Here is a 57,671-nt window from a genome sequence, read left to right as displayed (position 1 = left end):
TTTAGAACCCAACCAAAAACTGCCCAATTAGGCGGTCTAAATCGTAGTTTTTCGTGAATTTCGGATGTGATTAATCAAAAAATGAGCAGCCGAGCCGAGAGGTTTTTCACGGTTCCAGACCAAGTCGACGAAATATTCAAATTTGGGTGTGAAATCTTGAAAGCTTAAGATTTTGAGTTGATCTTTGAGCGTCGGATTTTCATTAAACATCTCGAGGGGAAGCACACCCCAACCCAGACCTTGAATAATCATAGAACAGGCTGAGTGGTGGTTATCTGTACGCCAACTGTGTTTGGAAAATAACAATTCTGGTTTAATGCTTTTATCACGACTTGCAACCACGATTTGCCGACTTTGCAAAATTTGCTCAAAACTGACTTGCTTAAATTTAGACAGGGCATGTTTTGTCGCTGCAACAGGAACCAATGCTTCACGCTTCAATTCGACAAATTGTTCATAACTCTCAAGCTGTTCACGTTCAAACATTAGAGCAAGCTGCGCTTGACCCTGTAATAACATCTTTTGAGCATCTTCTTGAGGCGCAGAAAAAATATTGATTTGCAAAGATGGAAAATGAGTTTCTAGCAAAGAGATATAGTCGGTCCACTGCGTATGAAGCAGTTCTGATACCACCACGATATTCAGTGAAGACTCTAAACCATGACTCAGCGCAATCGCATGCTGTTTCCACTGATTGATTTCTATCAATAATTGTTCAGTTTTTTCATACAGGTTAAGCGCTTGAGTGGTGGGCACAGGCTCACGACCAACGCGCTCAAACAGTTTAAGGTTGAGATCAATTTCGAAATTCGCAATGGACATGCTGACAGCCGAAGGTACTTTGCCGAGTTGTCTGGCAGCTGCGGAAAATGATCCTGTTTCCATGACTGTTTTAAAAATCATCAGTTGTTCTTGATTAATATTCATGTGCATACAGAAAAAATAAAGGAATACAACCTTTCAATAATATTGAAAGAACCTAACTCGATTAATCAATAATATAAAAATAAAATAAGTTTTTTACAAATAATAGAGTGTTTCAAAATGACGATTTCCAAGAGAAGGATTATTCATGCGCTAAGCTATGAGATCATCCTATTGGTGATCATTGCTATTGCTTTAAGTTTTATTTTTAAAGTTCCGATGGAGGTGACAGGTACGCTCGGTATTGCAATGGCGGTCACTTCTGTGATTTGGAACATGATTTTTAATCATTATTTTGAAAAATTTGAAGCAAAAAGAAAGTTAAAAAGAACCTTTGGTGTACGTGTTTTACATGCGATTGGATTTGAGGGCGGCTTAATGCTTGCAACCATCCCAATGGTGGCTTATGCCATGCATATGACCTTATGGCAGGCGATTTTGCTCGATTTTAGTATGACCATGTGTATTTTAGTCTACACATTTATTTTCCAATGGTGCTATGACCAGATTGAGGCGCACTTGGGTTACCAACCACAATATCGTTAAATTTCAATAAGAAAATCACATTGGCCTGTATTGATAAGTACAGGCCTTTTTTGCATTAAAATAGTGCAAAATTTTACAAATAACAATATACAAAAACATAATATAACTATAAAAAATTATACTAATTACATAACTTTTAAATATAAGAACAAAGAATGTTTTTATAAATTAATTAAAAAAATATGCAAAACAAGGGGTTGGCATATGAAATTGATAAAAATTGTCACACCTGTTGTTTTACTTGGGCTTACACAATTTACATTTGCAGATGGTAACTTTAAGCGCTTTTCTGTATCTGCAGGTTGGTTACACGTGATGCCGCAAGGAAAGGCGAATCCTTTTAACATTAATACTTCTGTGGCAAATGGGACACAGGCCAAAGTTGGAAGCATTAGTGAAGAGGGTTTTTTACAAGCAATTGACCCAAATGCAACGATTCAAGACGGTGATAACACAGTAAATTTAAAGGAGACTTTAGGAACATTATTAGAAGATAGTTTTATTAATGGACTCATGACAGATGGCAAAGGCAATATCAAACCAGATATTGCAGGGACATCGACATTATATGGATTGGAAAATTGGTCAGCAGGAGGCACTGGTCTAGAAGCAGAGGATGTTGATACTTTAGGTTTGATGGTCAATTATTATATCAATGACAACGTATCCTTACAGATGATTGGCGGTATTCCTCCCAAAGTGGATATTCAAGGGAAAGGGATGATTACGGCACCTTTATCTGGCAATGCAATGCCGGGAGGTCTTGCTGGTTTGCTGTTTCCGGACGGTTTACCTTTGGATTATGATGTACCAATTACCAATCTGGATGCTTATGGTAAAGCAGCAACAGCGCGTGCTTGGACGCCAGTATTTCAAGCTCAGTATCAATTTGGAAAATCGGGCGTGAATAAATTCAGACCTTATGTAGGTGCAGGGATTATGTATGCGTATTTTAATGATATTGAACTCAATAAAGGTATTGAATCTGACTTAATTGCTGCAGGGCATATGATTCAAAATATTAAGGATAATCTTGCAGGTGCTGCATTAGACGGTAAAGAATCATCAGGTAAAATGGTGGTCGATGTCGATGCGGATGATGCGATTGCTCCAATTGTCACACTCGGTTTTACCTATGACTTCACCCCAAATTGGTTTACAGCAGCTTCAGTGTCTTATGCAAAGTTAAATAATAAGACCAAGATCGATGTGATTAACCAAACGACCGGTGAACAGTTAATTCATGCAACGACAAAGATCGATATTGATCCCATCATTACTTATTTAGGTGTCGGTTATCGTTTCTAAAAATTATGAAATCTCTGAAATAAATAACCGCTCATAAGAGCGGTTTTTTGCTTTAAAGCATAAAGGATTATTTTTCAATAATCGCTGTTACGCCTTGACCACCCGCAGCACAAATTGATACGAGTACACGGCCTGAACCTTTTTGGTTCAATAGTTTTGCAGCAGTTGCAATAATACGACCACCAGTTGCAGCAAATGGGTGGCCTGCAGCAAGAGATGAACCTTTCACGTTCAATTTAGAACGATCAATTGAACCCAATGGTGCATCTAAGCCTAAACGTTCTTTACAGAATTTAGGATCTTCCCAAGCTTTCAGTGTAGACAATACTTGAGATGCAAACGCTTCATGAATTTCATAGTAATCGAAATCTTGTAGCGTAATACCTGCACGTTCTAGCATACGAGGTACTGCATACGCTGGCGCCATCAATAAGCCTTCTTTTTTCTCTACAAAGTCAACCGCCGCTGTTTCTTGGAAAGTTAAATAAGCAAGAACTTCGTGACCGTTTGCTTTTGCCCATTCTTCTGATGCAAGAAGGACACATGACGCACCATCAGTCAGTGGAGTCGAGTTACCCGCAGTCATCGTACGTGCATCGCCTTTCCCAAACGCTGGTTTTAACTTCGCAAGTTTTTCTACTGATGAGTCTGCACGTAAGTTGTTGTCACGCTCTAAACCAAGGAATGGCGTAATAAGGTCATCGAAGAAACCTTCTTCATAAGCAGCTGCCATTTTTTGATGCGAAGATGCAGCAACTTCATCTTGCGCTTCACGAGAGATACCCCATTCAAGCGTTGTAATTGCTTGATGGTCACCCATAGAAAGACCTGTACGTGGTTCACCGTTCTTCGGTGCATCCATCAAATCTTTTACATTAATTTTAGTTAATGCTTTAAGGCGATCTTTACCTGTTTTTGCGATGTTCAGTTCAAGTAGTGCTTTACGTAAACCATCACCAAAAGCGATCGGTGCATCAGAGGTTGTGTCTACACCACCAGCAACACCCACTTCGATTTGACCCAATGCGATTTTATTAGCAACCAAGAAAGCTGCTTGTAAACCTGTACCACATGCTTGTTGAATATCGTAAGCAGGTGTTTCAGGAGCAAGTTCGGTATTGAGTACACACTCACGGGTCATGTTAAAGTCACGACTATGTTTTAACACAGCGCCAGCAACAACTTCACCAAGGCGTTGACCTTGAAGGTTGAAGCGTTCAACAAGACCATTTAATGCAGCTGTGAACATATCGCTGTTCGATGCAGTGAAGTAAGCGCCGTTAGAACGAGCGAAAGGAATACGATTACCACCGATAATAGCAACGCGGCGAACTGTGTTTTGACTCATGGTATTATCCTGTTGAACAGACGTTTGAGTTGTTGATTTTAAAGCTGTTTTAGGGTTTGAAGCGGGTGTCTTAGTACGTGTAGATGCACGACGAGGACGGCTCGTTTTAGCGACATCACTTGTAGACTTGGTTGCTGTGCCCGTACTTTTAGCGGTACGTGGCGTACTCTTTGATGTATTTGACACAGTTTCCGTAGTCGGACTTTCGACTGCTGGATTTTCTTGAGTTGTTTTGCTCATAAGGCTTTTCCAAGCATGTTGATGATCTTCTTGACGGCTACATTAGCATATTCACCAAAGGGGTAAATTGACTAAAATGACATTCGCTAAAGCATTCAGGTCAAGCCATCTGCGGTTTAACTCAAGTATGATTCCATGGAAACTGATGGAACTATTGAAATATAAGTATCTGACATCATCTTGAAGTTAAAGGGATATCTTCAGATCCATCAAAAATTAATCTGTATGAGAGATAATAAACATGACTGATCAATACCAAACATTTGCAAAATCTCCTATTGGTAAATTTGTCATCAAAAATTTAGGTTTACCATCACCGACTTTTTTAGAGCGTTTTGAGTCTGCAACACCTGTAGTTAAAGGTGCGGTTTTATTCGGTGCAGCGCCTGCTTCAACATTGTCTGGTGCAATTGCACAAGTCTTGGCAAATATTCATGCCAATAGCTATGCAGGTAATAATGCTGAATTACAACAAGCTGCGGCAAAATCAGGTCTGAACTTAAGCGCATTTAACGAAGGCGATAAAGAGTCTAAGTTTAAAGTTGTGGTATTTGATGCTTCAGGTATTCAAAACTCAGAACAACTGCATGCCTTATATGCATTTTTTAACCCAATCGCGCGTCAAATTCAGGCGTCTGGTCGCGTTGTCGTTGTTGGTACAACACCAGAAACTGCGAAAACTGTGAAACAAGCCATTGCACAACGTGCATTAGAAGGTTTTGTAAAATCAGTCGGTAAAGAGTTTAAGAAAGGGATTGCTGCACAGTTAGTCTATGTGGACGAAGGTGCTGAAGCAAACTTAGAATCTGCATTACGTTTTGTAATTTCACCACGTTCAGCTTATGTATCGGGTCAGGTGATTCGTGTATCTAAAGCAGATGTTGTGGATGTTGATTGGAATAAGCCGCTTGCAGGCAAAACAGCTGTTGTAACAGGTGCAAGCCGTGGTATTGGTGAAGCAATCGCACATGTATTGTCACGTGATGGCGCGCATGTGATTTGTTTAGACGTTCCACAGCAGCAAGCAGACCTTGACCGTGTTGCAGGTGAAATTGGCGGTTCTACGCTCGCGATTGATATTACTGCAAACGATGCCGGTGAAAAAATCAAAGCGGCTGCAGCTGCTCAAGGTGGTTTGGATATCATCGTGCACAATGCAGGGATTACCCGTGACAAAACTTTGGCCAATATGAAACCTGAGCTTTGGGACTTGGTGATTAACATTAACTTGTCTGCGATTGAGCGTGTAAATGATTACCTTCTTGAAAATGATGGCTTCAATGCAAATGGTCGTATTGTGTGCGTATCTTCTATTTCAGGTATCGCAGGTAACTTAGGTCAAACCAATTATGCTGCTTCTAAAGCAGGTGTTGTTGGTGTGGTTAAATTTACTGCTCCATTATTGAAAAATGGCGTAACCATTAATGCTGTTGCTCCAGGCTTCATTGAAACGCAAATGACTGCTGCGATTCCATTTGCAATCCGTGAAGCAGGTCGTCGTATGAACTCGATGAGTCAAGGTGGTTTACCTGTAGACGTTGCTGAAACGATTGCGATGTTTGCTTCAACGGCATCGACAGGCTTGAACGGTAACGTGGTACGTGTGTGTGGTCAAAGCTTGTTAGGGGCTTAATACATTCCTCTTAAAACTCCCTCTCTTTAAAGGAGAGGGCTAGGGAGAGGTAAAAATTTGCTATAAATGGAATGGGGCTAACCCTCATTCTAGCCTTCTCCTCGAGCCATATATGGCGCAAGAGAATAGGCTTTTAAAACATTGAAATAAAAACTTCCAAAGGTTTAGTATGAATACTCGCCATTTTAGTCAACTTCCAAAACCTTATTTAGCCTATCCAAAAGTGATTCAAGGCTTGATTTTTAAAAAGCCTAAAGCTGAAAAAGTGCTGCCGCAAGTTGAATATGTGGTGGATTCATTTAAGGTTGATCAAAAGCATTTAAAAGCTTATAACGAAGTGTGTGGCTTTAAAAACAATGGTTATATCCCAGCGATTTATTTGGCTGTGCTTTCTCAAAGTTTGCAAATGCATATGATGACCACGGAAGCTTTTCCTTTTGCGATCTTAGGTTTGGTACATATTCGTAACCAAGTGAAGCAATATCGCAAAGTCGGTGTGAATGAAACACTGTCATTGTCATGCAAATTTGGTGAATTACAGCCACATGATAAAGGCGTGCAATTTGACTTTATTACCACTGCAAAAGTGGGCGATGAAGTGGTTGTAGAATCATTAACCACGTATTTAGCACGTCAAAAAACAGAGAACAAAGCTGCGGCAAAATCTACCGAAACAAAGCCAGCAGAGTTGCAAGTTCAAGCTGAATGGAATGTTTCTGAAAATACCGGTCGCCGTTATGCGTTGACTTCTGGTGACTTTAACTTAATTCATATTCATGCTGTAACAGCAAAAGCGTTTGGTTTTAAACAAGCCATTGCACATGGTATGTGGAGTAAAGCCAAAGCTTTGTCGAGCTTAACTTTGCCAGATGCCTATGAAGCAGATGTATGGTTTAAATTACCAATGTATTTGCCTTCTCAAGTTGAGTTCCTTACTGCACAAACGGGTAAAGATACAGAGTTTGCCATTCGAAATAGTAAGAACAAAAAACCGCATGTCGCGGGAAATGTGAAGGCACTTTAAGACTTAAGCCTAAATCGATATCGGTTTAGGCTTTTTTGTTTTAATCTCAAGCGATTCATATTCAAAGGAATGATGATGCAGGCGCTCAAAGAATATCTATTTGCACAGAAGAATAATTATCAAGGTACAGTCGACGAGGCGTTTCAAGATTTGGCGGCGCAATTTAGCCGGATGCAGGATGCTCGAAGCCACTTAGGCGGAGCAGCCTTAGTGGTATATTTTAAAGGTCAAAAAGTCGTAGATATTTGGACTGGTAAAAAGTCAGCCGAAGAAGCTTGGCAGGCCAATACACCCTCGGTCTGTTATTCCACGGGTAAAGGTGTACTTGCAACGCTTGCACATATTTTAGTGAGCGAAGGCTTTCTTGATTACGATACTCCCGTTGCAGCATATTGGCCGGAGTTTGCTCAAAATGGCAAGTCGGATATCACATTAAGGCACATGCTGAGTCACCAAAGTGGTTTATACGATATCCGTAATATCATTGAAACGGCATCTGAAATGGCAGATTGGCCACATATGCTTAATGTCATCGAACAAGCTAAGCCACGTTTTGAGCCGACGACTGATGCGGCATATCAACCTTTAACCTTCGGTTGGCAAGTGGGTGGTATACTTGAAAAGGCCACAGGTCGACCGCTTGCTGAATTGATGCAACACTATTTAGTTGAGCCTTTGGCATTGGATCATGCATTTTTTGGCGTACCAGAGCATCAACTTAGTGAGGTTGCTCGCTTGATTCCGAAAAAGAAACAAGTAGAACGTGCTGTAGATACATCTGCACAAGAAAATACCCAAGCGCAGACAACGAAAAAAAAGACAGAGACACGAAAACCGTCAATCTTTGATCAGCTTCTGCAACTTTCTGGACAAAATTTGCAAGACTTTCAAGATGGTATGATTCCTAAAGGAATGCGCAAGTTTTCATTTTTTAGTGATGATGGTTTACAAGCCATTATACCTGCGGCTACTGGTGTATTTAGTGCCAATAGTTTAGCGAAAATCTATGCAATGCTGGCTAACCAAGGGCAGTGGCAGGGACAGACCTTAATCACGCCACAAGTTTTTGAATCTTTAAGTAAAATTCAATATAAAAAACGTGATCGTATTATGCCTTTACCGATGAATTGGCGTTTGGGATATCATCGAATTTTAACTTTAGGCAAATCTAGTCAAGGTTTTGGACATATTGGTTTTAATGGTTCTGGGGCCTGGTGCGATCCGCAGCGTTATTTAAGTTTTGCATATACACATAACTTTGCGACGGGTTCAATCACCGGCGATTATCGCTTATGGGGCTTAACTCAAGAAACGCTTCGCTGTGCAGACAAAGCACTTAAAGGACGTAAGGGCTGGCTTTAAGATACTTCGGGATAGAACAGAAATTGGGGAAATGTGAAAAATATGCTATTTTCCCACGCAGTTTTAGATTGCTGTGATATCCCTATGAAAAAAGTTGTTTTGATTCCCTTAGTAGCAACGTCGGCAATGTTGGGTTGTCAGGATTCAACTCAAACGAAAGCAAAAGAGATAGAAGCGATTACTGCCGAAAAACAGCAAGCTGCATGGGTCGGTGATTTTAAAGGTACCACGCCGTGTATGGGCTGTATTTCTCGTTGTGAAGATTGTCCTGGCATGGCTGTGGCTATAGAGCTACATGAAGACCAAACCTATACACTCACTCGTGAAAGTCTAAGTGGTCATAACGAAGTAGAAGTGCTAAAAGGTGTAATTCGTTTTAAAGATGAATCAAAGCAGCAGCTAGAACTTATGAATGTGCAAACGCGTAATCTTTTGTATGTTGATTTGGATCAGCAATTACTTGAAATTCGGGAAGACCAGACGGCGAAACGCTATCAAATGCAGAGTGATTTTTTGCTTAAGCGGGCAGAGACTTAATTATAATTAAATCGTTCTTTCTTTACGTAGTTTGTCAGTCATGATAAAAAACCACTTTATAGTCTAATTTTTATAAATAATGATAAAAAAAGAATTATCAATTACGGAGTTATTTGGAATTTTATCCATAGCAGCCCTCACAATTTCTGTTATTTCGAATGCATTTTTCTATTACTCTTTAGATGCTATATGGATAATGTCTGTTTTATCTCCATCATTTTATATTTTTGAAATTATTAAGGTATTAGTCTTAAGTTGTTCAGTCATAGCCGTAGTTGGTGTTCTATTAGATTTCTATAAATTTTTATTTAAACAATATTGCAAAAGTAAGCCTAAAAAGAAAATTTTAGTTTCTAATCATATTACGGAAGCAGAGCTGAAAGAAAAAATCGAACAGTTTTTAAAAAAGCATAAGCTGCTACAAGCTATATTTGTCATTATTGTATGTGTTAGTGGGCTAATTACGCTCTATGTAAATAACTTTATTGGTCAAACTTCAATGCTATGGGGTGCTGTTCTAATTGGTATAACTCTCAATATTTTTACCGATGATGAAGTGCGCAGAGATAAACCACTTAAATTTTTGGTGTTAACCATTCTTGCCATATTTGCTACCTGTTTTTCTGCACAGTTAAAATTAAATGATATAAAGAAGTCGCCTGTAGCTACATTGAAAATCAAAGACGTAAATAAATGGTATGTTCTGGACAGTTTTCAAGGTAATGTAATCTTGTTTAATGATTCAGAAAATAAATCAAATATTAAAGTCGTTAAATTCGAAGATATTGATCGAATTAGTTCCACTGACTAAGAACTTCATTCACTCTTAGACAAAAAAACAGTATGCTTACACCTGTAAAAAGGAGCATACATGTATCAAGTACTTGCACGAAAATACCGTCCACGAAATTTCATTGAACTCGTGGGACAAAACCATGTGTCACGCGCACTTACCAGTGCCTTAGAACGTGGTCGGTTACATCATGCGTATTTATTTACAGGTACTCGAGGCGTGGGTAAAACTACCATTGCCCGTATTTTGGCAAAATGTCTGAACTGTGAAACGGGTGTAACATCAACCCCGTGTGAAGTCTGCCCAACGTGTAAAGCAGTAAATGAAGGCCGTTTTATTGATTTAATTGAAATCGATGCGGCATCACGGACCAAGGTTGAAGATACCCGAGAACTTCTCGACAATGTTCCTTATGCACCAACCCAAGGTCGCTTCAAAGTTTATCTGATCGATGAAGTGCATATGCTCTCTACGCATTCATTTAATGCGTTATTAAAGACTCTAGAAGAACCGCCAGAGCATGTGAAGTTCTTATTTGCTACTACAGATCCTCAAAAATTACCGATTACTGTCATTTCACGTTGCTTGCAATTTACTTTGCGTCCTTTAGCCGTGGATGAAATCACCACGCATCTGACCGATATTTTACAAAAAGAACAAATTCAAGCGGAGCAAGATGCGATTTGGCAAATTGCTGAATCGGCTCAAGGTTCACTGCGTGATGCATTGTCACTAACTGATCAAGCGATTGCCTATGGTCAGGGTTCAATTCAGCACCAAGATGTTAAAGACATGTTGGGCCTAATTGACCGTACGATCATTTATGATTTGATTTTAGCCATTCATCAAAATCAGCGTGGACGCGTGAGTGCTTTACTCATGCAATTCCGCCAACAAGCACTGGATGTTTCACTGGTATTAGATCAGTTGATTTCGACTTTGCATGAACTGGCATTATTACAATACTTGCCAGACTTAGCGTTGAAATATAGCGCTGAGATCAATCAAAAAATTATGCAATTGTCGCAGTTGATTTCAGCTCAAGATTTGCAGTTGTATTATCAAGTTGCATGCAAAGGTCGGGCAGACTTGCAGTTGGCAGTGACACAAGAGCAAGGTTTTGAGATGTGTGTGCTACGTTTATTGGCATTCCGTCCTTTACAGCCGAATGAAATGTTGGTTTCTGCCGTACAGCATGAATCAGCCACACAGCCACAGCTTGCTCAAAATCAGGCCAGCACAGTTGAGTTGACTCAAACACAGTCTTTGCAGCAACCTAATACTGTTGTTGGGGCTGCTGCGCAGGTTGTCGCTGTAGATCAACCTGAAGCTGTGCCCGCTGTAGACACATCGCCAGCTTTCGATGATTTTGATGATTCACATTATGATGACGATGATGGCTATGTTTCTGCACCTGCAGCCGACGAACCTTCATCTGATGATTTTTTAGATGATCCTGAAGAGGATGTGATTAGCCAAACTTCTACAGCATCTACAGCAAATGGCACTATAGATACGCAAGAGGTTGCACCGGTTGAGTCTGTATCGACACAGCAAAATGACACGCTTGTTATGGATGCCGTGGCAGAAGATACATTATTTGATTTAGATCCGACGCCGAGTACTGAAACTGAAGAAGTTGATGTGAGCGCTATAAATTTTGAAGATATTGCACCTTTAGAACCAACAGCTTTAGAGCCAACAAGTACACAGCCTGAAACAGCTCAGCCACATTTGATAAATGCCGTTGAACCACAACATGTGGTGAATGAATCAGTTTCGGGTGCTCAAGGCGACAATGGTTTTGATCTAGCATCACCACAAGTTACGCAAAGTTCCGTTTCTTCGGATGCTGTTCAAACGGGTTCATCCTCTACCTTGATGCCACAAGATATTTTGACTTTACAGCCTCAAACCCTTGAAGGTGAGTGGACGGTCGAAAAGTGGGAGTATTGGTTCCGAAATAGTCAACTTTCACCTGCGGTACAAGAGTTGGCGCAGCATGGCATTATGCGAGGTACGATTGACGGTGAATCGACTTTCCATATTCCAAAGCGATACGAAGCTTTAGTGACTCAATTACAGCATGTATTGGAACAAGCCATTCATGCGCAATGGTCAAAATGTCGTTTCCATATCAGCTTTGAAGATGTCGAAGAAACCACACCGTATGCTTTACAACATGTCCGCAAAGAAAAAGCGTTTGCACGTGCAAATGAGTTATTACATGCAGAGCCTGTTGTGAAAGATTTGCTCAAAAGCTTTGATGGTGAGTTGCAAAATATCCAGCTCAAATAAGTTCTAAGCTGGATTCTAAAAATTAAAGTAAAAACTGGGTTAAAGCATCTCGCATATCATCGGGTATCGAGGTGCTTTTTCGTGTTTGGCGGTCGACAAACACATGTACGAAATGTCCTTGGGCTGCAGCCTCATTTTGTCCTTGTTTAAAAATAGCCAAGTCATAGCGCAGTGAAGAATTACCAATTTTTTCAATCGCAACCCCAACTTCAATGATTTCTGGATAGGACAGTTCTTGTAAAAAACTGCAGGCTGAATCGACTACTAAACCGATGATCGGGGTATTTTGCAAATCAAAACCGGCATGTTGAATCAAGAGTGCATTTGCAGCGGTATCAAAATAGCTGTAATAGGTGACATTATTGACATGGCCATACATATCGTTGTCTGCCCAACGCGTTTGGATTGGAAATAAAAATCGATAGTTTTGGCGGCGTTTAGTTTCAGGTTTCATCGTTGGTATTTTCTTTATTTCAAAAATGAGTGAACTTTAGGCATATATTGATTGGTAAATCTGGCGAGCATCTTCAAACTGCAGTTCTCGCGGATTATTTTGTAATAGTCGTGTTTGTAATAATGCGTCTTCTGCTAAACGATCGAGCATATTTTCAGGCACATTCAGTTGGCTGAGTTTTAGCACCAAACCGCTCTGATCTAAATGATTTTGCATATGATCAATAAATAAATCACATAAACCATCGGTACAGCCCGTACTGTATGGGTCTAGCCAACTCATAAGTTCTGCATAATGCTGCTTGGCCTGAGGTGCATTAAACTTTAACACTTCAGCGAGAACCAGTGCATTGGTATGACCATGCGAGAGATGAAAGTGTCCACCGAGTGGATAGGCGAGTGCATGCACCGCTGCAACTGGTGCATTAGCAAAGGCCTGACCTGCAAGCATTGAACCGACTAGCATGTGCTGACGCGCTTCGAGGTTATGTCCATCTTGTAAAACCAGTGCTAAGTTTTTATTTAATAAACGCAAAGCTTGTTTGGCGAGCATATCCGCATACGGATTTTTTTTGATTTTTGATGTATAGGCTTCAATGGCATGCACCATGGCATCGATACCTGTCGCTGCGGTAATATGTGCGGGAAGATTTAATGTAAAGTTCGCATCGAGGATGCAGACATCGGCATACAGTACAGGGGAGACGATACCAGTTTTGGTGGTTTCACCTGTAGTGACGATAGAGATTGGTGTGACTTCAGAGCCGGTCCCTGCCGTTGTCGGGATCAAAATGAGCGGTAAGCGTGGTCGTTTTGCATTAGCAACACCATATAAATCACTGATCTGTTGTGTTTGCTTAGGATGAGCCAAGATCGCAATAATTTTAGCCACATCCATTGAACTGCCACCGCCAAAACCAATAATCAAATCCACTTTTTCATTCTTGGCAAATTGAACTGCATCCAAAACTATATGTTCTGCAGGGTCAGCTTGAATACTGGAATAAATCACATAATCTTGATGGATACTTTCTAAAATATCCAAAATGGGTAAATGTAATTGTTGTTGCAACATACCGGGGTCGGTCACAAGCATGACACGTTTGGCTTGAAAGTCGTCTAGGACCTCTCTCAGTTGGGAAATAGAGCCTAAGCCTGAAATAATATTGCTGACGGTTTGAAACTGAAATTGACTCATTGGCTTATCCCTAATTTTTTATATCCAAATAAACATTATTCTTGAGTGTTGATATAGGATTCATCCTGTAAATAACTTAACATAAGACGCTTGAAATAAGAGTAGTCTTGAGGTTGTTATGTCATCCAGCACGCCATATAAGGTGTTGTGTGTTTGTTTAGGAAATATTTGCCGTTCACCTACGGCTGAAGTGGTTCTCAGACATTTTTGTGATGAAGCGCAACTCAATATTCACGTCGATTCTGCGGGTACGAGCAATTATCATCCGGGCAAAGCGCCAGATCTACGTAGTCAACAGCATGCAAAATTACGTGGCTATAGCTTATCTGCATTACGTGCACGTCAATTAACAGTTCATGATTTTATTGAATTTGATTTGATCTTGGCCATGGACTACGAAAATTTAGACAATATTCAAAACCTCATGCAAAAAGCGCAGCAACAATTGGGTCAGCTACGTGCCCAAGTGTCTTTGATGAGTCAACATGATCACCAATATCCGCAACAAGAAGTACCAGATCCGTACTATGGTGGTGATGCAGGGTTTGAACATGTATTAGATCAATGCGAATCTAGCAGTCAGGCTTGGGTCAATTATTTAAAAACTCAGTTACAAGCACAGCAAAAAAATTAAGGTTTAAGAATGCAAATTCAAACACAGGTTCAGCTTAAGCCATTTAATACATTAAGTCTCGATGCTGTAGCATCTCATTATGTACGTGTTCAATCGGTAGAAGATATCCAAGCAGCGCTCGACTTTGCCAAAGCTGAGCAATTAAATGTATTGGTGCTTTCAGGGGGTAGTAATATGCTGTTGCCTGAGCAAATTCATGCTTTAGTGATGCACATGGATATTCAAGGGATTGAATATGTACAAGACGATGCCGCAACCCAAACTTTAAAAGTGGGTGCAGGGCAAGTGTGGCATGACTTTGTGCTTTGGACGACGGCACACCAGTTTTATGGTTTACAAAATTTAGCATTGATACCTGGTTTAGTCGGTGCTTCACCTGTGCAAAATATTGGAGCTTATGGTGTTGAGGCGGGTGAATTTATTGAATCTGTGCAAGTCTATGACCGAGTAACAGAACAGCAAAGTAGTATTAGCGCTGCCGATTGTCATTTTTCATATCGCCATAGTATTTTTAAAGATGAGCCAGAGCGTTTTATTATTACGCATGTCACGTTTAAACTTTTAAAACATGCCGATTTAAAATTAAATTATGGTGATTTAAAGCAGGCGGTAGGTGAAGACTTAAGTGCAGAAAACCTACAACAACAAGTCATTCATATCCGCCAAACCAAACTTCCAGATCCGAAAGAATTTCCAAATGTCGGAAGTTTCTTTAAAAATCCTGTGATTAGCCAGCAAGCTTTTGACCAAATTGCGCTGCAATTTCCAAATTTACCCCATTACCCACAACCGAATAATGCGGTAAAACTGGCAGCGGGCTGGTTGATTGACCAAGCGGGTTGGAAAGGGAAATCTGTGGGTTCAGTGGGTATGTTCCATAAGCAAGCTTTAGTGTTGGTCAATTACCAAGACGCAACGCTGCAAGATGTGCGTACAACTTACAAAGCTGTACAACATGATGTTTTTGAAAAATTTAATATTGAACTACATCCTGAGCCTGTATTATTTGATACAAATGGCTTGATTCGATCTCACGTAGATCAATAAAAACACATAGGTTTTAGATTTATGCATAAAACACATTGGATGGTTCGCTTAGTACAAATTGCCGCAGTGCTATTTGTACTTTTGGGCTGTCTAATGATTTTTATCTATACGCCGTTTTATTCTAAATTGATCGTTAAAAGTTTAAATTATTTCGTTCCTGTAGAAGTCAATCAGCTCGCAGCGCAAAGTCAAAAACTCGGCGCTTTGAGTGACGATGATAACTATGAGCCGGGTTCTGACTTATGGATAGCGCGCCAAGCGTATTTAAAACTCATGGAGCAAGCCATACAGTCTGATGAGCCTCAAGATTTAACCCTTATACAAGCACGTTATAAGGCGTTACAGCAGCTCATTGAAGAAGAACATGAAAAAGAAAAGAATGATAGTCAAAAGGACATACCGAAAGTACCTTTGTTGAATCCTTCTGCGTCCGAGGCGGCATCCTCTGAAGCATTGGCGGAAAATCCTGCTCAAAAAATGAAAGAGCTGCTTGAGCTAAATAGTGCGGAAAATAAAGGACTGATGACTCAATATACCGAGTTCTTAAAAACCCATGAAATTGAGCAAGCGGCTTCAGAAGCGGAACCGATCGATGATGAAACTTATCTTGATCTTGCCAAAATGAAAGATAAAACCTTGAAGCAGCCAACCGCAGAGCCGTATGCGATCGTGGTGTTAGGTGGTGGTTTAACCTTAGATAAAAATGATAAAGATATCGTAGTAAATGACTACACACGACTTCGACTGGAAAAAACACTCGATGTCGAACGTGCCAATAAGTTACCGATTGTACTCAGTGGTGTAGAAGCACCGTATATGCAAGCATGGTTAAAGCAATATGATGTCGATGCGAAATTGCTTGAAGACCGCAGTATGAATACTTGCGAAAATTCACGTTTTAGTTCGTTGCTTTTACAGAAAAAAGGCGGCGCACCGACAGTTATTTTAATCACTGACCAATATCATATGCCTCGAACACGGCGTTTATTTGCATTAAATGGTATTGAAACCATTCCTGTTGTTGCACCTATGCCAACGACATTAACCACATGGCGACCAAGTGAAAAAAATTATGACCATAGTCGTCGTGCTAATTATGAATTATTAGCCACCTTACGTGATGTTTGGTTTGGCTCAAGTGACTGTCGGGAGGTCCCATAATGTCAGATATCCCATTTCTTAATCCTTCAATCCTTAAACAATTAGATCTTCCTATTCCAAGTCGAGAATTAACCCCACAAGTATTAGAACCTCTAAATTTAAATCGACCTTTTGAGCCTAGTGTTGAAATACAGTCTTATAGACGACTTTATGGTTTAGATGCCTTGAACTGTGAACATTGGCAAGGCTATGTAGAAATGCCTTTGTTCAAATTACATGTACAAGTATTTCAACCGAAACTGAAAACTGAAACGGATGTCATTAAAGGCACTGTATTTTTATTGCATGGTTATTTAGAGCATAGTGGAATATATCAGCCGATTATTCGTGAACTCTTAGATCAAGGTTTTAGTGTTTTAACCTATGATTTACCGGGGCATGGTCTAAGTAATGGATCGCCAGCCAGTATTCAAAACTTTGATCATTACCAACAAGTTTTGGAAGCAGTATATCGTTATGTGAAACATGCGGCTCAACTACCAACCCCATGGTTAGGGATTGGGCAGAGCACGGGTGGAGCGATTTGGCTGCATCATCTGTTAGATTTTGCTGAACATCGCAAAAACCCTTATGTCGAACGGGTTTTATTATTATCTCCGCTGATTCGCCCTGCAAAAACGGCATGGTGGCATAATTCGGTAGGGTTAGGCATTATTCGTCGTATTAAACGTGAAGTGCCACGTCATTTTAGACGGAATAATCATAATCCTGAGTTTTTACGTTTTGTCCGCTTAAAAGATCCTCTACAACCACGAATGATGGGGATGGATTGGATTTTGGCCATGTCAAAATGGATGCAGGAGATGGAGGAACGCCCAGCGTGTCGTATTCCGGTGTGGTTAGCGCAAGGCGCACAGGATCAAACTGTAGATTGGCGTTATAACATTGAGTTTATACGTCGTAAATTTCGTTTACAGACGCTTCTCATGCTTGAAGAAGGTTCGCATCAGCTGATTAATGAACGTGCCGATATTCGTGCTGCATTAACAGGTTTGATCCCGGCATTCTTGCATGCTCAATCCAACAGTAAGTCTTATTACTAACTGATGTTACGCACTAACATCAGGAGCGTAATTTGATTTAAATAAAAGTACGATACGCGGGAAGGTCATCCGCAAGTGTTTGAGACTGGACTACTCCTAATCAAAAATGTTTTTGCAATACTTTGAATAATTTGACGCTAGTGAACGAGTTTTGTCGGTGAGGTGCATTGCACCGCAAGATGGTTTCCTTGCGAAGCACGCTTCTCATTTTGCCTAAACAAAAGTACCTCCAGCCGAAGGGTAATCCCTTTATTTAAGCCCTAGATGTAAGACTCCGTCGAATAGGCTTAAAAATTATTTTAAAAATGCGTATTTACTTTTACGCGCGTAACATCAGTTACTAATTGACGATTCAGCACAGCTTACCTTAATCAGTGTGATGGATCTAGACGAAAAAAAGAGGCGTGGACGCCTCTTTTTTTTGGGTGGAGGAATCAGAACTTTTCTAGATGAGCCATATTCCACATACGGAAATAGAAGTTTTCCTCATCTTTATTTTCACAGCTGAGTAACTCTCCATCTTTTAACCAAAAATGTAGCTGTGCATAGTTTTTAATTTCACGGTTATTAATCCGCTGCGCTAGATGGTGCGCACGGATATCGGATGGATGTTGTAAACCTGCTGAGGCAATAAGTTCAGATAAGCCATGCAAGGTATTTTTGTGGAAATTAAAAACACGTTCTGCTTTGGTCGGAACATGGATGGCTTTTTGACGGTCTTTGTCCTGCGTTGCAACGCCAACAGGACATTGGTTGGTATGACAGCTTTGAGCTTGAATACACCCAACTGCAAACATAAAGCCACGAGCTGAGTTGACCCAATCTGCGCCAATTGCCATGGTACTGGCAATATCAAAAGCACTAATAATTTTACCACTGGCACCGACTTTAATTTTTGAACGTAAGCCTGCACCGATCAGGGTGTTATTGACAAAGAGTAGGCCTTCACGCAGGGGTGTCCCCATATTATCAATCAGTTCTATCGGTGCTGCGCCAGTCCCACCTTCAGAACCATCCACTACGATAAAATCGGGTGTAATCCCTGTATGTAACATGGCTTTTACAATACTCATAAATTGCCATGGTTGCCCGATACACAGTTTAAAGCCTACAGGTTTGCCTTCTGACAGTTCGCGCAATTGCTGAATAAATTGCATCATTTCAATAGGGGTGCTAAAGGCAGGATGGCTAGATGGAGAGATACAGTCATGTTCACGGCTAACACCACGGATTTGAGCAATCTCTTCGGAAATTTTGTCTTTAGGTAAAATGCCACCATGGCCTGGTTTTGCACCTTGAGATAATTTGATCTCAATCATTTTGACTTGAGGGTGCTTGGCTTGTTCAGCAAAACGTACAGGGTCGAATTGACCATCAATCGTACGGCAGCCAAAGTAACCACTACCGAGTTCCCAAACAATGTCGCCACCATTTTCCAAATGATACGGACTAATACTGCCTTCACCAGTGTCATGGTAGAAATTACCCATTTTTGCGCCTAAGTTTAAGGCACGAATGGCATTGGCACTTAAGCTACCAAAGCTCATCGCAGAGATGTTTAATATCGATGCGCTATACGGTTGCTTACATTGTTCATTACCGATGTTAATACGGAATGTTTCAGGAATGGCAGGAATGCAAGGTGACAAGGAGTGATTGATAAAGCGGTAATCATTTTGGTATACATCAACAATTGAACCAAATGGTTTATCTGCATTTTGGTTTTTTGCACGTTGATAGACCAAGCTACGCTGCATACGAGAAAAGGGCAGTGCATCTTGATCAGATTCAATAAAATATTGGCGAATCACAGGTCGAAATTCTTCAAATAGAAAACGAAAGTGCCCCATGATGGGGTAATTTTTTAAGATCGAATGTTTGTTTTGTATGACGTCATACAAACCCAATAAGCTCAAAAGCCCAGTAATGACCCAGATGCTATTCAATAAGGTTTGTGGAATAAAATATTGAATATAGCGAGGGGAATAACCTAAATGAAAACTCGAAATGAGTAGGAAGATAAAAATACAAGCAAACCAAATGGAATGTCGAGAGAAAAAAGTATTTAAAAGTTTATGTCTGATAGTTTGTGCTGGACTTGGCATGTTTTAAAAAATCTTATGAGCTCAGTTTCTATTAATTTGCCGAGTTTATGTACAATGCTCAAGCGTTAATTTGTTGATTCAGTGTAGCTTTATAAAAATAGTACATAAGAATTTTTAAATTTTCATTTAAAGCCAAATCAGATAAGAAAAGCAGAAATGTTCTTTAAGAAAATTTATGAAAAGTAGCGCGGTTCTTGTTATTTCACAGTGTACAAAATGGAGGTTAAAGTGATTTTACTTTCTAAACACGAGGTGCTGAATATGACTATGAAATCTATTCGTTATAATAATGCCGACCTAGCCTGCCTATGTCAGTAATTGATTATAGCCATGAGAAATTAGCGCTACGGCATAAGGTATTCAGCAGATACTTATGCTGTAGTTCCTTTGACCTAAACGACTAAAATTACAAAAATATTCTAAGAAATTATCCAGTCCCAGCGTTGGGACTTTTTTATGTGTTGATATTTTAAGGGAAAATCTAAGCATAAATAATGTACTAGATATTCATTATGCGTTAGAAGTTGTCACCTCAAATAAAAGAATGATACGCGGTAAGGTCATCCGCAAGTGTTTGAGACAGGACTACATTTATTTAAAAATGTTTTTGCGATACTTTGAATAAGTAGACGTTAGTGAACGAGTTTTGCGGATGACAATGGTTTTGGGTACTTTTGCCGAAACAAAAGTACCTCCAGCCGAAGGCTAATTCCTTTATTTAAACCCTAGATGTAAGACTCCGTCGAATAGACTTAAAAATCATTTTTAAAATGCGAAATTACTTTTATGTGCGTAACATTAGTTAGTATTTAAGGTAGCAGAAAACCTTAGATCGGTTTAATCATTGCGTTGTTGTACAATTATAGCGACTTCTTCAGGTTCAATTTTCTGAATCTTTTTCCCAAAACTACGCAGCCACCATGTTAACTGAGAGGTAAATGGTACTGTTGCACTAACTTCAACCCAGCCATCTTCGGTTTTTTGAATCACTTGATCTTTACTTAGCTGACTTTCTTCAAAATAAACCGCCTCTGCTTCAGACATGGTTAATTTGAGTTGAATCATTTCAGTCGGCTTATTGAAGTCCACGCGGAAACCAAGCGCTCCAGAGTCAATATAGGCATCAATATCAAAATCGACAGGATGTAATGCACGTGAATTTAAGACCGTAGCTGATTTAAAACGATGTAAAGCAAAGGTTTGGATGTCCGTTTTGTCATGACGGGTGCATACCAAATAAATAATCGCACCTTTTTGGACCAACGCCAGTGGATTTAAAATATAGGTCTTTTCTTCGCTTTGTTGTCCACGACCTTGATATAGACATTCAAGTTGTTTGTCTTGTAGTAAGCCTTCATAAATCGATTGCTGTGCAGCTTTTTCAACCACAGGAGGAATTAATGGCTGAGTTGCTGGTACGATACGCACGCGGTTAATCCACTGACGGACATTATTTTGCGACGACAGACTTCGACGTGCGAGGTCAAACCAAGGATTCATTTCTTCAATTAAGCTCGGTGGAAGCAAATGCTTTAGATGCTCCTCCACCATCATAAAGGTGACCGCTTGCGAGCTGGTCATATGTGGCAAGCTTTGAATCGGTGCATCTGAACGCCAACGCCATCCTTGCGGAGTTGTTTTACTGCTTTCGATCGGGAAGCGCAGAGAAATTTGATTTAAATCGCGCTGAATGGTGCGTAGGCTGATATCAATACCTTCACGGTTCAGTATTTCTTGTAATTCACGGGTACCCATCCACTTACCTGTGGACAGCCGTGAAAGAATTTGCCACTGACGATAGAGGCTGTTCGACGTTTCTTTTTCTTGTGAAGACATAATCTAGTGCTTGAACTTGGACTTAAATGAATAAAATGATGCTGTGGGACACAATAAGAAATCTTCCTGCGTTAAGCAAGTCTTCATCTGAAAAAAACTAAGATGATTTTAATAACGCAATTTGACATAACTTGAGCAGTTACATGCTGTACCACTTTGCAAAAATGATGCATAAATAATCAAAGAGAAGCAACATATTTATTGATGGCATATATATTGCTTTATCTAGTTCATAAAACATGAGAAAAACATGGAGTTGCTATGCTGAAAGAAAATCGTAATACAACTTCAAATGGAATTGAGGGTTATGAGGCAAAGTTGGTTAATACTTCTGTCTCTACATTAAAAAATTTACCTCTTGCTCGAGGACATGCGCTGTTTAATCAATTTAATTCGGATTTTTTTAATGAAATGCGCGACAGTAAAACGGTAGCTAAAGAATCATGCCAACGGATAGAGCAGTGGTTATCACAGCATACACTTGATGAATTGAAGCAACTAAATCAGGTTGCAAAACAACATTTTCTCTATGAAGGCATTACCTTTACAGTGTATGGCGAAGATGAGGGCATTGAACGCACCATACCTTATGATCTTATTCCTCGTGTGATTGCACGAATGGAATGGAATAATTTATCACTGGGCTGCGCACAGCGCGTGAAAGCTCTCAATCTGTTTTTACATGATGTCTACCATCAACAAGATATTTTAAAAGCAGGAATTATTCCTGAACTGCAAGTCTTAACGCATGAAGCCTATTTGCCACAAATGTATATGCATGGGCTAAAAGGTAAAATTTATAGCCAAATCAGTGGCATTGATATCATACGTAATCAATCAGGCGAATTTTACGTCCTTGAGGATAATCTTAGAACACCGTCGGGTGTGTCATATATGCTAGAAAGCCGTAAGATCAGTCAAAAACTGATGCCTGAACTTTGCCAGCAAAGCAACATTATGGGGATTGAGCAGTATCCGCAGCTTTTACGTGAAATTCTTGCAGAAAATGCCTACGTCGATAACCCGTTTATCGTGGTTTTAACCCCAGGGCGTTTTAACAGTGCGTATTATGAACATGCCTTTTTGGCAAGGGAGATGGATGTACCCTTAGTGACATCACGTGATCTTTATGTAGAAAACGATAAGGTTTATGTGAAAACCATTAAAGGCCGACAACAGGTTGATGTAATTTATCGTCGTGTGGATGATGCTTTTCTCGATCCATTATGTTTCAAACCTGACAGTACTTTGGGCGTAGCAGGGCTCATGTCAGCGTATATGCAACATAATGTGGTCATTGCAAATGCACCGGGAACAGGCGTAGCAGATGATAAATCGATTTATCCATATGTGGATAAAATGATTCATTTCTATTTAGGCGAACAAGCGATCCTGAAAAATGTGCCGACCTATCAATGTCGTGAGCAGAACGAATTGGATTATGTGCTCTCGAATATCGAAAAATTGGTGGTCAAAGAAGCGCAGGGTTCAGGTGGTTACGGCATGCTGATCGGTCCACAAGCTTCTTTACAAGAATTAAATAGCTTTAAAGATAAGGTGGCCGCAGCACCACATTTATATATTGCACAGCCGACTTTAAATTTATCTGTCAGCCCAACCCTAAGTGAGACCGGTGTTTCGGAGCGCCATATCGATTTGCGTCCATTTGTACTGAGTTCTCCATATCGAACTGAAATTGTACCGGGCGGCTTAACTCGTGTCGCGATGCAAGCAGGTTCATTGGTGGTGAATTCCTCGCAAGGCGGCGGTATTAAAGATACGTGGGTAGTAGATGATTTACGCTCATAGCACTCCAGTGAAGGAGCAAAACATGATTTTATTAAACAGTAATGCAGAAAATATATTTTGGCTGGGACGTTATTTAGCACGTACTCAATATTTATGCAGTATTTTTCCATTTCAAGATGTCGATACAGCATTGAACTATGCACATGCTTTTTGTTTACCAGCATTTGATGCCGACTCAATGAATGAATTGGTTTTAAATGCCGAGCAACCGGCGTCATTTTCGAGCCAATTTCAATATGCACAAAGTAATATTCAGGATTTAAGGGGTGTACTTTCAGCAAAAAGTTATGCAGAACTCAGCCGTTTAATTCGTAACGCCAGTGATACCCCCGGTTATATCTGTGACGTGGTAACAGATTGCCAAGATGTTTTAGAGTCCGAATCTGAAGATGTATTTTTATTTTTTAGTTTAGGACAAGCCATAGAGCAGCTTGATCGCCAGTTACGCATGCAGCAAGACATTCAACACACCCTAGCGAAGATTGAACATATCGTAATCGCTTTAGTTCAGTTTGGCTGGGAAAGTGTGCAAGAGGCATGGCAGGCACTAAAGCAACAACCGAATAGCCAAAATTTTTACCATTTCAGTGATCATATCCAAAATATGTTTGAGGTGGTTGTATGAGGCTCATGATCAACCATCAGACCCATTATGTTTACACTGATGTGGTTAGCAGAAGCATTCAATATATCAAAATGACCCCATCCACTAATGCGCATCAACAGGTGCAAAATTGGGATGTGAGTGTGCCGGGGCAACGTGATATGCAATTGGATACTTTTGGTAATGTGTGGTTGACCACAACGCAGCGCGAACCTTATCTTCAAATGACCATTATGGCGCAGGGCATCGTAGAGATGAATTTGAGTTCAAATGATTCAAATGCAGATGATTTAAACCCGAAATTGTTTTTACAGCCAACGCCGAGTACGCAGTACGATATTCACATGAAAAGTTTTGCCGATTGCTATGTCCCTCGTATCAATCGTGCCAATCTGATTCGTTTGGCTGAAGCGATATTGGCGCATATTCCCTATGTATCGAATCAAACATCGGTACATACTTCAGCGATTGATGCTTTTCATCATAAGCAAGGGGTATGTCAGGATCATAGCCATGTCATGATCGCAATGTGTCGCTATTTGGGTATTCCTGCACGTTATATTTCTGGGTATTTATTTGTGCCGAATAGTAGCCACCTTGCCAGTCACGCTTGGGTAGAAGTCTATATCGAAAATAAATGGTATTGTTTTGATGTCAGTAATCAGCTATTTACACCACAATCACATATTTATGTTGCGATTGGACGGGACTACTGGGATGTAGCTCCAGTTCGAGGCGTTCGTGATAAAGGTGGTATTGAGTCTATGAGCTCAATTGTACAAGTGCTGAGTTGTTAATCATTTGAGGGATAAAAATGACCTATTGTTGTGCATTACGGTTAAAAGATGGCATGGTATTTATCAGTGATACACGGACAAATGCAGGTGTTGACCATATTTCAGTTTTTCGCAAACTTTATTCCTTTGGTATTGTGGGTGAGCGATTTATTACCATCCAAACCTCTGGAAATTTAGCCACAACACAAGCGGTCATTGGGCATTTACAAAATCAGCTAGAGGTCAAACAAGAGCCGAATTTATATAGTGTAAATACGATGTTCGAAGTGGCTGAATTGGTCGGGCATACCTTAAAAAAAGTCATCTCAGATGTCACCTCAGATATTTTAGAACAAAGTAATTATTACTGTAGTTTATTGGTAGGCGGTCAAATTGGCAGTGCGGATATGCAGTTATATAACATCTATCCACAAGGCAACTTTATTTGTGCGACACCAGATACCCCATATTTTCAAATTGGCGAAAGCAAATATGGCAAGCCGATACTCGACCGAACTTTGCGTTACGATATGCCGCTCGATGAAGCAATGCGTTGTAGCTTAATTTCTTTTGATTCAACGATACGCTCAAATGTGTCAGTGGGTATGCCTTTAGATGCTTTGGTTTATAAAAAAGACAGTTTAGAAATACCAAATGGTAAGCGCATTTATGAAGAGGACCCATATTTCACCATGATCAGTAAAGGCTGGTCAGAAGCATTGCGTCAGGGTTTGATTGAATTGGCAAAACCAACAGCTGACTATTTTCAATAACCATTTGAACAACAAATCGATCAATTTAAAAAGTGAATAAAAAAAGCGAGATAAAAAAAGCCCAGATTTGATCTGGGCTTTTTGATTTGGCGTAATTAAGCTAATTTACGTACAGGGCGCGCGCTCATACGGCATAATAATTCATAGCCAATGGTTCCGTTCGCTTCTGCAACGTCATCAACCAGACGATCTTTGCCCCAAAGCTCAACTTCAGTGCCTATCGGTGCATGCATACCGGTGATATCAATCGCAATCATATCCATGGCAACACGGCCAATCACACGCGTTTTCTGTCCATGGATGGATACATAGTTTTGTTTAGGGAAGGCACGTGGATAACCGTCACCATAACCAATCGACACAATCGCAAGATTCATTTCTTGTTCTGCAACGAAAGTCGATCCATAACCCACAGATTCACCAGCTTGAATGGTATTTAAAGCAATCACTTCAGCGGTAAAGGTCATCACCGGTTTAAGATCTAATGCTTCTACAGAACGGTCTGAGAAAGGTGTCGCGCCATATAGCATGATGCCTGGGCGAACAAAATCAAAATTCAGTTCTGGCCATTTGAAAATCGCAGCCGAGTTACAGCACGAACCCATGATTGGCGCACAAGCTTCTTTTACGTGTAAGAATTGTTCACGTTGTTGGTCATTTAAAGGATGATTTTCTGCGTCTGCATTGGCAAAGTGCATCGCCAGTACGCAAGTAAAACCTTCCGCCTTTAAAGCATTGATGACATCAATAATTTCAGGCACTTTAAAACCTAAACGGTTCATACCGCTGTTGAGTTTGACCCAAACTTTCAGACCTTGAGCAATATAGGCATCCTTATGTGCACGTAACCAATCTAGTTGTTGCTGATGATGCACCACACATTCAATTTTTTTATCGATTATAATTTGCATTTCATCATCTGAGAAAATGCCTTCAATTAAAGTAATGGGTTGTTCATAACCCAGTTCGCGAATTTCTAAGGCTTCTTCTAGGCAGGCAACACCGAAGGCATCACTGTCTTTTAAGGCTGCTAAGCAGTCTTTAACTCCATGTCCATAAGCATTGGCTTTCACCATGCTTACAATTTTAGCGGTTGGGGCAAGTTGTTTGACACGGTTTAAATTATATTGAAGTGCTTGTTGATCAATATAAACTGTAGCTTGGCGCACCCTAAATACTCCTACAGGGTCGATGAATTAATGGATGATAAAGAGTCTTTACTCTTCATCATCATACTGAGCATAAAACTCAGGGGAGAGGTTACTAAATTTGGTGTATTGACCTTCGAAGGCAAGACGCACAGTACCAATTGGACCGTTACGCTGTTTACCAATAATAATTTCTGCAGTACCTGCTTCTTTAGACTCTTTGTTATAAACCTCGTCGCGGTAAATAAACATGATCAAATCGGCATCCTGCTCGATTGCACCCGATTCACGTAAGTCGGACATCACTGGGCGTTTATTAGGACGGTTTTCCAGTGATCGATTCAACTGAGACAGTGCAATTACTGGGCAGTGCATTTCTTTAGCCAGTGCCTTTAAGCTTCGAGAAATTTCCGAGATCTCGCCAACACGGTTATCACCCATACCGGGTACTTTCATAAGCTGCAAATAATCGACCATGATACAGCCAAGTTTACCGCCGTGCATTTTGGCAATTCGGCGCGCACGGGCACGTACTTCAGTTGGAGGTAGTGCAGACGAGTCATCGATATACAAATTCTTTTCTTGGAGATGCACAATGGTACTGGTCACTTTTGACCATTCATCAGCATCCATTTTACCTGCACGCAAATGCCCTTGATGTACACGACCGAACGATGAAATCAAACGCATTGCAATTGAGTCTGCAGGCATCTCCATGGAATAAACCAGAGCGGGCAGGTTGTTATTAAACAGCACACTTTCAACCAAGTTCATGGCAAAAGTGGTTTTACCCATCGATGGACGGGCCGCTACAATAATTAAATCGCCTGCTTGCATACCTGAGGTTTTATTATCAAGTTCTACAAATCCAGTGGTTAAACCCGTGATACTGCCTTCAGTTTGTGAAAGTTCATTCAATTTATCAAAAACACTAGCAACGACAGAGTTAATAGCTTTAGGGCCTTGTGCTTTGGCGTTGTTGTTGTGTTGCTCGGCAATCGAGAAAATATTGGTTTCTGCTAGATCTAAAATTTCACTGACCGTACGACCTTTGGTGTCATAGGCATTTTGTAAAATTTCTGAGCTGACTTTAATCATGCTGCGTAAAGTGGAAAACTCTTTAATTTTAGCAGCATAAGTTTCAAGGTTATAGAAACTTGAAGGTGAATCTGACATCAGTTGCATCAGATATTCTTCGCCACCTGCAGCATCGAGCAAGTTTTGTTTAATCAGCCAATCATTGACCAATACCGCATCATAAGGTGAGCTATCTTTTGACAGTTGATCGATTGCACGGAAAATATATTTATGACGGGTCGCATAAAAATCAGCTTCAGTCAGTACATCACCCACTTGCTCAAATGATTCTGCAACGGTCATCAGTGCGGCAAGCACAGCTTGTTCAATCGCTAGGTTATGGGGTGGGGTACGAAACTCTTTCAACGAACTTTGTTCTGTGGTTTTTGCTGTTGGCGTAGAGTTTGGCTTGCTGGCATTCGCCTGTGACATAAAAATCCCTGATGCTGAAACCATTTAATGTGATGGAAATGGGTGCTAATTACAGTTTTTTCAACTCTTCATTGAACTGAAATGATAGGCGTTTTCTACAGAAATGCGAACAAGTATTTCCGATTAATTCTTCATACATTGAATTGAATGAAGAGTTAAAAATATAAAAAAGTTGGAGCACTATTTTTTACAGATAAAAAAAGAGCATGCGTAAGCATGCTCTTTTCTTTGCAAGAAATTACTCAGCTACGATAGTAACTAGAACTTCTGCGACAACATCATGATGCAATTGGATTGCGATGTTGAATTCACCAGTGTTGCGAAGCGCACCATTTGGTAAACGAACTTCTGCACGGTCTACAACAAGACCAGCATTAGTTAACGCGTCAGCGATGTCACGAGTACCGATAGAACCGAATAGTTTACCTTCGTCACCAGCTTTAGCAGTGATCACGATGTTAACTTCGTTCAATTGGTCAGCACGTGCTTGAGCAGCAGCTAATACTTCAGCTTCTTGTTTCTCAAGTTCAGCACGACGAGCTTCAAATGCAGCAGTGTTAGCTTCAGTAGCAGCAACTGCTTTACCTTGAGGGATAAGGAAGTTACGGCCGTAACCAGCTTTAACTGAAACTTTATCGCCTAATTTACCAAGGTTTTTAATACGTTGTAATAAGATAATATCCACAGCTCAACCTCACTTATGATTGTCAGTGTAAGGGATCAAAGACAAGTAGCGAGCTTGTTTAATAGCTAGCGCTAATTGACGTTGGTAACGAGCTTTAGTACCTGTAATACGGCTAGGAACAATCTTGCCGTTTTCAGTGATGTACTGTTTTAAAGTGTCGATATCTTTGTAGTCGATGTACGTAACGTTCTCAGCTGTAAAGCGGCAGAACTTGCGACGACGGTAAAAACGTGCCATGTTATGTTCTCCTTATGCTTCAGCAGAGTCTTGAGCTTGTTGTGCTTCTTCACGTTGAGCTTTACGCGCACGTTTTTCTTCAGCACTCTTAGCCAATAGTGACTCTTCAGTGATAGCGTTTTCACGACGGATGATAAGGCTACGAATGATTGCATCGTTATAACGGAACAATTCTTCTAGCTCATCAAGAGTAGTTTGACCACACTCAACATTCATAAGAATGTAGTGAGCTTTGTGGATCTTGTTGATTGGGTAAGCCAATTGACGACGGCCCCAGTCTTCAAGACGGTGGATTTGACCTTCAGCTTCTTTGATGTGAGTTAGGTAACGTTCTACCATACCCACAACTTGATCGCTTTGGTCTGGATGTACCAATAGTACGATTTCGTAGTGACGCATTGTCAGCTCCTTACGGTTTAGGCAGCCCCAATCATTAATTGATTGAAGCAAGGAGTCACAACTAAAGTTGTGTCGCAAAGTTTGCGAAGCGTGAATTTTAGAGCGTTTAGGTTTGAAATACAAGGCATGGATTTAAAATGCTTGAATTATTTATGGTTTAAGGCCGATTAGCGGTACGTAATAAAAACACCACATAACCTTTGAAATAAGGATCTTGCGCTAAATGTGCAGGTGCTTGCCAAAGCCCGTTTTGTACAAGACCAATTTTATAGGGGAGTTTTAATTTTGAGACTTTATTTAAATAAAGCGTATAGTTTTTAATGGTGTGGCTGCCTTGATAGGTCTGTATAGCAATCTCATCAATATTTTGAGCAAGTAATTTTAAGGTTTGCTGATCCTGAACATTGGTCCAATCCATTAAACCCGTAATGCTTAAACGATATTTTTGAGGCATTTTCTTTCGTATCTTTTCAAGGAATACCGCATATCGATGGATATTTTGTGTCTTTGCATCAAAATCAATTTGTAAGCCTTGAATCTGATTGCCATTTTTTTCCCAATGTTTAAGCCGCTGCAAAATTTGCTGAATATTGTTATTTGACCATTGTAAATGATGGCTACGGATTACAATCCAAATTTTCTGCTGTGGTTTATGGAGGACTTGAATACCTTGTGGGATAAACTCGGATTGCTTTAACGGTTTATTCCAATTCATTTCACCTTGTAAAATATAGAGCTCCGTGGCTTGCTGTAAGTAGGGGCTACTAGAAATATTGCCCCAAATCCAAAAACTTGAATAATGTGCTGCATTAACACGTTGCTGTATTTCGGTGTGAGCTTGTTGTGTATTTCCAAATTGGGCAGGTGAACAAGCGGAACACAAAACAATGCTCAATATGAACAAAAGTTCTAATGTATTTACCCGCCTCATCACCTGTAAAAGCATTGAAAATTACCAATAATATTTTAAGGATTTAGCCCAACTTGTTTCAGGATAATCCCGTTTGATTTGATCAAACCATTGTTTGCGTACAGACTTACTCACATCTTTGTCTTGGCATTCATTATTACCACTTGGTGCATAACATTGAATAGCGCGATAGAGCGCATAGGCGGTTAATTCAGATTTGGTTCCAGTTTTAATAATATTTTTATATACATCACCGCGTGCAAAATATCGACCTTTAAAACTTTGTGGCGAATCATCTGACTGATAGCTGAGATCGACCATGCTGTAGGCTTGTGAACTACGCGCATACTCACCTAAACACAATTGCAGGCTCAGGTCTTTCGGATTTGCTTGTAATTGCTTGGTCAATGTCGCTAAGTCAGGGCATTTGATTGAATTGCTGACAGTGATGCCTTTCCATAAGAAATTGGCAAATGGTGGTTGATAGCGATATTTCTCCGCAGTATTTTGCTCACTATTAAACTGGGCTGCATTAGTTGGTAATTCGGTATAGGCTTGATTAAATAAATCAAAATTTTGATAAGCCAGTGATTTGTTCAGTAAGGTATAAAGTGCTACATTTTTTTGATCCTGAGTCGCTGCAATATTTTTCACAACACTCACTAAGCTTTGTTCATTTGCAACTTCAACTAAATATTGTTGCTGCAAAAAAGCTTGTTTAATTTTTGCTGAGGGACCGATAAATTGTGCTGTATTTTGCTGCTGAGCATAGTAACGATACAGCATAAGTTCAGCCAAACCACGTTGTTCAGCTGTTTTGCTAATGGAAAGTAGATTTTCCCAATATTGCTGCGTTGTTTGATTTTGTCCACTTGCTTCCAAAATGCGACCTTTCAACATGACTTGGCTCAATTGAAGGTAGCTGCCTATGTTATTCGGCATTTGTTGGGGAAGGTATTTCAAGGCTTCTTGTGCTTTGTTTTGCACATAAAATAAGTGGTTCGCTTGCAAATACTGGAACAGTTCTGGCGCGTCTTTAAAATAATTTTTTTGTGCGTTTAATTCAGCCCAGGAAATGACAATATCATCGGAACTTTGTATTTTCCGCATGTGCATCAGATCATAGATAGTGAGGAAAAACGGATCTTTCAAATTTTTGACATTCAGACGCTTACTTTGAAATACATGACGATCTAATTCATAGGGTAGATTGGGCAGCTCTAAGTTATAAACGCTGGATTTAGGATTATTGATTTGCCATACGTATTCATAAATCAGCAAATCATGTTTTCCACTGAGCCAAAATCCACGTCTTAATAAACCGCGTGCACTTGCGGCATATTGACCTTGGGGATAGAGCTTAAAGTACTGGGTGATATTATTGAAAAAATTGGTTAATAAACTTTGGTTAAGTTTGTCATGATCTAAATCGCCATATTCACCTAAACCACTTTGATAAGCCTCATTTAAAGCACTTCGAATCAACATATATTGTGATGTTTCTTTCAGCCAAGGTTGATCCACATTAGTTAATACTGAATAAATCTTAGTCGCTGTGGAAAAGTTAGCATTGTAAAACGAAATTGTGGCGTTTAAATACGATGCATATTGGCGTGCAGATACTGACCAATTGGGATTTACGCTTAGCAAAGTTAGTTTATTGTCGCAATCATTAATTTTTTGACGTTCGCGAATCAGGGTGTTTTTTTCACTACTTGAAAGCTTACTGTCTTTTTTGACTTGTTCAATAAAGGCTTGTGCGCCATTTTGAATGCTGTTGCAATGTTCGTTAAAACTTAGATCAGGTGTTTTTAAAGGTTTACGCGCATTCGGCAGTTTATTGCTGCTAGTGCTCATGATACTGGAAACTTCAAATGGAACTTTGCTGTAGCTAGTTCGCCAAAGTGTGGATTTATCTTCTTGAATATTAAATTTGGCAATACCTAAATCGCTAAGCAACAGCAGCATGTTGGTTTGATTGTCATTTGCTGGTGTGAGCGCAGGGAGTTCATCGCATGCGGTATAAGCATTGGTTTGAATAAGTGTCGACGGTTCACAATAAATATCCATGCCTGCATGACTTTGCATACTAAAGAAAATACCGAATGGAATACTTGATGTGAAAAGGGCAGAGTGAATAAATTTTTTTTGATATGACATAAGGCACAGTTAATTATAGTTGTGTGTGCAATGGTATCAAGTTGGGCTTAGGGTTTGAAGCTATTCATAAATAAAAAAAGATAGAGTAAAACTCTATCTTCTTTAAAAAAATACAATTGGGTTCAGAGGGGCAGTGGAAGTAAAACTAAAAATTAAACTTATCACTGTGATCAATTTGACTGAAAACATGAAATATTGTTTTGCCCAAATTTGATCATCTTCAGCTTTGAATCCTTGAATGGTCAGATAAATCCAATAGAGACTTAAGGCATTCAGGACAATCATATAAATCCAATTTGCATAACCAAAAAAGAATAAACCATTCATGGTCATGCAGAACAAAAACACATAAACCAAAGACTCAACTTTGGTACGGTGAATTGAACGAGCTACAGGTAAAATTGGAATTCCTGCATTTTTGTAGTCATCAAATCGGTAAACTGCAATTCCCCAAGAATGAGGCATTTGCCAAAATGCATAACCAATAAAAATCAGTAATGCACCTAAATCAAACTGGTTTGCAACAGCCGTATACCCGATTACAGGTGGCGCTGCGCCAGAAAGACTGCCGATAATGGTTTGATGGATTGTTGTTCGTTTTGTCCATAAGCTATAAAAACCAACGTATACGACAAAACCAATAACAGCAAAAAGAAAAGCGTAAGCATTTACCCAGAACCATAAAATGCTAAAACCAATTACACCTAAAACTAAAGCAAAAACTAAAGCAACAGGAATCGAGATTGATTTTTTAACCATCGCACGATTTTGTGTGCGTTGCATTTTTGAGTCGATGTCTTGGTCAATAACGTTATTGACAACACATCCAGAAGCGACCACAAAGAGGGTGCCTAAGAGGGTAAGAAGCAACAGAAGGAAATCTACAGAACCATGGGCAGCTACAAAGTAGCCACCCAAAGCGGTAACAAAGTTACCAAAGAGAATTCCTGGTTTAGTCAGGAATAAATACTTTTTCAGCATGACGACCAGTTTAGATCATCATGTTGAAGTGAAGGTAGTTCATAATCCACACAGAACCTACTAAAAGGATAGCAATTGTGAGGATTGTATAAACAAATGCAATCACGTTCCAGCGTTGCTCTGAAGAAGAGTTCATATGCAGGAAGTAAACTAACTGAATAAGAACCTGAGCAACCGCAGTAATCGCGATTACGGCAACCAATAGACCGCGGCTAAAACCACCTGCCATTACCATACCGAATGGAATTACGGTAAGTAGAACAGAAAGGATAAAACCGATTGTATATTGTTTAACGTTACCGTGAGCTGCACCAGCAGAGTTATGATCGTGACTCATTAGATAACTCCCATCAAGTAAACAACGCTGAATACGCAGATCCAAACGATGTCAAGGAAGTGCCAGAACAAGCTTAGGCAAGCAAGACGACGAGTGTTTGGAAGTGTCAAACCATATTTCTTGATTTGGAACATCAACACAAGCATCCATACCAAACCAGAAGTTACGTGAATACCGTGCGTACCAACTAAAGTAAAGAACGCAGATAAGAACGCACTTGTGCTTGGGCCATGACCAGCATGAACTAAATGATTGAATTCATAAAGTTCCATGCCAATGAAGGCTGCACCAAATACCCAAGTAACTGCTAACCAAGTTAAAACTTGACCAACATTTTTCTTGTATGCTGCAAGAACAGCAAAACCAAAAGTTACAGAAGAGATAAGAAGGGCGAAAGTTTCAGTTAAAACGAAACCTAAAGATTCACCAAACAGCTCTTGTGCACTTGGCGTACCCACTGGAACGTGGCTACTTAATACAGCGAACGCGATGAAGAGTGTCCCGAAAAGAACCAAGTCACTCATCAAGTAAGTCCAGAAACCAAAGACAGTGATGTCAGTATCATCGTGATGATGATGTTCGTCATGTCCGTGGTTGTCGTGATGAAGTACTTCAGCCATTGTCTTAGTCCTTCTTCAAATGTTTTTCAAGAAGCGCGTAGCGTTCATTTTCAATACGTTCAACTTCTGCAGCTGGAACATAGTAGTCAACTTTCTTAGTGAAAGAAGAAACGATGAAGCTGATAATTGAAGCAATGAAAGTTACAACGACTAACCACCAGATATGCCAGATTAATGCGAAGCCCATAACTGTAATAAACATTGCAATTACGAAACCTGCCGCACGGTTTGTAGGCATATGGATGTCTTCGTATGTAGTTGGCTTAGCGTAAGCAACACCATTTTCTTTGTCAGTCCAGAAAGTATCAATACCATTGATCTTTGGAAGATAAGCAAAGTTATAGAATGGTGAAGGAGATGAAGTAGCCCACTCAAGAGTACGACCATCCCAGATATCGCCAGTAACGTCCATGTTGTCTTTGCGTTGAAGGAAACCAACAACGATTTGCATAACAAAACAGAAGATACCGATAGCAACCAATACAGAACCAAATAAAGCGATCGCTAAGTACGGATCCCATTCAGGGTTGTCATATGTATTCAAACGACGAGTCATACCCATGAAACCAAGGATATAAAGTGGCATGAATGCAAAGTAGAAACCGAAGAACCAGAACCAGAACGCTGCTTTACCCCAAGTTTCATTCAGTTTCCAACCAAACATTTTTGGCCAGTAGAAAATGATACCCGCGAACATCGCGAACACTACACCACCAATAATTACGTTATGGAAGTGAGCGATAAGGAATAAAGAGTTGTGTACTAAGAAGTCCGCTGGTGGAACTGCCATTAATACGCCTGTTAAACCACCAATACCGAAAGTCACAAGGAAGCCAAGTGTCCAAAGCATTGGAGTTGTATAGGTGATGCGGCCCTTGTACATGGTGAATAACCAAGAGAAGATTTTCACACCAGTAGGGATCGCAATGATCATGGTCATGATACCGAAGAACGCGTTAACGTTGGCACCAGCACCCATTGTAAAGAAGTGGTGAACCCATACAACTAGTGAAAGAACACCAATTGCTACAGTTGCGTACACCATAGATTTGTAGCCGAACAACGCTTTGCGTGAGAACACAGCAGTAACTTCTGAGTAAATACCAAAAGCTGGTAATACCAAGATGTAAACTTCCGGGTGACCCCAAGTCCAAATCAAGTTTACATACAACATAGGGCTACCACCCATGTCATTTGTAAAGAAATGGAAGCCGAAGTAACGGTCAAGTGAAAGCATTGCAATAGTCGCAGTCAAAACTGGGAATGTTGCAACGATAAGCACTACAGTAACTAATGCAGTCCAAGTGAAAATAGGCATGTCCATAAGTTTCATGCCAGGCGCACGCATTTTGATGATGGTAACGAAGAAGTTAACACCAGTAAGAAGCGTACCTAGACCAGAAACCTGAAGTGCCCAGATATAGTAGTCTACACCTACACCTGGAGAGTATTCGATGCCAGAAAGTGGAGGGTAAGCCATCCAACCTGTTGCAGCGAATTCACCAATTGCAAGAGAAGCCATCATTAAGCCCGCAGCGCCGGCGAATAACCAGAAGCTAAGAGAGTTTAATAATGGGAATGCTACGTCACGTGCGCCAATTTGAAGTGGTACAGCAACGTTCATTAAACCAACAACTAGACCCATTGCTACGAAGAAGATCATGATTACGCCATGGGCAGTAAAGATCTGGTCATAGTGTTCTGGGTGTAAGTAACCTTCACCGCCACCTTTTGCAAGGAACAGTTGAAGACGCATCATAATCGCATCGGCAAAACCACGCACAAGCATGACAATTGACACGAGGATATACATGATACCAATTTTTTTATGGTCTACAGATGTGAACCATTCGTTCCACAAGTAGCCCCATTTTTTAAAGTAGGTGATACCAGCAACAATTGCGATACCGCCAAGGATCATCATTGCAACAGTAACCAACACGATTGGGTCGTGTGGAATTGCATCTGGTCCTAACTTACCTAATAAGCTCATGTCTTATTCCCCTGCAACAGTCGCATGTTCAACGCCTGCATGAGCTTCAGAAGCAGCAGCTTCGTGTCCAACAGTAGCTGTATGATCAGCACCGTGGTAGTTGCTCATGTATTTGTTAATCACTGATTCGAACAATTTAGGTTCAACTGAAGAATAGTAAGTCACTGGGTGTGGCTTAGTAGGGTAAGGCTTCATTGCTTCAGCTAGAGCCTTCTCTTCAGGAGTAGTTGCTTTGGCAACTAAAACTTCGATCTGGTGTTTAGAACGGTTGCCGTCACGTAAGGTTGCAAATTCAGCTTGGTCTAAAACAGTTTTTTGAACCGCTTCAGGATTAACTGAAGAACCATTACCAGCTTTAACAGCAGAAACCCATTCAGCAAACTGAGCATCAGTCACAGCATGTGCACGGAAGCGCATTTGTGAGAAGCCATAACCTGAATAGTTAGAAGAGAAACCACGGAAGCCTTCAGCAGGACTAGTTTCATCAGCTAATAAGTTCAAGTGAGTTTGCATACCTGCCATAGCATAAATCTGACCACCTAACGCCGGAATGAAAAATGAGTTCATTGTGAAGTTAGATGTTAAACGAAGGCTTACAGGAGTTTTCTCAGGGAAGCGGATCTCGTTTACAGTCGCGATGCCTTGTTCAGGGTAGATGAAGATCCATTTAAATTGTTCAGCAATAACTTGAACAGTTAAAGGAGCTTTATCTGACTCGAGTGGACGGTAAGGGTCATACTTGTGGGAACCCCACCAAGTTAACCAAGCTAAAATAGCGATAATAATTACGGGAATACCCCAAACTACAACTTCAATTGCAGTCGAGTGTGCCCAAGTAGGTGCATAGTCTGCATCTTTATTTGACGCGCGATATTTCCAACCAAACCAAAGAGCCATAAGTGCTGATGGAATAACTACCAACAACATTAGGTAGATCGCAGTAAGCATGAGGTTTGACTGACCTTCAGCAACTGGACCTTTTGAGTTTAGAAGTACCATATCACCACCACACCCAGTTAAGAGTGCAGCGATCGCAGATAAAGACAATACAGCTAAAATTGTTTGTCTCATTTTACAACCTCGGTGAAGAGTCCCATTCCCTAAATTTAAAATTTGGGATAGCGAATAAAGTGTCGCATGATTGTGATTTTTTCAGACATGAAAAAACAGTCACAATGATGCGACACCGCTACGTTGTAGGGCATTATGCCTGATATCGGCAAACTAAGCTATACATAAAGATGCTTTAAATGACTGTATTAAAACCCTATTTTGCTAGTCAGGATTGTATTTTTTTTATCTAAATTTTATTTTAATTTCAATATAATGCACAAAAAAGGGATGAAAAAATCATCCCTGAATAAAAGTGAAAATTATTGGTTTATTACCTTGGTTTTTGCCAATTTGTCATGCAAGGTTTGACGCTTCTTGCCGAAAATGAAAACGGAATCGATGATTACGCTTAATGGCATTGATAAAAAGTTCAGGAAAATAAATAAAACACTGCGTAAAGTGAAGCCACGCATGAGGTTTACAGGTTGACTGGTTTCGGCATCTACAATTTTAATCTTGGTGATTTTTTTACCAATGCTTTGACCTGATTTAGCAATCAAATACGCTTGAATGAAAAGCATAATGAAGAGGTAAGCAAACATTGCAATCCAAGCTTGGTTGGGAAACATTTCAACCATTTGTGTTTGTAGTGCTTGTAAAACATTGGGGTCAGCATTTGGGGTCATCACAGCTTGCATAAACTGTTCATTCAGATTTGCAAATTGTGTCTTTTCACTTGGACTAAAAAATGCCGTTAAGATAAAAGTTGCTGGTATCCAAAGCAGTAAATCGACGATTTTCGCCAAAACACGTTTAGGAATACTAGCTAGGCTAGTTTGCTCTTGTACCGCTTGAGGCTGTGCATAGGTATTTGATGGCGTAGTTGCAGTTTGATTTGATTCGAATGCTGTTGGTGCAGTATATCCTGCAGGCATATAAACCAACTGACCTTGAGTGAGTTCACCCAAAGCTTTCCATTCGGTCATACCTTGGTGCCAAACCAAGTCCGTGAGTAACACTTGTTGGCTCGCGAGCATTTGGTTAAGTTGTTCTAAGGTGTAGGGACCAGCTTGTTGGTTATTTCGTGCCAAGTAAATCTGCATAAAACTAAAATCTCAAAAAACGTCTGTAAAAGTATAAATAAAAAAAAAGACCCACATGTGGGTCTTTTTTTAACACAGTTTATTAAGCTTGTTGAGCTTTTTCTTCAGAAAGGAAGAACCATGTGTCTAATACTGAGTCTGGGTTAAGCGAAACAGACTCAATGCCTTGTTCCATTAACCATTTAGCTAGGTCAGGGTGATCTGAAGGACCTTGACCACAAATACCTACGTATTTGCCAGCTTTACGACAAGCATGGATTGCCATTGATAGAAGTGCTTTAACGGCTGGATCACGTTCATCAAATAGGTGAGAAACGATACCAGAGTCACGGTCTAGACCGAGTGTTAACTGAGTTAAGTCGTTAGAACCGATAGAGAAACCGTCGAAATGTTCAAGGAACTGTTCAGCCAACAATGCGTTAGTTGGAAGTTCACACATCATGATCACTTTAAGACCATTTTCACCACGTTTAAGACCGTTAAGCGCTAACAATTCAATAACTCGTTTCGCTTCAGCAACAGTACGTACGAAAGGAATCATGATTTGAATGTTAGTTAAGCCCATTTCATCACGTGCTTTTTTCAGTGCGCGGCATTCAAGTTCGAAGCAGTCACGGAAGTTGTCAGACACATAACGGCTTGCACCACGGAAGCCAAGCATTGGGTTTTCTTCTTCAGGTTCGTATAACTTACCACCGATTAAGTTTGCGTATTCGTTTGACTTAAAGTCAGACATACGAACAATCACTGGTTTGTCAGCAAACGCTGCAGCAAGAGTAGAAATACCTTCAACTAGTTTTTCAACATAGAATTCGATAGGGGATGCATAACCCGCAGTACGTGACATTACAGCAGCACGAGTTTCACGTGGTAAGCTGTCAATGTTAAGCAATGCTTTAGGGTGTACACCGATCATACGGTTGATGATGAACTCAAGACGAGCAAGACCAACACCTTCGTTAGGAATTTGAGCAAAGTCAAATGCGCGGTCAGGGTTACCTACGTTCATCATGATTTTGAACGGAAGTTTAGGCATAGATTCGATAGAGTTGCGTTGGATTTCAAAGTCCAAAGAACCTTCGTAAATAAAGCCTGTGTCACCTTCAGCGCAAGACACAGTCACTTCTTGACCGTCAGTCAATACTTCAGTTGCATTACCACAACCTACGATTGCAGGGACACCAAGTTCACGTGCAATAATCGCAGCGTGACAAGTACGACCACCACGGTTAGTGACAATCGCAGCAGCACGTTTCATTACTGGTTCCCAATCTGGGTCAGTCATGTCAGATACAAGTACGTCGCCGTCTTGAACTTTGTCCATTTCTTTGATTGAAGTCACGATACGCACGCGACCAGAACCAATACGTTGACCGATTGAACGACCTTCACAAATCACATTACCTTTTTGTTTAAGAAGGTAGCGTTCCATTGTGCCTACATTTTGACGGCTCTTCACAGTTTCAGGACGTGCTTGAACGATATAGATTTGGCCATCATCGCCATCTTTCGCCCATTCGATGTCCATTGCTGAACCGTAATGGTTTTCAATGATCAATGCTTGTTTAGCAAGTTCTTGAAGTTCGTGGTCATTTAAAGCGAATTGTTGACGATCTGCTTTTTCAACGTCTACAACAACCACTGATTTACCCGCAGCACCTTCTTCACCATAAATCATTTTTTGGTGTTTAGAACCAAGGTTACGACGTAATACAGCGTGTTTTCCTGCATTTAGAAGTGGTTTAGATACATAGAATTCGTCAGGGTTAACTGCACCTTGTACAACCATTTCACCCAAGCCATAAGATGCTGTGATGAAAACTGCGTCACGGAAACCAGATTCTGTATCAAGTGTAAACATTACACCAGCAGCACCTGTTTCAGAGCGAACCATGCGTTGAACACCAGCAGATAACGCAACGACGTCATGTGCGAAGTTTTGGTGTACACGGTAAGAAATTGCGCGGTCGTTATAAAGTGAAGCAAATACTTCTTTAATCGCAACAAGGATGTTATCGATACCACGGATGTTCAAGAAAGTTTCTTGTTGGCCTGCAAATGAAGCGTCTGGTAAGTCTTCTGCAGTTGCAGATGAACGAACGGCAACCGCGATTTCAGGGTTGCCGTTTGAAAGAGCTGTGAAAGCTTCACGAATTTCTTTTTCAAGTTCAGCAGTCAGCGGAGTGTCTACAATCCATTGACGGATTTTCGCACCAGTTTCAGCAAGTGCATTTACATCGTCAACATTGAGTGCAGCAAGTTCAGCGTTAATTTTAGCGTTCAGGCCACTTTGCTCGAGGAATTCACGATATGCTTGAGCTGTAGTAGCAAAACCACCAGGAACAGATACACCAGCATTTGCGAGATGGCTGATCATTTCACCTAATGATGAGTTTTTACCGCCCACGAGTTCTACGTCGTGTTTCCCTAATTTTTCTAGACCAATTACGCGCGCTTCCAAAGTTGTTACTCCACTTTTGCAGTATTAATCACTATCTTGGCATGAAATTATAACAAATTACTTAGCATTCTAAATTTACTAAGTGACAGTCATGTAAGATGGTTTACTATAATGATTATATAGCACTAAGACAAATTTTGGAGGAGAATTTTAATGTCAGAAGGTAAACAGATTCAGCGTAGTGTTTTCTTTGTTTCGGATGGTACCGCGATTACCGCAGAAACGCTTGGTCATTCACTGTTAGCCCAGTTCCCTCATGTAGATTTTGACATTCATATTATTCCTTATATTACCTCTGAAGAAGCAGCTACAAATGTGGTTGCAGAGATCAATCTTAGAGCGCAGCAAGACGGTCAAAAGCCTTTGGTGTTTGACACCCTTGTTGACCCGTATGTACGTGACATTATTAATACGGCAGATGCAGTAAATCTTGATGTTTTTGAAGGGCTTATTAGTAAATTATCTGACGAGTTAGGCACAGCTCCTACAACTTTAGTCGGTCAAACCCATGCAGTAACAGATTCTGAGTCTTATAAAGCACGTATTGATGCGGTGCATTTTGCTTTAGATAACGATGATGGGGCACGTACTCGTCATTATGACAAAGCCGACTTAATTTTAATTGGCGTGTCACGTTCGGGTAAAACACCGACTTCCATCTATCTCTCTTTGCAATTTGGTATTCGTGTAGCGAACTATCCGTTGACAGAAGAAGACTTGGATGACAACCGTTTACCTGCAGTTTTACGTGAACATAAGCATAAGTTATTTGGCTTGATGATTGATGCAGAGCGCCTTGTAGCAATTCGTTCAGAACGTAAGGCCAATAGTCGTTATGCAAGTTTTAGTCAGTGCCAGATGGAATTACGTGCGATTGAAGGTATTTATATTTCAGAAGGAATTAAATACTTAAACGTGTCAGAAATGTCGATTGAAGAAATTTCTACACGTGTTTTACAAATGACCGGACTGAAGCGTCGCATTGGTTAAGTGTAAATTGAGCCACTTTAGTGGCTCTTCTGATGATAATAAATTACTGTATAAATTATATAAAAATAGTATTAATTTCTGGTTTGTCATACTTTTAATGAATGATAAATATTTAAGATATTGATGAAAATTTTCCTCAATATTTAGACTTAAATTTTAAGCAATTTTTGCATTCATTTGTGTACCAGTTCGATGAATTTCTTTGGCTGAAAATTTATAAAATATGGCCAAATTGACAGCACAAATCTTTTATAAAAATCCGTGTTTTGCTGTATTTTTATCTATGAATTAAGCCTGAATAATCCACTTGATATGAGTTGTATAAATACAAGATTTAGCTAATATGGTTTAATATTTAATCAATTTTTCAAAAATACTAATTTAAATGCTAAAAAAATAGGCAGAAAATAGAATAAAAAATAATCAAACAGTTGCTTTTGGATACTAAATATAAAGAAATGGCACCATTTATTTAATTGATGTGGGTGAAAAATAGTCAAATTAATAACATTCAGGCTCTAAACTCCGATATAAATTGATATTTAAACTGGATTTCAATCTGTTATTTTCCTATTAAATATAGATAACAATATAGGTAAATATCGGTTGAACATAAGCATCAATATAAATTTTTCAACTTACAGTTAAGGAGTAAATAGAGCTGTGTAAAAAAAATAAGCACTGAAAAAATTATTGGTTTGACTAATCTTCTTATAGCTATATTGATCATAATTATTCCAAGTTACACCTCTATAAACTCGCTCTATCTACAGGTGTAGTGCTGATGCATGATTTATGCAATAGAGCTGATAAAGCTATTTTCATTTATGGATTTTTAAGAATCCTTAGCCTTATCGAATGAAAGTATCCAATATAGTAGGGGATCTAGCAAAAGCCGCCAGAGATGGCTTTTGGTGTTGTGAGTTTTGATCAATCGGATAAATTATAGTAAATGTTATGTGAAAATCATTTCATTGTAATTACTTTTCTTTAGGCTGGTTAGATTCGCTGCGCACAATGACATCACACTCAAACGTATGCTCATCTAAAGCCGTGATTGAATTACTCTGAATTTTTGCAATTGGCCAAGTATTTAAGATGCAGTTTGGCTGCTGTAATGCTGCATAATAATGATCAGATTTTAGGAAGGTTTTGTTCTGAATTGCGGTATTTGGACTGAGTAAATGTCTTAACCAATGGTTCGGCACTTGATCTTCTAAAAAGCGAATCGCCAAAATACTCTTAATACGATTGCTAAATAAACGTCGATTTTTTGCAATCAGTGGATGTTGAATTAATTTATTCAATAGACGTTCAGTACGCGGTAAAACAAATTGCGGTTTGATTTGATAGACCATGATGTTATCTGCAACCTGACATAGATGATGTAGTTCAGAGACCACATGCTGATCTATCCCAATAATTGCGATTTTTTGATTCTTAAAATCATAATCTTTGATCTGTTCTGAACTGATGATCGTTCCACGAAAGTGTTCAAAATCCTCTAGATGATTATTAAAAATATGGTGGGTTGCATCCTGCTTGTTGGCCATATTTATTCCTTGTCTTTTGTTTTTTTAGTTGAGTCTTAGATAGGAATATATTCTGTGATGGGCCAGTCGGGGTAAAGCGTTTTTTCAGTCTGATGAGTCATACAATTTGTCTAGAATTGATTTGCTTGGCCCTTGTCATTTATACATTTCTAGGAGTGAACTGATTTTTTTATGCGTTGAAGTTCATCTTTCGCTCAAGCAGGTCGAAATAATGAGCGACCTGCATGAACAGCTTTTGAGATCTATAATTTTGTGAGTTTTAAAGTGGTTCATCATCTGATGAGTTATAGTCAAGCTGACTCGTGGTTGAATGTTTAAGTTCGGGTTGGTCGGTATGGGTACGTAAATAGTCCATATCACGAATATTTTTTTGTACAGCAACTGCACCAAACAGACTCATTAGGAAAGCCATCATGTAAAAACCTTTTTCACTTAATGCCAGTTCAGCATTCCATAGACCAATGGCAAGAAGTACGAGGCAAATAATGACGGATGCCCAGCACAGTCCAAAGTAGATTGCAGTGACATGCATTCCTTCTAAACGGTCACGAATGATTTTTTGTAGTGAAACCGATGAAAATAATCCATAGAGCAATAAAATGAGATAAAAGCCTTTTTCATTCAGCATCATATTTGCATTGAATAAACCTATGCAAAACACTACAGCGCCTAAAATGAGGGCACACCAACTTGCTGCGATAAATGCGGGTGTGGGTTTATTAATATATTGGCTCATCTGCTTATTTTTCTCATTGTTTTGCTTGTGTTTAATATTTATACAGGAATGAAAATGAGTAAAGCAATTATTTCGTTGAGGCAATGATGGTTTTTAAGTACAGGTTTGGTCGTTGTTAGCCGAAACCATATTATCTGTTGACTGCTATCCGTCTAAAGAACCACAAAACATGTAGTCACAATTCTGCCTTTAGACGGATTAAACGCTTGGATTAGATTATTAAGCTTAGAGTCTTAAGCGAGATCATTTTTGATTTGCATTAAACGTTCGAAGTTTTCAATGCGCTTGTCGGTATCGTAAATGTCACAGGTGAAAATAAATTCATCAACGTCATATTTGGTGAGTAGGTTTTCTAAACCTGCTCGAACGGTTGCATTTGAACCGACTTGTCCCATAGCGTAGAAATTATCAACAGACATCTTTTCTGCAGCAGACCATAAGCCTTGCATACTGTCGACTGGAGCTTTGAGTTTTAAACTTTGACCACGCATTAAACCTAAAACGCGTTGATAAGCACTCGTCGCCAGATATTCTGCTTCTTCATCTGTTTCAGCAACAACCGTTGGTACGCCCATAGAGACATAAGGTTGATCTAAATATTCGGATGCTTGGAAATTTTCACGATAGAGCTGAATTGCTTGTCCAAGCATGCGTGGTGCGAAATGTGAAGCAAAAGAATAGGGTAGACCTAAACGTGCAGCGAGTTGTGCACTGAATAGACTTGAACCTAGAAGCCATACAGGAACATGTGTATTTTGTCCCGGTGTGGCAATGATTCGCTGGTGAGGTTCAGGTGCTTTGAAGTATTGTAAAATCTCAAGAACATCTTGTGGAAATTGATCTTCGGTTTCCTGACGGCCACGGCGTAGTGCGCGCATGGTGGTTTGGTCAGTACCTGGTGCGCGACCTAAACCGAGTTCAATACGTCCAGGATATAACGTTTCAAGTGTGCCAAATTGTTCAGCGACAACTAAAGGCGCATGGTTGGGCAACATAATCCCACCTGAACCGAGCTTGATAGATTGTGTATTTGCTAAGAGATAACCGAGTAAAACCGCAGTTGCAGAACTTGCGATGCCGTCCATATTGTGGTGTTCGGCTAACCATAGACGTTCATAGCCAAGCTCTTCTGCTCTCTGCGCTAACTGGAGTGCATGTTTGAGCGAAAATTCGATGGTTTTATCATCTCGAACAGGTGCGAGTTCAAGTATTGAAAATTTTGTATCGGCTAGAGTACGCATGTTTTCTCTCAGAGATCTTTATATCGAAATAATACGATATAAAAAGCCTAATGTATATCGAATAAACTCGATATGGTCGTGGGGCGGTGTGAAAAGACAACTTTAGATATATCTAAACTTTTTTTATATACAAAAAAAGCACCCGAAGGTGCTGATTTTTTTCCATTGAAATATATCGATTAACGTTTACCGTTTTTGTACCAACCTAAGTGACGACCATTGTCTCCACGGTAGCCTCGGTCGTTGTAGCTGTAATTATTGGTACGATAGCCACGGTTGTTATAACGACGGTCATAGCGATCATCATAACGACGGTCTTCAGACACTTTTTTACCTAGTGCAGAACCACCAGCTGAACCAAGTGCAGCACCGATATAACCACCGTTTGTGCCGCCCATGTTTTTACCTACGGTATAACCACCTGCGCCACCAAGTGCACCACCGATGATGGCACCATTACGGTCACGTTTGTTTGCCGATGCTGCTGCACCTGCACCGCCACCAATTGCTGAACCAATCATTGCGCCAGTTTGGCCGCCAACTTGGTTACCGATTGCTGCACCAACAACACCACCTAAAGCAGATGTTAATGCAGTATTGGTGCTATTACCTGCATGTGTTGCAGTCATAGTAAGTGCTGAAGCGGCAATTGCTGCACTGAATAGAATTTTATTAATTTTCATTTTTAAACTCCTTACGAAGCATGATGTTTATCTGTTGATATCAATATATGAAAACACATAGCGAATATTTGGAGCGTGATGTGAAATAAAATACGTGTTCCGTTGCTGCAATGTAAATTTTGCACTTTATTTCTACATGATTGATGACTTGGTTGGAGGGAAGGCAAATCTAAATATTTATCAGGAGCAATAAATAAAGTTGTATTTATCATTTGAAAAATGGTGATACATAAAAAAGCACCCGAAGGTGCTATTTTCACTATTCAATAAGGACTCACTAATTTTTGAATTAGTGACGACGACGGTAACGTTTTTTGTATTTACGTTCTTGGTGTTTGTCGTAAGCTTTATCTTTAGAGATTTTATTACCTAGAGCAGCACCACCAGCAGCACCTAGTGCAGAGCCGATGTAACCACCGTTTGTACCGCCCATGCTTTTACCAACAGTATAACCTGTACCACCACCTAAAGCACCGCCGATAGCAGATTCTGTACGGTTGCGTTTATTACTTGCTACCGCAGCACCACCAGCACCACCAAGAGCGGCACCAATTGTAGCGCCGGTATTACCGCCCATGTTTTTACCAATTGCAGTACCTGCAACACTACCTAATGCACTAGCTGCAGCAACGCGTGTTGTACTATCTGCATTTGCAGACACAGTGAACATAGAAGCAGTTGCTAGAGTGGCTGTCATTAAAAGAGTATTCAGTTTCATAGTTCACTCCATGTCCTTCATAAACGCGAGGACTTTTTCATAATCATTTCGATGGCAGTAAATGTAACAAAACTATTCGCTATAAATATGGAGAGCTTTCTCTTTATTTGGTGATTTGAGTGTCTGGTTTGTATGAGTTTTATAAATATTGTGAAAAAAATGGTTGAATGCTGAAAATCTGTACGACTTTGTGGAGAAAGTTAGGAGTGATGAATTTCACACTTTCTTATTTCGGGTCATTGATAGGCCAAAAAACAATATATATGTCATTTCAGACCCATTATCGGTACACTAGCGCCATTATTTTGAATTTTGGCATATCCGTGAAAGTTTAGCGGTTGAGCCTGTGTATTGAGATTTTTTGAAAAATGAAAGAATCGTTACGTTTACGATTAGATCAGCTCTCTGACCGTCACGAAGAATTAAATGCATTACTCGCAGATGTAGAAGTCATTTCAGATAACAAACGTTTCCGTCAGTTGTCACGTGAGCATAGTGATTTATCTGAAATCACTGAAGTTTGGAAAAAATACCGTCAAGCAGAAGAAGATATTGAAACTGCTGAAGTGATGATGACGGATCCAGATTTTAAAGAGATGGCAGTTGAGGAAATCAAAGAAAATAAAGCTTTGATTGGCCAGCTTGAAGCAGACTTAAACATTCTGATGATTCCAAAAGATCCGAATGATGCGAACTCTGCTTATTTAGAAATCCGTGCCGGAACAGGTGGTGACGAAGCTGCAATTTTCTCGGGTGACTTGTATCGCATGTACAGTAAATATGCTGAATCACAAGGTTGGCGTATTGAAGTGTTGTCTGAAAATGACGGCGAACATGGCGGTTATAAAGAAGTGATTTGCCTCATCAATGGTGAAGGCGTATATGGTCGCTTAAAATTTGAAAGTGGTGCGCATCGTGTACAGCGTGTTCCTGCAACTGAGTCACAAGGTCGTGTTCATACTTCGGCATGTACTGTTGCGATTTTGCCGGAAATTGATGTAGACACCAGTGTTGAAATTAATCCTTCAGAATTACGTATCGATACCTATCGTGCATCTGGTGCGGGTGGTCAGCACATTAACAAAACTGACTCCGCGGTGCGTATTACCCATATACCAACGGGTACAGTTGTAGAATGTCAGGATGAACGTTCACAACATAAAAACAAAGCCAAAGCGATGGCGCTGTTGGTTTCTCGTTTAGAAAATGCCAAACGTGCGGCGGCAGATGCCGCGACGTCTGAAATGCGACGTGACTTGGTGGGTTCTGGTGACCGTTCTGAGCGTATTCGTACCTATAACTATCCACAAGGTCGTATGACTGATCATCGTATTAACCTAACACTGTATAAGTTGGATGCAGTGATGGAAGGTGATTTGACTGAATTACTAGATAGTTTGCATCGTGAATATCAAGCCGATCAGTTGGCGTTATTAGCACAGCAGAATGGTGGCTAATGAATATTGCACAGGCTTTGGCCTATCGTGGTGAACCTGAGAGTTATGAACGTCAGGAAAATGCGTGGTTGTTAGAGCATATCACCAAGATTGATTCTTTTGATTTAATCATGAAAAAGGATCAAGAATTAACAGCTGAGCAAGAACAACTCTATGTTGAAAGTCTTGCACGTATTACCGCAGGTGAGCCTTTGGCTTACGTCACAGGTTCTCAGCCATTTTGGACGCTAGACTTAAAAGTGACTAAAGATACTTTGGTACCACGTCCTGATACGGAAGTACTTGTTGAAACTGTACTGCGTTTAGAACTTCCTGAAGATGCTCGTGTGGTCGATTTAGGAACAGGAACTGGTGCTGTAGCGTTATCATTAGCCAGTGAACGTCCAGATTGGTCAATTGTGGCTTCAGATATTTACGAACCTACATTGGAAGTCGCTGAGTTTAATGCCAAAAAGCATGATCTTGAACATGTGCAGTTTGTCTTAGGTTCTTGGTTGAAACCCTTTGGTCGTGCTTTCTTTGATGTAATTGTGTCAAATCCGCCGTATATCGATGCTGATGATGTACACATGAAGGATTTGGCGACAGAGCCTGAACGTGCTTTGGTTGCAGACAATCATGGGCTTGCAGATCTTGAGCAAATCATTCTTCAAGCCAAAAAACATTTAACCGTGAATGGTTGGGTGGTGCTCGAACATGGTTATGACCAAGGTGAAGCGGTCAGACATTTGTTCTTACAAGCTGGGTATCGAAATGTTCGGACTGTAAAAGATTATGGTGGCAATGACCGTGTCAGTTTAGGCCAGTGGCAACACTGATTTGGTGTTAGAGAAATAGTCAAAAATAAAGCGCATTGAATGCGCTTTATTTTTTTGTTTTTGATATTCGATCAATACTTACATTGGGTAGTCTTGTAAGCTATCGAAAACTTCAACTTGTTCTAAAGCTGCTGTTTCTACTGCAAGACAGTAAGCAATAATTTTTGCAGTTGCATTCACTAAATTTTCATCTTTTAGATTTGCACCTGCTTGAATTGCTTCAATGTCATCCGCTTGGATATCCAGTGCATGAGCAACTTCAACTGCATTTTCAGTGCTAAAAAATTGTGAGATCAAATTTTGCAAATCGATATCTGCGACAGTTTTAAGCTGTTCGTGAAACAGTTCATCAATTGCGTCAATCTGAGTGAAAAGAGAATCTGAAAAGTTTTGAACAAGTTGTTGTTCAAGAACATCAATCATCTTAAGCATAGGAAAGCCTTTCAAGGAGATGCAGGAGAATTGGAATATAAATAAGCAAAGTGCTTTAAATTGAGTGAAAAATAACCTAATTAGACTAAAGTAGCAATCGTTCAAGGATGAATGGTCAGTCTATTTATTGAATATTTTTAAGTTATTGATTTTCTATTAATTAGATGAATATTCAATTTATAAATAGCGAATATCAAATTTTAGGCCTTGAATTCAGGCGCATTATTTTGTCGATACGCACCGGGACTGACACCTGTCCATTTTTTAAAAGCCCGATGAAAAGCACTCGGATCATGAAAATTTAGTTCTTCACTGATATCTTGTAAGCTTTTATCGGTATGGGTTAAAAAATCGATGGCAGTATCACGTCGGATATCATTTTTGAGTTGTTGATAACTCACACCTTCACTTTTAAGACGGCGATGCATCGTGGCTTCCGACATATTCATTTTGACTGCCAACTCATAAAACTCTAACCATTCGGCAGGAGAAACGTCTAAGAGTTGTTTGCGAATTTGGCTGCTAAGTGCATACGGGTTTTTAAAACGAACCAAGAGGTTTTCAGGCGTTTGTTGTAGGAATTGATACCAGGAACGTGTGTCTTGTTTGATGGGAAGGCTTAAATAACTGGCATCGAGCTGTATATAGTTTTGACTGGCTTGGTAATGAATATTTTCGCAGAAGCGAACTTTATAGTCGTGATCATCAAGCGGTGCATCACATTTAAATTGGATTTGGTTTAATAAAATCCGTTGACCACTTAGCCAGCACAGTAGCGTGTGGATGAGCATTAAATATGTGGCATAGCTGAACATGCGTTTAGGCGCATGTTGGTCATAGATCACGATATAAGCAAAGTGATCTTCAATGGTTAAATCGCTATGTAAGTCATCTAAAACCAGATTTAAAAATTGTAGGATTTGCTTGAGTGCATCACCCAATGTGCTGTTATGCATGACCATTTTCGACAGTAGCTTAAAACTACCACGTCGCATAGCATGCCGATCCATGCCAAAAAATTCATCATCCATCACATCTGCAAGATGAGTCCATAAAGCCGCATATTGTGAAACGGAAACTCTGGTTTTACGCGATAGCAGTAACTCTGAGGGTATACCAGACTTTTGCAAAATAGCAGAAATATCAAAGTGCTTTTGTTGCGCATCGTGTAATGCTTCATGCACCAAGTCGATAGAAATCGTCCCTTTGCTGTATTCGAGTCCATGCTTCGGCATATGTGCGGATAGGTCCTTGTTCAGAATTGTCCAAATACATCAGAAAAGATGCAACATTTGGAAATTGTACTGAATAAATTCTCTGTTTACTCTGCATCTTAAGTCGAATTTAAAACAAGACATCGTAAATAGGGAAATGCTATGGACATTAAAGGAAAAGTTTTTGTTGTGACAGGTGGTGCATCAGGACTAGGCGCTGCGACAGCAACACATCTGATTGGCTTGGGTGCCAAAGTGATTATTGTGGATATGAATCATGAGCATGGCGAAGCGATGCAACGTCAACTAGGTGATCATGCCAAATTTGTTCAATTGGATGTCACTGATGAACAAGCGGTCGGCGCTTTCTTTGCACAAGTTGAAGCGGAATTTGGTCAACTTAATGGCTTAGTGAACTGTGCAGGTATCGCACCTTCTGCAAAAGTTTTAGGTCGTGACGGATTACATGATTTGGCGATGTTCCAAAAAGTATTAAATATTAATGTTTCAGGCACATTCAATATGCTGCGCTATGCGGCACAACTGATTGCTAAATATGAATTAAAAGCAGGTGAAGAAGAGCGTGGCGTGATAGTGAATACTGCGTCGGTTGCGGCTTTCGATGGTCAAATTGGTCAGTCGGCTTATGCAGCATCAAAAGGGGCAGTGGTTGCAATGACATTACCTCTTGCACGTGAGCTTGCACGTGAATCAATCCGTGTGATGACCATTGCTCCGGGCATTATGGAAACGCCGATGCTCAAAGGCTTAGCACAAAATGTACAAGATGCTTTGGGGCAAATGGTGCCTTTTCCTCCACGTTTAGCAAAACCACAAGAGTTTGCAAAATTAGTGAAGCATATTTTTGAAAATGCTTATCTCAATGGCGAAGTGATACGTCTTGATGGCGCGATCCGTATGCAGCCTAAATAGTTATTTATTAAAACTGCTTATTCAGGATTCTACGACGGAGTCTGATCGAGAATAACTTCGTTGACAGTAGTTCATCGCGTTACTTTTGTTTCGGCAAAAGTAACCAAAACCATTGTCATTTGCAAAATTTGTCATCAAGCATTTATTGATTTATAGGTCGCAGAATCATTAGAGATTAATGGCGTCCTGCCTCAGACAGTTGCAAATGACGTCGTCGTGTATCCAACTTTGCTTTATACAGCCAAAGTATTTTTAATTCCGCAGTTATCCAAAATTTAAAGCTATACACGCTATAAAAGATTTAGAAAAGGAAGTCTCATGATTTTAAATGATGAACAAAAAATGGTTCAGGATATGATGCGAAGCTATTCGCAAGAAAAACTGAAACCGACGGCAGCAGAGCGTGACAAAACGGCAGCATTTCCTGCACAAGAGCTAAAGGAACTTGGTGAGCTGGGTGCTTTAGGCATGACGGTTTCGGACGAATGGGGGGGTGCAGGTTTAGACTATGTGTCTTTGGTTGTTGCCTTAGAAGAAATTGCTGCAGGTGATGGTGCGATTTCGACGATTGTCAGCGTACAAAACTCACTGCCATGTGGCATTACGCAGCGTTATGGTACAGAAGCACAAAAAGAAAAATACTTAAAAAAATTAGCCACAGGCGAATGGTTAGGTTGTTTTTGCCTAACAGAACCACAAGTGGGTTCAGATGCGAGCGCATTGGAATGTAAAGCGGAGCGTGATGGTGATGAGTGGGTGTTAAATGGCACCAAGCAATTTATTACCACAGGAAAACATGCCCAAGTAGCCTTGGTTTTTGCGGTAACGGATAAGTCTGCAGGTAAAAAAGGGATTTCGTGCTTTTTAGTACCGACGGATGCACCGGGTTATATCGTATCGCGATTAGAAGACAAAATGGGTCAGCATTGTTCCGATACAGCAACTATAGTTTTAGATGACTGTCGTATTCCTGCCGATAGTCTTTTAGGCCAAGAGGGTGAAGGCTATAAAATTGCCTTATCGAACTTAGAGTCAGGTCGAATTGGTATTGCAGCGCAGTCTGTGGGTATGGCCCGTGCGGCATTAGATGCAGCCGTTGAATATGCCAATGAACGAAAGGCATTTGGGGTGGAGATTGTTCAGCATCAGGCCGTGGCATTTCGCCTCGCGGATATGGCTACCCAAATTGAGGCGGCTCGCCAATTGATTTTCCATGCAGCGACGTTAAAAGATGCAGGTTTTCCATGTTTAAAAGAAGCCTCGATGGCGAAACTTTTTGCATCGATGATGGCTGAACGGGTGTGTTCAGATGCGATTCAGATCCATGGGGGCTATGGTTATGTATCTGATTTTCCAGTAGAACGAATTTATCGTGATGTGCGTGTCAGTCAAATCTATGAAGGTGCATCGGACATTCAGCGGCTGGTGATTGCACGTGAAGTCACCAAAGGGTGAAAGGTAAAAAAATAGACTTTAGTCGATGTTCAAACCCTGCAATGGCGTTGATGGTTATGGAAATTGCAGGGCACATCCAAACATGGTTATCTAGGTATAGACAGTCTAAGAATAGGTAATTTACGAATAGATTGTCGAAGAGTATAAGTTTCAAAACTAAAAAACCGACATTGCAATCGGTGTATAGAAAAGCAGTAAAAGCGGATGTGGCAAAGGAATCGTCACTAGTACGCAGCGGTACAACAACAAGATCAATAAACCTCAAAGTCTTGCACTTTGAGTCATAGAGAACAGGATAGGAATTGTCGTCATGAAGACACTAGAACAAGCATATCGTGATTTTAATTTTGAAAAGATTGTTACAGAACAATTGGTCGGTACGCCAAGTTCTATAAACGCTTATGATGAATGTTGTGGGCGCTATGTTGGGCAAAATAGAACTGCGCTGATCTGGGAAGGTAAAAATGGTGAATCTGAGCAATGGACTTTTGAGCAATTAGATTTAGCTTCTGCACAATTGGCAAATTATTATCAGCGCATTGGATTGAAAGCAGGTGATTGCATTGCAGGTCTATTACCCCGCACAGCAGAGTTATTGATCACCGTATTGGCAACATGGCGTATAGGGGCAATTTATCAGCCTTTGTTTACGGCATTTGAGTCCAAAGCGATTGAGCATCGGGTGCAAACTGCGGGAACAAAGCTGATTGTAACCAACACTGAGCAACGATCAAAACTCAATCATATTGATTTACCACATATTTTAACCGTGCATGCCGATCAAGCAATTCAGACAGATCCTGACTTTTGGTCAGAGCTGCAACTTCATGACACCACATATAACTCAGTACCACGTTCATTTGACGATGAATTTTTAATGATGTTTACATCGGGAACGACCGGTTTGGCCAAGTCTGTACCTGTGCCACACAAAGCGTTATTGGCATTTAAAGGGTATATGACACATGCGGTTGATTTGCGTGATGAAGATTCATTTTGGAATTTGGCAGATCCGGGTTGGGCTTATGGTTTGTACTATGGAATTGCAGGGCCATTAAGTTTAGGACACAGCATTATTATGGATGAACGTGCTTTTAGTGTTGATCATGCACTTCAAGTCATCAAAAAATATAAAGTCAGTAATTTGACCGGTTCACCAACGGCATTTCGTATGTTCTTTGGTTTTAAAGAAAAATTTGATGAATCCCTAAAATCACATTTACGGGTTGTGAGTAGTGCAGGAGAGCCACTAACGCCCGAAGTGATTCAATGGTTTAATCACGATTTAAACGTCAATATTTATGACCAATATGGGCAAACAGAACTCGGTATGGTGATTGCAAATCATCACGCTTTAGAACACTACAAAAAAGTGGGTTCAGCCGGTTTTGCTATACCGGGTCATCGTTTCGCGGTGCTTAATAAAGACTATCAAGAAATTGAACGCGGTGGCATTGGAACATTGGCATTAGATTGGTCGCAATCTCCACTCATGTGGTTCACAGGCTATGGTGGCAATAACCGTAAAGCCTTTGTCGGGAACTACTATTTAACCGGTGATACCGTTCGTTTAAACGAAGAAGGCGGCATTGATTTTGTAGGTCGTGCAGACGATGTCATTACAACGTCAGGCTATCGTGTTGGGCCTTTCGATGTGGAAAGCACATTATTAGAATGTGAAGAGGTTTTAGAGTCGGCAGTTGTTGGTAAGCCTGATCCTGAGCGGACTGAATTGGTCAAAGCTTTTGTGGTATTGAAACCACAATATCAAGCAAGTTCTGAACTCATGGATAAACTACAAGCCTATGTACGATCTCGTTTATCCAAGCATGCTTATCCAAAAGAAATTGAATTTGTGGATGGGTTGCCTAAAACATCGAGTGGAAAAATCCAACGTAATTTGTTGAAGCAACAAGAAGTGGCCAAAGCGCAATTAATTCAAAAGGTCAGTTGAGTCAATTTATATACGCAAAAAAGGCTGCTTGATGCAGCCTTTTTGAAATTGATATTTGAGCTGGTGAAACCATTCATTCGAGATCATATATGCACTTGACTAACTATGGGACAATCCAAATTAACCTAAAATTAAAGCATTCATTCAAATCAATAAAATCATTTAGTTTAAGTTCAGGGTATTATGTTCAGTATCAAGTTCTTGAGTTTTACCTGTTAAATTGCCCTTCGAAGCTTTGAATAAATGGGTGACTTTATTGTCTTTGACATTCCAGAATTCTGCACTAATAGGATTAGCTATCAAAACGCGAACAGTAGGATCAGTCTTGCCATCGAACCAGTTTTCAGCCCAAGGATTCCATAATTTATCGATTAGGGCCGCATCTGTACTGATTTCTCCATGAGCACTAATTGATACATAAATATCGTCTGAAGGTTTAGCGAATGCTAATCCAAGATGATTACGACCTGCATTGACTGCCTCTACAAGGTCATTGTTTTCTTTCATAAGAAAATAGATATTTTCATGCTCTGAATAGCCCCAAAATTCTAGACACACATAACCATCTTTTGATTGGCCTTTTCATAATCTAATGGAGAACGCTGACCATTGGAACCATGTCTGCGTTTTGAATTATAGAACATCTCAATATATTCAAAGATATCGGATCTTGCTTCAGTTCTAGTTGCATAGATTCTCTTTTTAATTCGTTCCCGCTTTAATAGCTGAAAGAAGCTTTCTGCAACAGCATTGTCATGACAATTACCTCTACGACTCATACTACTTTCAAGATTATGATGCCTGAGAAATGTCTGCCATTCATGACTGGTATATTGGCTACCTGAGAAGCATTGCTTCGCAAGAGAATGGATTAGGACTTTGTTCTTTGGATTTCTCCGCCACAAAGCCATCAATAACGCATCTAAAACCAAATCTGTCGTGATTCTGGATTTCATAGACCAGCCAACAACAAGACGTGAAAAAAGGTCAATCACAACTGCCAGATACAACCACCCTTCATGTGTACGGATATAGGTAATGTCCGTCACCCATAATTGGTTCGGCTCAGTTGGATTAAACTGTCGATTTAAGCTGTTTGCGGCAATGACAGCCGGAGTACCAGCGTAAGCTCTAGGCTTACGATAACCACGCTGTGATTTAAGACCATCTGCTTTCATCAGCCGATGTACTCGATTGATCCCACAACTTTCGCCAACATCTTTCAAATCACAGTGAATTTTGCGATAGCCATAGACTCCGCCAGATTCCAGCCAGAATTGTTTAATCAGGCCTGAAAGCTGTTGCCGTTTCCTTGCAGTTTTACTGGTGGGTTGCTTTAACCATGCGTAATAACCACTGTGATGAACATCTAACGTTGAACATAAACGACGAACAGGCCATATGTGCTGATTGTCCTGAATAAAGGCGTACCTCATTTGGACTGGCTTGCGAAGTACACCGCGGCCTTTTTTAATATGTCCCTTTCTTCAGTAACCCGTTGCAGTTCTTTTTTTAACTTTGCTAATTCTGCGCTTGGATCATTAGATTCTATTATCTTGGGCTGCTGTGGATCATAACGTTTAATCCAGGCATACAGACTATGGGTGGTGGTTCCTAAACGTGTAGCAACCTCGGCCACACTATAACCTTTCTCAGTGACTTGTTTTACTGCTTCAATTTTGAATTCTTCAGGGTATCGTTTACTGCTCATAAGCACCTCGTTAATTAGCCATTTTATCTAACTAAAAGGTGTCTACAAAATTAGTGGCTATTCACTCATTCATTTTATCAGAATTAAGCATTGTCATAGGTTGAGAATGAATTTCTTGCTTGTCAGTGACATGGCTAATCATGGTGAAACGCACGTCTTTAATGAGTTTCCATAATTTTTGTCGTTGATCTTGTTCAATGTATTCTTGTGGCATTTTTATTCTCCACTTTTAAGTAATTACTTTGGGGATAAAGGGGTAAATATGACTGAGCACAAAGTATTTGAATAATGTGTGTTAGCTCATAAGTTTATCGAACATATTATGTCAGCAATTTAATTCTCACTGAATTCATACATATACCTACGGATTAAATCTCTTTGCATACATAAACGCTTAAAATGTCTTGAATTAAGTTTTATTTTTTGAGGCTAAGGTAGAAAAGAATCATTAAAATGAACCTAATGTAAGCAGCTCTAGTGCAACTAAATATGTTTAAAAATATGACTATATTTTTTATTTATTATTTTTAAAACAGGTATACGCTATACCTCTATGATGTTTCTACATACTAAGGTGTTTGAGATACTGTATTTTAAATAGTAGACTTCCGTCATAAATCAAAAAACGTACAATTTATTTGATCTTAAATTAATCAGCAAAATTATTTAATTCGAGGGATAATCCTTGGATGAAATTCAAAGATATTCAAAAATTATCAGACGTTAAG

The 57,671-nt window shown here is 40.0% G+C and carries 50 protein-coding genes and 2 pseudogenes; 22 read left to right on the top strand and 30 right to left on the bottom strand.

Annotated features, from left to right (window positions below; all coding sequences use genetic code 11):
* Positions 1-36 precede the first annotated feature (36 nt).
* The gene (locus FTT85_RS02110; RefSeq protein ID WP_180026433.1) at positions 37-927 is read right to left on the bottom strand and encodes a LysR family transcriptional regulator; all 891 of its coding nucleotides are present in this window, start codon (positions 925-927) and stop codon (positions 37-39) included.
* Between the two features lie 117 nt (positions 928-1,044).
* Between FTT85_RS02110 and aceI the strand changes: the two genes are divergently transcribed.
* Both aceI and FTT85_RS02100 read left to right on the top strand, forming a co-directional pair.
* Positions 1,045-1,470, top strand: a complete 426-nt coding sequence (gene aceI / locus FTT85_RS02105) for a chlorhexidine efflux PACE transporter AceI (protein ID WP_168377760.1) — start codon at positions 1,045-1,047, stop codon at positions 1,468-1,470.
* 204 nt (positions 1,471-1,674) lie between these two features.
* A complete protein-coding gene (locus tag FTT85_RS02100) occupies positions 1,675-2,778 on the top strand; it encodes an OmpW family protein (protein WP_180182713.1) in 1,104 nt (367 codons plus the stop codon).
* Positions 2,779-2,845: 67 nt separating this feature from the next.
* Here the strand turns inward: FTT85_RS02100 and FTT85_RS02095 are convergent, their stop codons facing one another.
* On the bottom strand, positions 2,846-4,366 hold the full coding sequence (locus tag FTT85_RS02095) for an acetyl-CoA C-acetyltransferase (protein ID WP_180182712.1): 1,521 nt from the start codon (positions 4,364-4,366) through the stop codon (positions 2,846-2,848).
* A 241-nt stretch (positions 4,367-4,607) separates the two neighbouring features.
* Between FTT85_RS02095 and FTT85_RS02090 the strand changes: the two genes are divergently transcribed.
* From FTT85_RS02090 to dnaX, 6 genes are all read left to right on the top strand, one after another.
* Entirely contained in the window at positions 4,608-5,999 is a 1,392-nt protein-coding gene (locus tag FTT85_RS02090) for a 3-oxoacyl-ACP reductase (protein WP_180055166.1), read from the top strand.
* A 169-nt stretch (positions 6,000-6,168) separates the two neighbouring features.
* Complete coding sequence (locus FTT85_RS02085) at positions 6,169-7,023, top strand: MaoC/PaaZ C-terminal domain-containing protein (RefSeq protein ID WP_180010377.1); 855 nt, start codon at positions 6,169-6,171, stop codon at positions 7,021-7,023.
* Between the two features lie 75 nt (positions 7,024-7,098).
* Entirely contained in the window at positions 7,099-8,385 is a 1,287-nt protein-coding gene (locus FTT85_RS02080; RefSeq protein ID WP_180010376.1) for a serine hydrolase, read from the top strand.
* Between the two features lie 84 nt (positions 8,386-8,469).
* On the top strand, positions 8,470-8,922 hold the full coding sequence (locus tag FTT85_RS02075) for a copper resistance protein NlpE N-terminal domain-containing protein (RefSeq protein ID WP_180182711.1): 453 nt from the start codon (positions 8,470-8,472) through the stop codon (positions 8,920-8,922).
* A 79-nt stretch (positions 8,923-9,001) separates the two neighbouring features.
* Positions 9,002-9,733 (top strand): hypothetical protein, encoded by a 732-nt coding sequence (locus tag FTT85_RS02070; RefSeq protein WP_180010374.1) that lies wholly within the window; start codon positions 9,002-9,004, stop codon positions 9,731-9,733.
* Between the two features lie 60 nt (positions 9,734-9,793).
* Entirely contained in the window at positions 9,794-12,013 is a 2,220-nt protein-coding gene (dnaX, locus tag FTT85_RS02065) for a DNA polymerase III subunit gamma/tau (protein WP_180182710.1), read from the top strand.
* A 22-nt stretch (positions 12,014-12,035) separates the two neighbouring features.
* Here dnaX and FTT85_RS02060 read toward each other — a convergent pair whose 3' ends face one another.
* Together FTT85_RS02060 and FTT85_RS02055 are read right to left on the bottom strand one after the other, a co-directional pair.
* Entirely contained in the window at positions 12,036-12,467 is a 432-nt protein-coding gene (locus tag FTT85_RS02060; RefSeq protein WP_180055178.1) for a thioesterase family protein, read from the bottom strand.
* Between the two features lie 36 nt (positions 12,468-12,503).
* On the bottom strand, positions 12,504-13,664 hold the full coding sequence (locus FTT85_RS02055) for an iron-containing alcohol dehydrogenase (RefSeq protein WP_168377751.1): 1,161 nt from the start codon (positions 13,662-13,664) through the stop codon (positions 12,504-12,506).
* A gap of 118 nt (positions 13,665-13,782) precedes the next feature.
* Here FTT85_RS02055 and FTT85_RS02050 point away from each other — a divergent pair, with 118 nt between their 5' ends.
* The 4 genes from FTT85_RS02050 to FTT85_RS02035 are packed head-to-tail and all read left to right on the top strand — an operon-like array spanning position 13,783 to position 17,549.
* Positions 13,783-14,298: a low molecular weight protein-tyrosine-phosphatase gene (locus FTT85_RS02050; protein ID WP_180182709.1), complete on the top strand. Its 516-nt coding sequence runs from the start codon at positions 13,783-13,785 to the stop codon at positions 14,296-14,298.
* Between the two features lie 9 nt (positions 14,299-14,307).
* Positions 14,308-15,345: a UDP-N-acetylmuramate dehydrogenase gene (gene murB / locus FTT85_RS02045; RefSeq protein ID WP_180182708.1), complete on the top strand. Its 1,038-nt coding sequence runs from the start codon at positions 14,308-14,310 to the stop codon at positions 15,343-15,345.
* A 21-nt stretch (positions 15,346-15,366) separates the two neighbouring features.
* Positions 15,367-16,506: a YdcF family protein gene (locus FTT85_RS02040; protein ID WP_078188595.1), complete on the top strand. Its 1,140-nt coding sequence runs from the start codon at positions 15,367-15,369 to the stop codon at positions 16,504-16,506.
* Positions 16,506-17,549, top strand: coding sequence for an alpha/beta hydrolase (locus FTT85_RS02035; protein WP_180007903.1), 1,044 nt, complete (start codon positions 16,506-16,508; stop codon positions 17,547-17,549). Before FTT85_RS02040 ends, FTT85_RS02035 begins: the two co-directional genes overlap by 1 nt.
* 434 nt (positions 17,550-17,983) lie before the next feature.
* Here FTT85_RS02035 and FTT85_RS02030 read toward each other — a convergent pair whose 3' ends face one another.
* Positions 17,984-19,654, bottom strand: a complete 1,671-nt coding sequence (locus tag FTT85_RS02030) for an FMN-binding glutamate synthase family protein (RefSeq protein ID WP_180182707.1) — start codon at positions 19,652-19,654, stop codon at positions 17,984-17,986.
* A gap of 837 nt (positions 19,655-20,491) precedes the next feature.
* Positions 20,492-21,490, bottom strand: a complete 999-nt coding sequence (locus FTT85_RS02025) for a YafY family protein (RefSeq protein WP_180182706.1) — start codon at positions 21,488-21,490, stop codon at positions 20,492-20,494.
* Between the two features lie 375 nt (positions 21,491-21,865).
* Between FTT85_RS02025 and FTT85_RS02020 the strand changes: the two are divergent.
* From FTT85_RS02020 to FTT85_RS02005, 4 genes and pseudogenes are all read left to right on the top strand, one after another.
* Positions 21,866-23,299 (top strand): annotated as a pseudogene (locus FTT85_RS02020) (circularly permuted type 2 ATP-grasp protein); the annotation flags it as partial.
* A 22-nt stretch (positions 23,300-23,321) separates the two neighbouring features.
* Positions 23,322-23,924 (top strand): alpha-E domain-containing protein, encoded by a 603-nt coding sequence (locus FTT85_RS02015; RefSeq protein ID WP_180182704.1) that lies wholly within the window; start codon positions 23,322-23,324, stop codon positions 23,922-23,924.
* Positions 23,921-24,700 carry a transglutaminase family protein gene (locus FTT85_RS02010; RefSeq protein ID WP_180182703.1) on the top strand — a complete coding sequence of 260 codons (780 nt, stop codon included), beginning with the start codon at positions 23,921-23,923 and terminating at the stop codon, positions 24,698-24,700. The genes FTT85_RS02015 and FTT85_RS02010 overlap by 4 nt, the downstream gene beginning before the upstream one ends.
* A gap of 17 nt (positions 24,701-24,717) precedes the next feature.
* Positions 24,718-25,452 (top strand): proteasome-type protease, encoded by a 735-nt coding sequence (locus tag FTT85_RS02005; RefSeq protein WP_168377741.1) that lies wholly within the window; start codon positions 24,718-24,720, stop codon positions 25,450-25,452.
* A gap of 95 nt (positions 25,453-25,547) precedes the next feature.
* On the opposite strand, the gene alr is transcribed toward FTT85_RS02005, so the two are convergent.
* The 14 genes from alr to ppsA all read right to left on the bottom strand — a co-directional run bounded on the left by alr (position 25,548) and on the right by ppsA (position 41,048).
* Positions 25,548-26,621, bottom strand: coding sequence for an alanine racemase (gene alr, locus FTT85_RS02000; protein WP_180073997.1), 1,074 nt, complete (start codon positions 26,619-26,621; stop codon positions 25,548-25,550).
* Between the two features lie 48 nt (positions 26,622-26,669).
* Positions 26,670-28,109 carry a replicative DNA helicase gene (dnaB, locus tag FTT85_RS01995; protein WP_078188586.1) on the bottom strand — a complete coding sequence of 480 codons (1,440 nt, stop codon included), beginning with the start codon at positions 28,107-28,109 and terminating at the stop codon, positions 26,670-26,672.
* A 238-nt stretch (positions 28,110-28,347) separates the two neighbouring features.
* Positions 28,348-28,794: a 50S ribosomal protein L9 gene (gene rplI / locus FTT85_RS01990; RefSeq protein WP_078188585.1), complete on the bottom strand. Its 447-nt coding sequence runs from the start codon at positions 28,792-28,794 to the stop codon at positions 28,348-28,350.
* A 9-nt stretch (positions 28,795-28,803) separates the two neighbouring features.
* Positions 28,804-29,031: a 30S ribosomal protein S18 gene (gene rpsR, locus FTT85_RS01985; protein ID WP_004278792.1), complete on the bottom strand. Its 228-nt coding sequence runs from the start codon at positions 29,029-29,031 to the stop codon at positions 28,804-28,806.
* A 12-nt stretch (positions 29,032-29,043) separates the two neighbouring features.
* A complete protein-coding gene (gene rpsF, locus FTT85_RS01980; RefSeq protein WP_004696436.1) occupies positions 29,044-29,430 on the bottom strand; it encodes a 30S ribosomal protein S6 in 387 nt (128 codons plus the stop codon).
* Between the two features lie 157 nt (positions 29,431-29,587).
* Entirely contained in the window at positions 29,588-30,376 is a 789-nt protein-coding gene (locus FTT85_RS01975; RefSeq protein ID WP_180182702.1) for a DUF3142 domain-containing protein, read from the bottom strand.
* A gap of 6 nt (positions 30,377-30,382) precedes the next feature.
* Complete coding sequence (locus FTT85_RS01970) at positions 30,383-32,500, bottom strand: hypothetical protein (protein ID WP_180182701.1); 2,118 nt, start codon at positions 32,498-32,500, stop codon at positions 30,383-30,385.
* Between the two features lie 102 nt (positions 32,501-32,602).
* On the bottom strand, positions 32,603-33,481 hold the full coding sequence (gene cyoE, locus FTT85_RS01965) for a heme o synthase (protein WP_180182700.1): 879 nt from the start codon (positions 33,479-33,481) through the stop codon (positions 32,603-32,605).
* Between the two features lie 10 nt (positions 33,482-33,491).
* Positions 33,492-33,818 carry a cytochrome o ubiquinol oxidase subunit IV gene (locus FTT85_RS01960; protein ID WP_078188582.1) on the bottom strand — a complete coding sequence of 109 codons (327 nt, stop codon included), beginning with the start codon at positions 33,816-33,818 and terminating at the stop codon, positions 33,492-33,494.
* Positions 33,818-34,438, bottom strand: coding sequence for a cytochrome o ubiquinol oxidase subunit III (gene cyoC, locus FTT85_RS01955; RefSeq protein WP_078188581.1), 621 nt, complete (start codon positions 34,436-34,438; stop codon positions 33,818-33,820). The genes FTT85_RS01960 and cyoC overlap by 1 nt, the downstream gene beginning before the upstream one ends.
* A 4-nt stretch (positions 34,439-34,442) precedes the next feature.
* Entirely contained in the window at positions 34,443-36,431 is a 1,989-nt protein-coding gene (cyoB, locus tag FTT85_RS01950) for a cytochrome o ubiquinol oxidase subunit I (RefSeq protein ID WP_078193968.1), read from the bottom strand.
* 3 nt (positions 36,432-36,434) lie between these two features.
* Entirely contained in the window at positions 36,435-37,502 is a 1,068-nt protein-coding gene (gene cyoA / locus FTT85_RS01945) for a ubiquinol oxidase subunit II (RefSeq protein ID WP_078193967.1), read from the bottom strand.
* Positions 37,503-37,804: 302 nt separating this feature from the next.
* Entirely contained in the window at positions 37,805-38,587 is a 783-nt protein-coding gene (locus FTT85_RS01940) for an RDD family protein (RefSeq protein WP_180005233.1), read from the bottom strand.
* Positions 38,588-38,669: 82 nt separating this feature from the next.
* Complete coding sequence (gene ppsA / locus FTT85_RS01935; protein WP_078188577.1) at positions 38,670-41,048, bottom strand: phosphoenolpyruvate synthase; 2,379 nt, start codon at positions 41,046-41,048, stop codon at positions 38,670-38,672.
* A gap of 153 nt (positions 41,049-41,201) precedes the next feature.
* Here ppsA and FTT85_RS01930 point away from each other — a divergent pair, with 153 nt between their 5' ends.
* Positions 41,202-42,038, top strand: coding sequence for a pyruvate, water dikinase regulatory protein (locus FTT85_RS01930; RefSeq protein ID WP_168377735.1), 837 nt, complete (start codon positions 41,202-41,204; stop codon positions 42,036-42,038).
* A gap of 980 nt (positions 42,039-43,018) precedes the next feature.
* Here FTT85_RS01930 and FTT85_RS01925 read toward each other — a convergent pair.
* From FTT85_RS01925 to FTT85_RS01905, 5 genes are all read right to left on the bottom strand, one after another.
* Positions 43,019-43,591, bottom strand: coding sequence for a flavoprotein (locus FTT85_RS01925; protein ID WP_180004943.1), 573 nt, complete (start codon positions 43,589-43,591; stop codon positions 43,019-43,021).
* Positions 43,592-43,850: 259 nt separating this feature from the next.
* The gene (gene yiaA / locus FTT85_RS01920) at positions 43,851-44,327 is read right to left on the bottom strand and encodes an inner membrane protein YiaA (RefSeq protein ID WP_180007913.1); all 477 of its coding nucleotides are present in this window, start codon (positions 44,325-44,327) and stop codon (positions 43,851-43,853) included.
* 233 nt (positions 44,328-44,560) lie between these two features.
* Entirely contained in the window at positions 44,561-45,568 is a 1,008-nt protein-coding gene (locus FTT85_RS01915) for an LLM class flavin-dependent oxidoreductase (RefSeq protein WP_180172139.1), read from the bottom strand.
* A 179-nt stretch (positions 45,569-45,747) separates the two neighbouring features.
* Entirely contained in the window at positions 45,748-46,251 is a 504-nt protein-coding gene (locus tag FTT85_RS01910) for a hypothetical protein (RefSeq protein WP_180026414.1), read from the bottom strand.
* Between the two features lie 289 nt (positions 46,252-46,540).
* Positions 46,541-46,969, bottom strand: a complete 429-nt coding sequence (locus FTT85_RS01905; protein ID WP_078193959.1) for a glycine zipper domain-containing protein — start codon at positions 46,967-46,969, stop codon at positions 46,541-46,543.
* A 368-nt stretch (positions 46,970-47,337) separates the two neighbouring features.
* Between FTT85_RS01905 and prfA the strand changes: the two genes are divergently transcribed.
* Entirely contained in the window at positions 47,338-48,426 is a 1,089-nt protein-coding gene (prfA, locus tag FTT85_RS01900) for a peptide chain release factor 1 (protein ID WP_078188570.1), read from the top strand.
* Positions 48,426-49,244 carry a peptide chain release factor N(5)-glutamine methyltransferase gene (gene prmC, locus FTT85_RS01895; RefSeq protein WP_111884285.1) on the top strand — a complete coding sequence of 273 codons (819 nt, stop codon included), beginning with the start codon at positions 48,426-48,428 and terminating at the stop codon, positions 49,242-49,244. Before prfA ends, prmC begins: the two co-directional genes overlap by 1 nt.
* Positions 49,245-49,322: 78 nt before the next feature.
* On the opposite strand, the gene FTT85_RS01890 is transcribed toward prmC, so the two are convergent.
* Together FTT85_RS01890 and FTT85_RS01885 are read right to left on the bottom strand one after the other, a co-directional pair.
* Entirely contained in the window at positions 49,323-49,676 is a 354-nt protein-coding gene (locus FTT85_RS01890; protein ID WP_078188566.1) for a hypothetical protein, read from the bottom strand.
* A 200-nt stretch (positions 49,677-49,876) separates the two neighbouring features.
* Entirely contained in the window at positions 49,877-50,911 is a 1,035-nt protein-coding gene (locus tag FTT85_RS01885) for an AraC family transcriptional regulator (RefSeq protein WP_180182699.1), read from the bottom strand.
* 141 nt (positions 50,912-51,052) lie between these two features.
* Here FTT85_RS01885 and FTT85_RS01880 point away from each other — a divergent pair, with 141 nt between their 5' ends.
* The 3 genes from FTT85_RS01880 to FTT85_RS01870 all read left to right on the top strand — a co-directional run bounded on the left by FTT85_RS01880 (position 51,053) and on the right by FTT85_RS01870 (position 55,232).
* Positions 51,053-51,823 (top strand): 3-hydroxyacyl-CoA dehydrogenase, encoded by a 771-nt coding sequence (locus FTT85_RS01880; RefSeq protein WP_180182698.1) that lies wholly within the window; start codon positions 51,053-51,055, stop codon positions 51,821-51,823.
* Positions 51,824-52,141: 318 nt separating this feature from the next.
* Complete coding sequence (locus tag FTT85_RS01875) at positions 52,142-53,278, top strand: acyl-CoA dehydrogenase family protein (protein ID WP_180182697.1); 1,137 nt, start codon at positions 52,142-52,144, stop codon at positions 53,276-53,278.
* 310 nt (positions 53,279-53,588) lie between these two features.
* A complete protein-coding gene (locus tag FTT85_RS01870) occupies positions 53,589-55,232 on the top strand; it encodes an AMP-binding protein (protein ID WP_180182696.1) in 1,644 nt (547 codons plus the stop codon).
* A gap of 162 nt (positions 55,233-55,394) precedes the next feature.
* On the opposite strand, the gene FTT85_RS01865 is transcribed toward FTT85_RS01870, so the two are convergent.
* From FTT85_RS01865 to FTT85_RS01855, 3 genes and pseudogenes are all read right to left on the bottom strand, one after another.
* Positions 55,395-55,790 carry a pyridoxamine 5'-phosphate oxidase family protein gene (locus FTT85_RS01865; protein WP_373886874.1) on the bottom strand — a complete coding sequence of 132 codons (396 nt, stop codon included), beginning with the start codon at positions 55,788-55,790 and terminating at the stop codon, positions 55,395-55,397.
* Positions 55,781-56,943 (bottom strand): IS3 family transposase gene (locus FTT85_RS01860; RefSeq protein ID WP_180182695.1). Its coding sequence is split into 2 segments (ribosomal slippage): positions 55,781-56,697 and positions 56,697-56,943, totalling 1,164 coding nucleotides; the frame shifts between segments, so codons are not numbered across the junction. Before FTT85_RS01860 ends, FTT85_RS01865 begins: the two co-directional genes overlap by 10 nt.
* 64 nt (positions 56,944-57,007) lie before the next feature.
* A pseudogene (locus FTT85_RS01855) lies at positions 57,008-57,157 on the bottom strand (pyridoxamine 5'-phosphate oxidase family protein); the annotation flags it as partial.
* Positions 57,158-57,671: the final 514 nt, after the last annotated feature.

Origin of the sequence: Acinetobacter sp. YH01020 (assembly GCF_013420275.1) — a bacterium.
GTDB lineage: Bacteria > Pseudomonadota > Gammaproteobacteria > Pseudomonadales > Moraxellaceae > Acinetobacter > Acinetobacter amyesii.
The sequence above is the reverse complement of the archived record's forward strand: the minus strand, read 5'-3'. Positions and strand labels throughout refer to the sequence as shown.

Excerpts from the sequence above, each read along its gene's own strand:
- FTT85_RS02040 (WP_078188595.1), top strand. The coding sequence starts at position 15,367 with ATGCATAAAACACATTGGATGGTTCGCTTAGTACAAATTGCCGCAGTG.
- FTT85_RS02060 (WP_180055178.1), bottom strand. The coding sequence starts at position 12,467 with ATGAAACCTGAAACTAAACGCCGCCAAAACTATCGATTTTTATTTCCA.
- cyoA (WP_078193967.1), bottom strand. The coding sequence starts at position 37,502 with ATGAGACAAACAATTTTAGCTGTATTGTCTTTATCTGCGATCGCTGCA.
- FTT85_RS01915 (WP_180172139.1), bottom strand. The coding sequence starts at position 45,568 with ATGCGTACTCTAGCCGATACAAAATTTTCAATACTTGAACTCGCACCT.
- FTT85_RS02010 (WP_180182703.1), top strand. The coding sequence starts at position 23,921 with ATGAGGCTCATGATCAACCATCAGACCCATTATGTTTACACTGATGTG.
- FTT85_RS02070 (WP_180010374.1), top strand. The coding sequence starts at position 9,002 with ATGATAAAAAAAGAATTATCAATTACGGAGTTATTTGGAATTTTATCC.
- FTT85_RS01880 (WP_180182698.1), top strand. The coding sequence starts at position 51,053 with ATGGACATTAAAGGAAAAGTTTTTGTTGTGACAGGTGGTGCATCAGGA.
- FTT85_RS02110 (WP_180026433.1), bottom strand. The coding sequence starts at position 927 with ATGAATATTAATCAAGAACAACTGATGATTTTTAAAACAGTCATGGAA.
- cyoC (WP_078188581.1), bottom strand. The coding sequence starts at position 34,438 with ATGGCTGAAGTACTTCATCACGACAACCACGGACATGACGAACATCAT.
- prmC (WP_111884285.1), top strand. The coding sequence starts at position 48,426 with ATGAATATTGCACAGGCTTTGGCCTATCGTGGTGAACCTGAGAGTTAT.
- aceI (WP_168377760.1), top strand. The coding sequence starts at position 1,045 with ATGACGATTTCCAAGAGAAGGATTATTCATGCGCTAAGCTATGAGATC.
- FTT85_RS02080 (WP_180010376.1), top strand. The coding sequence starts at position 7,099 with ATGCAGGCGCTCAAAGAATATCTATTTGCACAGAAGAATAATTATCAA.
- FTT85_RS02035 (WP_180007903.1), top strand. The coding sequence starts at position 16,506 with ATGTCAGATATCCCATTTCTTAATCCTTCAATCCTTAAACAATTAGAT.
- FTT85_RS01930 (WP_168377735.1), top strand. The coding sequence starts at position 41,202 with ATGTCAGAAGGTAAACAGATTCAGCGTAGTGTTTTCTTTGTTTCGGAT.
- FTT85_RS02055 (WP_168377751.1), bottom strand. The coding sequence starts at position 13,664 with ATGAGTCAATTTCAGTTTCAAACCGTCAGCAATATTATTTCAGGCTTA.
- FTT85_RS02095 (WP_180182712.1), bottom strand. The coding sequence starts at position 4,366 with ATGAGCAAAACAACTCAAGAAAATCCAGCAGTCGAAAGTCCGACTACG.
- FTT85_RS01975 (WP_180182702.1), bottom strand. The coding sequence starts at position 30,376 with ATGCTTTTACAGGTGATGAGGCGGGTAAATACATTAGAACTTTTGTTC.
- FTT85_RS02075 (WP_180182711.1), top strand. The coding sequence starts at position 8,470 with ATGAAAAAAGTTGTTTTGATTCCCTTAGTAGCAACGTCGGCAATGTTG.
- FTT85_RS01910 (WP_180026414.1), bottom strand. The coding sequence starts at position 46,251 with ATGAAAATTAATAAAATTCTATTCAGTGCAGCAATTGCCGCTTCAGCA.
- cyoB (WP_078193968.1), bottom strand. The coding sequence starts at position 36,431 with ATGAGCTTATTAGGTAAGTTAGGACCAGATGCAATTCCACACGACCCA.
- FTT85_RS01925 (WP_180004943.1), bottom strand. The coding sequence starts at position 43,591 with ATGGCCAACAAGCAGGATGCAACCCACCATATTTTTAATAATCATCTA.
- FTT85_RS02015 (WP_180182704.1), top strand. The coding sequence starts at position 23,322 with ATGATTTTATTAAACAGTAATGCAGAAAATATATTTTGGCTGGGACGT.
- dnaB (WP_078188586.1), bottom strand. The coding sequence starts at position 28,109 with ATGTCACAGGCGAATGCCAGCAAGCCAAACTCTACGCCAACAGCAAAA.
- prfA (WP_078188570.1), top strand. The coding sequence starts at position 47,338 with ATGAAAGAATCGTTACGTTTACGATTAGATCAGCTCTCTGACCGTCAC.
- rpsR (WP_004278792.1), bottom strand. The coding sequence starts at position 29,031 with ATGGCACGTTTTTACCGTCGTCGCAAGTTCTGCCGCTTTACAGCTGAG.
- FTT85_RS02050 (WP_180182709.1), top strand. The coding sequence starts at position 13,783 with ATGTCATCCAGCACGCCATATAAGGTGTTGTGTGTTTGTTTAGGAAAT.
- FTT85_RS01875 (WP_180182697.1), top strand. The coding sequence starts at position 52,142 with ATGATTTTAAATGATGAACAAAAAATGGTTCAGGATATGATGCGAAGC.
- FTT85_RS02100 (WP_180182713.1), top strand. The coding sequence starts at position 1,675 with ATGAAATTGATAAAAATTGTCACACCTGTTGTTTTACTTGGGCTTACA.
- FTT85_RS02090 (WP_180055166.1), top strand. The coding sequence starts at position 4,608 with ATGACTGATCAATACCAAACATTTGCAAAATCTCCTATTGGTAAATTT.
- yiaA (WP_180007913.1), bottom strand. The coding sequence starts at position 44,327 with ATGAGCCAATATATTAATAAACCCACACCCGCATTTATCGCAGCAAGT.
- FTT85_RS02025 (WP_180182706.1), bottom strand. The coding sequence starts at position 21,490 with ATGTCTTCACAAGAAAAAGAAACGTCGAACAGCCTCTATCGTCAGTGG.
- FTT85_RS02030 (WP_180182707.1), bottom strand. The coding sequence starts at position 19,654 with ATGCCAAGTCCAGCACAAACTATCAGACATAAACTTTTAAATACTTTT.
- FTT85_RS02085 (WP_180010377.1), top strand. The coding sequence starts at position 6,169 with ATGAATACTCGCCATTTTAGTCAACTTCCAAAACCTTATTTAGCCTAT.
- FTT85_RS01870 (WP_180182696.1), top strand. The coding sequence starts at position 53,589 with ATGAAGACACTAGAACAAGCATATCGTGATTTTAATTTTGAAAAGATT.
- FTT85_RS01905 (WP_078193959.1), bottom strand. The coding sequence starts at position 46,969 with ATGAAACTGAATACTCTTTTAATGACAGCCACTCTAGCAACTGCTTCT.
- murB (WP_180182708.1), top strand. The coding sequence starts at position 14,308 with ATGCAAATTCAAACACAGGTTCAGCTTAAGCCATTTAATACATTAAGT.
- rpsF (WP_004696436.1), bottom strand. The coding sequence starts at position 29,430 with ATGCGTCACTACGAAATCGTACTATTGGTACATCCAGACCAAAGCGAT.
- FTT85_RS01960 (WP_078188582.1), bottom strand. The coding sequence starts at position 33,818 with ATGAGTCACGATCATAACTCTGCTGGTGCAGCTCACGGTAACGTTAAA.
- FTT85_RS01890 (WP_078188566.1), bottom strand. The coding sequence starts at position 49,676 with ATGCTTAAGATGATTGATGTTCTTGAACAACAACTTGTTCAAAACTTT.
- cyoE (WP_180182700.1), bottom strand. The coding sequence starts at position 33,481 with ATGCTGAAAAAGTATTTATTCCTGACTAAACCAGGAATTCTCTTTGGT.
- FTT85_RS01940 (WP_180005233.1), bottom strand. The coding sequence starts at position 38,587 with ATGCAGATTTACTTGGCACGAAATAACCAACAAGCTGGTCCCTACACC.
- dnaX (WP_180182710.1), top strand. The coding sequence starts at position 9,794 with ATGTATCAAGTACTTGCACGAAAATACCGTCCACGAAATTTCATTGAA.
- FTT85_RS02005 (WP_168377741.1), top strand. The coding sequence starts at position 24,718 with ATGACCTATTGTTGTGCATTACGGTTAAAAGATGGCATGGTATTTATC.
- FTT85_RS01885 (WP_180182699.1), bottom strand. The coding sequence starts at position 50,911 with ATGCCGAAGCATGGACTCGAATACAGCAAAGGGACGATTTCTATCGAC.
- FTT85_RS01970 (WP_180182701.1), bottom strand. The coding sequence starts at position 32,500 with ATGTCATATCAAAAAAAATTTATTCACTCTGCCCTTTTCACATCAAGT.